This is a genomic window from Vibrio splendidus, from assembly GCF_003345295.1.
In the GTDB taxonomy this organism is placed as follows: domain Bacteria; phylum Pseudomonadota; class Gammaproteobacteria; order Enterobacterales; family Vibrionaceae; genus Vibrio; species Vibrio splendidus_K.
In genome coordinates, this window is the sequence record NZ_CP031055.1 from 749,731 (window position 1) to 807,401 (window position 57,671).

General features: G+C 44.3%; 52 protein-coding genes (1 of these 52 running past the window's edge). 21 read left to right on the plus strand and 31 right to left on the minus strand.

The window, feature by feature from the left end; genetic code table 11:
- Positions 1-671: the 5' portion of a nuclear transport factor 2 family protein gene (locus DUN60_RS03350; protein WP_004736372.1), read on the minus strand. The gene continues 346 nt to the left of window position 1, outside the view; 671 of the gene's 1,017 nt are visible here — the first part of the coding sequence; it begins with the start codon at positions 669-671; the stop codon falls past the left edge of the window.
- A 127-nt stretch (positions 672-798) separates the two neighbouring features.
- On the minus strand, positions 799-2,094 hold the full coding sequence (locus DUN60_RS03355) for an MFS transporter (protein WP_016768520.1): 1,296 nt from the start codon (positions 2,092-2,094) through the stop codon (positions 799-801).
- A gap of 348 nt (positions 2,095-2,442) precedes the next feature.
- Here DUN60_RS03355 and DUN60_RS03360 point away from each other — a divergent pair, with 348 nt between their 5' ends.
- Entirely contained in the window at positions 2,443-3,984 is a 1,542-nt protein-coding gene (locus tag DUN60_RS03360; protein ID WP_114633165.1) for a sodium:solute symporter family transporter, read from the plus strand.
- Positions 3,985-4,027: 43 nt separating this feature from the next.
- A complete protein-coding gene (locus DUN60_RS03365) occupies positions 4,028-5,398 on the plus strand; it encodes an L-serine ammonia-lyase (RefSeq protein WP_114633166.1) in 1,371 nt (456 codons plus the stop codon).
- Between the two features lie 121 nt (positions 5,399-5,519).
- On the opposite strand, the gene DUN60_RS03370 is transcribed toward DUN60_RS03365, so the two are convergent.
- The gene (locus DUN60_RS03370) at positions 5,520-6,005 is read right to left on the minus strand and encodes an Lrp/AsnC family transcriptional regulator (RefSeq protein ID WP_017073523.1); all 486 of its coding nucleotides are present in this window, start codon (positions 6,003-6,005) and stop codon (positions 5,520-5,522) included.
- A 122-nt stretch (positions 6,006-6,127) separates the two neighbouring features.
- On the opposite strand from DUN60_RS03370, the gene DUN60_RS03375 reads away from it, so the two are divergent.
- Positions 6,128-6,727 (plus strand): LysE family translocator, encoded by a 600-nt coding sequence (locus DUN60_RS03375; RefSeq protein WP_054546734.1) that lies wholly within the window; start codon positions 6,128-6,130, stop codon positions 6,725-6,727.
- Positions 6,728-6,868: 141 nt separating this feature from the next.
- On the opposite strand, the gene ahpF is transcribed toward DUN60_RS03375, so the two are convergent.
- Both ahpF and ahpC read right to left on the minus strand, forming a co-directional pair.
- Entirely contained in the window at positions 6,869-8,461 is a 1,593-nt protein-coding gene (ahpF, locus tag DUN60_RS03380) for an alkyl hydroperoxide reductase subunit F (RefSeq protein ID WP_114633167.1), read from the minus strand.
- 227 nt (positions 8,462-8,688) lie between these two features.
- Entirely contained in the window at positions 8,689-9,246 is a 558-nt protein-coding gene (gene ahpC, locus DUN60_RS03385) for an alkyl hydroperoxide reductase subunit C (protein WP_017073520.1), read from the minus strand.
- Between the two features lie 481 nt (positions 9,247-9,727).
- On the opposite strand from ahpC, the gene DUN60_RS03390 reads away from it, so the two are divergent.
- Both DUN60_RS03390 and DUN60_RS03395 read left to right on the plus strand, forming a co-directional pair.
- Positions 9,728-10,219, plus strand: coding sequence for a VOC family protein (locus DUN60_RS03390; RefSeq protein ID WP_029224848.1), 492 nt, complete (start codon positions 9,728-9,730; stop codon positions 10,217-10,219).
- Between the two features lie 307 nt (positions 10,220-10,526).
- Complete coding sequence (locus DUN60_RS03395) at positions 10,527-11,903, plus strand: uracil-xanthine permease family protein (protein ID WP_114633168.1); 1,377 nt, start codon at positions 10,527-10,529, stop codon at positions 11,901-11,903.
- A 119-nt stretch (positions 11,904-12,022) separates the two neighbouring features.
- On the opposite strand, the gene DUN60_RS03400 is transcribed toward DUN60_RS03395, so the two are convergent.
- Positions 12,023-12,919 (minus strand): LysR family transcriptional regulator, encoded by an 897-nt coding sequence (locus DUN60_RS03400; protein WP_114633169.1) that lies wholly within the window; start codon positions 12,917-12,919, stop codon positions 12,023-12,025.
- Positions 12,920-13,138: 219 nt separating this feature from the next.
- On the opposite strand from DUN60_RS03400, the gene DUN60_RS03405 reads away from it, so the two are divergent.
- The 4 genes from DUN60_RS03405 (at position 13,139) to DUN60_RS03420 (ending at position 16,428) form a co-directional block, all read left to right on the plus strand.
- Positions 13,139-13,849: an SDR family oxidoreductase gene (locus DUN60_RS03405; protein ID WP_114633170.1), complete on the plus strand. Its 711-nt coding sequence runs from the start codon at positions 13,139-13,141 to the stop codon at positions 13,847-13,849.
- Between the two features lie 404 nt (positions 13,850-14,253).
- Entirely contained in the window at positions 14,254-14,706 is a 453-nt protein-coding gene (locus DUN60_RS03410; RefSeq protein WP_114633171.1) for a septal ring lytic transglycosylase RlpA family protein, read from the plus strand.
- A gap of 204 nt (positions 14,707-14,910) precedes the next feature.
- On the plus strand, positions 14,911-15,924 hold the full coding sequence (locus tag DUN60_RS03415) for a manganese-dependent inorganic pyrophosphatase (RefSeq protein ID WP_114633172.1): 1,014 nt from the start codon (positions 14,911-14,913) through the stop codon (positions 15,922-15,924).
- A gap of 300 nt (positions 15,925-16,224) precedes the next feature.
- Complete coding sequence (locus DUN60_RS03420) at positions 16,225-16,428, plus strand: hypothetical protein (RefSeq protein WP_004736343.1); 204 nt, start codon at positions 16,225-16,227, stop codon at positions 16,426-16,428.
- A gap of 241 nt (positions 16,429-16,669) precedes the next feature.
- Here the strand turns inward: DUN60_RS03420 and DUN60_RS03425 are convergent, their stop codons facing one another.
- The 13 genes from DUN60_RS03425 to DUN60_RS03485 all read right to left on the minus strand — a co-directional run bounded on the left by DUN60_RS03425 (position 16,670) and on the right by DUN60_RS03485 (position 30,936).
- A complete protein-coding gene (locus DUN60_RS03425; protein ID WP_065205606.1) occupies positions 16,670-17,194 on the minus strand; it encodes a MerR family transcriptional regulator in 525 nt (174 codons plus the stop codon).
- 5 nt (positions 17,195-17,199) lie between these two features.
- A complete protein-coding gene (locus DUN60_RS03430; RefSeq protein ID WP_114633173.1) occupies positions 17,200-18,129 on the minus strand; it encodes a DMT family transporter in 930 nt (309 codons plus the stop codon).
- A gap of 514 nt (positions 18,130-18,643) precedes the next feature.
- Positions 18,644-19,150: a GNAT family N-acetyltransferase gene (locus DUN60_RS03435; RefSeq protein ID WP_114633174.1), complete on the minus strand. Its 507-nt coding sequence runs from the start codon at positions 19,148-19,150 to the stop codon at positions 18,644-18,646.
- A 113-nt stretch (positions 19,151-19,263) separates the two neighbouring features.
- On the minus strand, positions 19,264-19,749 hold the full coding sequence (locus tag DUN60_RS03440; RefSeq protein ID WP_318276419.1) for a TetR/AcrR family transcriptional regulator: 486 nt from the start codon (positions 19,747-19,749) through the stop codon (positions 19,264-19,266).
- A gap of 294 nt (positions 19,750-20,043) precedes the next feature.
- Complete coding sequence (locus DUN60_RS03445) at positions 20,044-21,063, minus strand: helix-turn-helix domain-containing protein (RefSeq protein WP_114633175.1); 1,020 nt, start codon at positions 21,061-21,063, stop codon at positions 20,044-20,046.
- A 104-nt stretch (positions 21,064-21,167) separates the two neighbouring features.
- Positions 21,168-22,166, minus strand: a complete 999-nt coding sequence (locus tag DUN60_RS03450) for a DUF2860 family protein (RefSeq protein ID WP_054546718.1) — start codon at positions 22,164-22,166, stop codon at positions 21,168-21,170.
- A 43-nt stretch (positions 22,167-22,209) separates the two neighbouring features.
- Entirely contained in the window at positions 22,210-23,781 is a 1,572-nt protein-coding gene (locus DUN60_RS03455; protein ID WP_114633176.1) for an amidase, read from the minus strand.
- A 186-nt stretch (positions 23,782-23,967) separates the two neighbouring features.
- Positions 23,968-25,212 carry an esterase/lipase family protein gene (locus DUN60_RS03460; protein WP_114633177.1) on the minus strand — a complete coding sequence of 415 codons (1,245 nt, stop codon included), beginning with the start codon at positions 25,210-25,212 and terminating at the stop codon, positions 23,968-23,970.
- Positions 25,213-25,380: 168 nt separating this feature from the next.
- Entirely contained in the window at positions 25,381-25,827 is a 447-nt protein-coding gene (locus DUN60_RS03465) for a pentapeptide repeat-containing protein (RefSeq protein WP_065205600.1), read from the minus strand.
- Between the two features lie 104 nt (positions 25,828-25,931).
- Positions 25,932-26,354: a rhodanese-like domain-containing protein gene (locus DUN60_RS03470; RefSeq protein ID WP_065205599.1), complete on the minus strand. Its 423-nt coding sequence runs from the start codon at positions 26,352-26,354 to the stop codon at positions 25,932-25,934.
- 127 nt (positions 26,355-26,481) lie between these two features.
- A complete protein-coding gene (locus DUN60_RS03475; protein WP_114633178.1) occupies positions 26,482-27,930 on the minus strand; it encodes an FAD-dependent oxidoreductase in 1,449 nt (482 codons plus the stop codon).
- A 95-nt stretch (positions 27,931-28,025) separates the two neighbouring features.
- A complete protein-coding gene (locus tag DUN60_RS03480) occupies positions 28,026-29,435 on the minus strand; it encodes a cation:dicarboxylate symporter family transporter (protein ID WP_114633179.1) in 1,410 nt (469 codons plus the stop codon).
- Between the two features lie 238 nt (positions 29,436-29,673).
- Positions 29,674-30,936 carry a metal-dependent hydrolase family protein gene (locus tag DUN60_RS03485; protein ID WP_114633180.1) on the minus strand — a complete coding sequence of 421 codons (1,263 nt, stop codon included), beginning with the start codon at positions 30,934-30,936 and terminating at the stop codon, positions 29,674-29,676.
- 405 nt (positions 30,937-31,341) lie between these two features.
- Here DUN60_RS03485 and DUN60_RS03490 point away from each other — a divergent pair, with 405 nt between their 5' ends.
- Complete coding sequence (locus DUN60_RS03490; RefSeq protein ID WP_114633181.1) at positions 31,342-32,757, plus strand: CAP domain-containing protein; 1,416 nt, start codon at positions 31,342-31,344, stop codon at positions 32,755-32,757.
- A 323-nt stretch (positions 32,758-33,080) separates the two neighbouring features.
- Positions 33,081-33,569 (plus strand): hypothetical protein, encoded by a 489-nt coding sequence (locus DUN60_RS03495; protein WP_010439759.1) that lies wholly within the window; start codon positions 33,081-33,083, stop codon positions 33,567-33,569.
- Positions 33,570-33,668: 99 nt separating this feature from the next.
- Here the strand turns inward: DUN60_RS03495 and DUN60_RS03500 are convergent, their stop codons facing one another.
- A complete protein-coding gene (locus DUN60_RS03500; protein ID WP_114633182.1) occupies positions 33,669-35,363 on the minus strand; it encodes an amidohydrolase in 1,695 nt (564 codons plus the stop codon).
- 125 nt (positions 35,364-35,488) lie between these two features.
- Positions 35,489-35,665 carry a hypothetical protein gene (locus DUN60_RS24515; RefSeq protein ID WP_167409356.1) on the minus strand — a complete coding sequence of 59 codons (177 nt, stop codon included), beginning with the start codon at positions 35,663-35,665 and terminating at the stop codon, positions 35,489-35,491.
- A gap of 154 nt (positions 35,666-35,819) precedes the next feature.
- Here DUN60_RS24515 and DUN60_RS03505 point away from each other — a divergent pair, with 154 nt between their 5' ends.
- Together DUN60_RS03505 and DUN60_RS03510 are read left to right on the plus strand one after the other, a co-directional pair.
- Positions 35,820-36,680 carry a helix-turn-helix transcriptional regulator gene (locus DUN60_RS03505; protein WP_114633183.1) on the plus strand — a complete coding sequence of 287 codons (861 nt, stop codon included), beginning with the start codon at positions 35,820-35,822 and terminating at the stop codon, positions 36,678-36,680.
- A 150-nt stretch (positions 36,681-36,830) separates the two neighbouring features.
- Positions 36,831-37,349, plus strand: coding sequence for a lipocalin family protein (locus DUN60_RS03510; protein ID WP_017084640.1), 519 nt, complete (start codon positions 36,831-36,833; stop codon positions 37,347-37,349).
- 95 nt (positions 37,350-37,444) lie between these two features.
- Here the strand turns inward: DUN60_RS03510 and DUN60_RS03515 are convergent, their stop codons facing one another.
- Positions 37,445-37,819, minus strand: a complete 375-nt coding sequence (locus DUN60_RS03515; RefSeq protein ID WP_114633184.1) for a hypothetical protein — start codon at positions 37,817-37,819, stop codon at positions 37,445-37,447.
- A 76-nt stretch (positions 37,820-37,895) separates the two neighbouring features.
- The gene (locus tag DUN60_RS03520) at positions 37,896-38,201 is read right to left on the minus strand and encodes a monooxygenase (protein WP_060982885.1); all 306 of its coding nucleotides are present in this window, start codon (positions 38,199-38,201) and stop codon (positions 37,896-37,898) included.
- Positions 38,202-38,357: 156 nt separating this feature from the next.
- Between DUN60_RS03520 and DUN60_RS03525 the strand changes: the two genes are divergently transcribed.
- Positions 38,358-39,269, plus strand: a complete 912-nt coding sequence (locus tag DUN60_RS03525) for a LysR family transcriptional regulator (RefSeq protein ID WP_114633185.1) — start codon at positions 38,358-38,360, stop codon at positions 39,267-39,269.
- A gap of 28 nt (positions 39,270-39,297) precedes the next feature.
- Here DUN60_RS03525 and DUN60_RS03530 read toward each other — a convergent pair whose 3' ends face one another.
- Complete coding sequence (locus DUN60_RS03530) at positions 39,298-39,912, minus strand: TetR/AcrR family transcriptional regulator (protein WP_016791089.1); 615 nt, start codon at positions 39,910-39,912, stop codon at positions 39,298-39,300.
- Positions 39,913-40,168: 256 nt separating this feature from the next.
- On the opposite strand from DUN60_RS03530, the gene DUN60_RS03535 reads away from it, so the two are divergent.
- The 7 genes from DUN60_RS03535 (at position 40,169) to cyoE (ending at position 49,914) form a co-directional block, all read left to right on the plus strand.
- Positions 40,169-41,284 carry an efflux RND transporter periplasmic adaptor subunit gene (locus DUN60_RS03535; RefSeq protein WP_114633186.1) on the plus strand — a complete coding sequence of 372 codons (1,116 nt, stop codon included), beginning with the start codon at positions 40,169-40,171 and terminating at the stop codon, positions 41,282-41,284.
- 8 nt (positions 41,285-41,292) lie between these two features.
- Complete coding sequence (locus DUN60_RS03540; RefSeq protein ID WP_114633187.1) at positions 41,293-44,391, plus strand: efflux RND transporter permease subunit; 3,099 nt, start codon at positions 41,293-41,295, stop codon at positions 44,389-44,391.
- Positions 44,392-45,134: 743 nt separating this feature from the next.
- The gene (cyoA, locus tag DUN60_RS03550; RefSeq protein ID WP_077680639.1) at positions 45,135-46,031 is read left to right on the plus strand and encodes a ubiquinol oxidase subunit II; all 897 of its coding nucleotides are present in this window, start codon (positions 45,135-45,137) and stop codon (positions 46,029-46,031) included.
- Between the two features lie 5 nt (positions 46,032-46,036).
- Positions 46,037-48,118 (plus strand): cytochrome o ubiquinol oxidase subunit I, encoded by a 2,082-nt coding sequence (cyoB, locus tag DUN60_RS03555; RefSeq protein WP_114633188.1) that lies wholly within the window; start codon positions 46,037-46,039, stop codon positions 48,116-48,118.
- Positions 48,108-48,725 carry a cytochrome o ubiquinol oxidase subunit III gene (gene cyoC / locus DUN60_RS03560; RefSeq protein ID WP_244212201.1) on the plus strand — a complete coding sequence of 206 codons (618 nt, stop codon included), beginning with the start codon at positions 48,108-48,110 and terminating at the stop codon, positions 48,723-48,725. The genes cyoB and cyoC overlap by 11 nt, the downstream gene beginning before the upstream one ends.
- Positions 48,725-49,036 (plus strand): cytochrome o ubiquinol oxidase subunit IV, encoded by a 312-nt coding sequence (gene cyoD / locus DUN60_RS03565; protein ID WP_114633190.1) that lies wholly within the window; start codon positions 48,725-48,727, stop codon positions 49,034-49,036. The genes cyoC and cyoD overlap by 1 nt, the downstream gene beginning before the upstream one ends.
- Positions 49,037-49,044: 8 nt before the next feature.
- A complete protein-coding gene (cyoE, locus tag DUN60_RS03570) occupies positions 49,045-49,914 on the plus strand; it encodes a heme o synthase (protein WP_208638353.1) in 870 nt (289 codons plus the stop codon).
- 136 nt (positions 49,915-50,050) lie between these two features.
- Here cyoE and lepB read toward each other — a convergent pair whose 3' ends face one another.
- From lepB to DUN60_RS03605, 7 genes are all read right to left on the minus strand, one after another.
- Positions 50,051-50,698: a signal peptidase I gene (lepB, locus tag DUN60_RS03575; RefSeq protein WP_114633192.1), complete on the minus strand. Its 648-nt coding sequence runs from the start codon at positions 50,696-50,698 to the stop codon at positions 50,051-50,053.
- Positions 50,685-50,927, minus strand: a complete 243-nt coding sequence (locus DUN60_RS03580; RefSeq protein WP_114633193.1) for a hypothetical protein — start codon at positions 50,925-50,927, stop codon at positions 50,685-50,687. Before DUN60_RS03580 ends, lepB begins: the two co-directional genes overlap by 14 nt.
- Positions 50,928-51,302: 375 nt before the next feature.
- Complete coding sequence (locus DUN60_RS03585) at positions 51,303-52,376, minus strand: helix-turn-helix transcriptional regulator (protein WP_114633194.1); 1,074 nt, start codon at positions 52,374-52,376, stop codon at positions 51,303-51,305.
- Between the two features lie 363 nt (positions 52,377-52,739).
- Complete coding sequence (locus tag DUN60_RS03590; RefSeq protein WP_114633195.1) at positions 52,740-53,228, minus strand: hypothetical protein; 489 nt, start codon at positions 53,226-53,228, stop codon at positions 52,740-52,742.
- A 161-nt stretch (positions 53,229-53,389) separates the two neighbouring features.
- Positions 53,390-55,366 carry an alkyl sulfatase dimerization domain-containing protein gene (locus DUN60_RS03595; protein WP_114633196.1) on the minus strand — a complete coding sequence of 659 codons (1,977 nt, stop codon included), beginning with the start codon at positions 55,364-55,366 and terminating at the stop codon, positions 53,390-53,392.
- Positions 55,367-55,632: 266 nt separating this feature from the next.
- Positions 55,633-56,622 carry an efflux RND transporter periplasmic adaptor subunit gene (locus tag DUN60_RS03600; RefSeq protein WP_114633197.1) on the minus strand — a complete coding sequence of 330 codons (990 nt, stop codon included), beginning with the start codon at positions 56,620-56,622 and terminating at the stop codon, positions 55,633-55,635.
- Positions 56,622-57,293, minus strand: a complete 672-nt coding sequence (locus tag DUN60_RS03605; RefSeq protein ID WP_114633198.1) for a magnesium transporter — start codon at positions 57,291-57,293, stop codon at positions 56,622-56,624. Before DUN60_RS03605 ends, DUN60_RS03600 begins: the two co-directional genes overlap by 1 nt.
- Positions 57,294-57,671: the final 378 nt, after the last annotated feature.

A 57,671-nucleotide genomic window follows, 5' to 3' on the forward strand; every position in this document is an offset into this window, starting at 1 on the left:
CAAGGGCCGTACCAAATCATGTCTTTTGACCAGCTCTTCGCTAGCACTTCTGGTGGGCAACCCATTGCGCCACTGTCGTTAAGTGCAGAAAGGTCATCTACCATCTTGTTCACTAGAGCTAGTGTCGCAACGCCTTCTTCTGGAGCCGCGTCTTCAAACAACAGGCCATCGTGGTTACGTGGACCAGGGTAAACGAAGTGCTTACCTGTTGATGGTGGAAGTGGGTAGCAGCCCGCTTGGTCCATCATGCCTAGTAGATCTAGGAACAGGCCAGTTTTTGTGATTTTGCCGTCAACAACACAGTTAAATTCTGCATAGCGAACGTTCATGATCTTGCCAGTAGGGCGCATGCCTAGGTATTCAGCGTCGAATAGACCCATGAAGTGACCCATGCTCATTACCCAAATTTCATCTGGGTTAACTTCGTTGTTACCGCCGATGAAGATATCTTGACGACGCTGCATGCGTGTCATTGATTTCATCATTGGCGCCCAGAATACGTCAGCCGCTGCTTGTGCGCCTTCTTGCTCACGGAATGGGTAAACACCACGCCACAAGTAATCTTCAGAAGTGTGTGCTTTTAAAACTTCAGCCACGTTCTCGTGAGTAGCGTTTTCGATAGCGTCAAAGTAATCGCGAACAATGCGTTTAGCTTCTTGATATTTAGACATAGTAAATTCTCTTTTTTGTTGTCGAGCCAACATTCGGAACAGGACTCGATTTGGATTTTGTTACCGGCTGACTTCTCAGCCGGATTGATGTTTATTTCGTGTCTTTAGAGGTTTCAACTAAAGGGGATTAAGCTTTTGCTGTTTCCGCTTTTTTGCTCTTGTCGAAAATGCCGCCTTTCAATGTTTCTGGTAGAGATAGCCACAGTAGACCAGCCAGAATCCATACGATTGGTGACCCCCACATTGCTGTTGCTAGGTCTGAACGCTCTTGGATGAATACCAACACCATTGGGGCCCACATGCCGATGATACGACCACCGTGGAACAGCGCTGCACCGAAGCTACGTAAGTGAGCAGGGAACAATTCAGAGAAGTAACCACCCCATACCGCAGAAGCAGACAAACCGAAGTTGTAGATAAGGCCTAGGATAGCCAGCATGTTTAGGCTGCCGATCATCACGTCGCTTGGTGCCACGAAGAATACTGAAGCCATTACACCCGCAAGGATGAAACCAAACGCGTTCACTTTACGACCGTATTTGTCAGCGATTGCACCCCATACCCAAGCACCGAATAGCGAACCGAATGCAGAGATAGAGAAGATGATGCCGATAGTCGCACCGTCGAATTGACGCACGTCTTTTAGGTACGTTGTCACGAAGCCAGAGAAGAATTGGTAGCCGTAGAAGTTAAGACCAGCCAGCAATAAACAAGTAATCGTTAGCTTGCGGTAAGGCGCGCTTAGCATTTCACCCCAAGAACCTTTCTTCGCTGGTGCGTTAGACGCTTCAGCTGCGGCTTGCTCTTCTTCACCGTAGGCGATCACTTTCTTGTCGCTAGGTAGGATGAAGATCATCAATGCAGCAGCAACCAGAGGAGGAATACCACCTACCCACATTAGGCTTTGCCAAGGTGCATCGATGCTAGAAATGAATGCTGCATACGCACCCATTGCCATTAGAGCAACTGAGAACATAGAAGAAGCGAATGCCGTTAACTTACCGCGAACGCTTGGTGTGAATAGGCCAATCATCAGGCTTACTGCTACTGTGAAGTAGCCACCCAAAGAAATACCGATGATGAAACGCATTGCTGCCCACATCGCGTAATCAGTAAACATCATGTTGATGATGGTTGCGCCACCGTTTAGTGCAGTGATGACAATAAGAGTCGATTTCTTACCAAAGTTTGATGCCACCCATGCACAGCTTAGAGCACCAATCAGTGCGCCAACCGACTGCCATGTATAGAACTGAGCGGTATCCGCTAAGTTAATACCATCATACGCATCAACGATGTATGGGCGTACGTAGTCAATAATTACAAAGTTATAACAATAGAAAAAATAGCCAACTAGAATTGCAAGATAAGCAGCTACCCTTTGAATCATAGGAACTTCGCTCATGTGTTTTTTAGTAGTCATGACCGATAAACCTTTATTTTTTATAGGGTGTTTTTAGTTTCGATTATTGTGTGGCGGTTATTGAATATCACCACACCATCTTCATTTCGGGAGAGATAATAGAATTTTTGTGGTTATTAGATCCGTGATCAAAGTCAATTTTAAAATGAGTGCGTACCCATTTTGTGCATTTTAGTGATCTTGATCTCATTAGATCGTTGTTTTGGGACTTTTTGAGCATTTAGAGTGTTTAATCATCTATCTTAGTGACAATACTCACACTTACTGTGGGTTTTTGAGGGAAAATATCGATTTTTGAGTACTATTGGCGGCGAATGAATTGCGAAATATAATAAACGGAATCTAAAAATGGTTACGTACTCAAGTTTTGTAGTTATTGCTTTATATGTACTAACTACTTTATTTATCAGTTACTTAGTTAATAAGCGTTATAGCGTTGGTGGCGATTTTTCAACGGGCGGAAAACAATTTGGTTGGTTTACGGCAGGTGTGTCGATTCTTGCAACCTACATCAGCGCGATGACGTTTGTGGGCATGCCGGGTTGGGTTTATAGCTCAGGCATGGAAGCAATGAGCGTCCATTTGAATTACCCAATAGTGATCTTTTTCGCTGTGGTTTTCTTTGTCCCTGTGTTTTACAAACTCGGCCTGACTTCGATTTATGAATACCTAGAGCACCGCTTTGGTGTTGTTGCTCGCACGATCAACTCAATCGTGTTTATTGTGGTTCAGTGTATTTCGGCTGGGGTAATTTTGTATGCAGTTGCACTGATCTTGGTGCAAGTGTTGCCGGTGAGTATCTCCGAGGCGATCATCTACATCAGCTTATTTACGGCTTTGTATACCTATGCGGGCGGTATTTCGACCGTCATATGGACAGACATGCTGCAGTCGGCGGTGCTGATCATTGGCAGCATTGCGATCTTTACCTTATTGCTGATCAAGATTGATGCGGGCGAGGTGTTGTCTCCTGAACATCTGAATATCATCAATCTCGATTTCGACTTGGGAGTTGATACTACATTGTGGGCGGGTGTGGTTGCCGTGAGTTTCTTACATCTGAGTGTGTATGGCACTAACCAATTGATTATTCAAAGAACATTGGCAACAAAAAACGTTGAAACGGCACAGAAATCGATGCTGCTTTGTGGTTACGGCGCCTTCTTTATCTACCTGTTTTTCTCGGTAATGGGCGTTCTTCTGAGTGTCTTTTATCAAGACCAAAGCTTTGAAAACAGCAATGAAGTGATTCTCGATTTTGTATTCAATCATACCAACCCAATCATTGTTGGACTGGTGATTTCAGCTCTGTCGGCAGCGGCAATGTCGACCTTGGATTCAACCTATAACTCAATGGCAACGGTCGCTACGTTCGATTTCTACAAGCGATTTTTCCGTAAAAAAGCCTCTGATGCACACTATGAATCGGTGGCAAGAAAAATGAGCCTTGTCGCGGCGGCTTCGGTTGTTGTGCCCGCTTTATTGGCCGTTTCAAATGAATCAGTGCTCAAGACTATCGCTAGCCTGACTTCCATTTTTGTCGGTATTCGTCTTGGCTCTTTCATCTTGGGTTTGTTCTTTAAACGAGCTAACGAGAGCGGCGTAATTGCGGGCAGTATTGGCAGTGTGGTTGTGGTGTTCATTGCAAAATACTATGGCATATCTTGGCCTTGGTTCGCCTTAATCGGCACTGTGGTTTTCTTAGTGCTAGGTGTTGTCGTTAGCCATTTCTATGGGCAAGTAACTGAACAACAAAACGAATTTATCGCCAAGCAAAAACACTTGTTTGCAAAACCTACGGCGAGTCATTACGGCTTGCTAGTGTTCGCTGTCGTCACGATTGCGGCTTGTACTGTTATTCCTGATTGGCTTTATGCCGCTCTTTCTTAATGAGTAAATCTTCTCAACTGGCTAATTTTTAACAGGTAAATGTATGCTGTCCATTTTTGATATCTATAAAATTGGTGTTGGGCCATCAAGCTCACACACTAACGGCCCAATGATTGCGGGTTTCCATTTCACTCAATTAGTCGCGGATAAAATCACGGAAGTGGTTCGTGTTCAAGTCGATCTTTATGGTTCGTTATCGTTAACCGGAATAGGGCACCATACCGACAGAGCAACCATCTTGGGTTTGCTTGGCAATAAGCCAGACACGATTAAGATCACCAGCGCTAATGAAGCGATGCGTCTTGCTATCGATAGTGGTGAAATGCAGTTGAATGGCCATCACACCATTGGCTTCAATTATCAAACCGACATGCTATTCCACGAAGATAATCTGCCTTTGCATGAGAACGGTATGATGATTACCGCGCTTGACCAAAGTGGAAATGTGATTGTTGATGAAACCTATTACTCCATTGGTGGTGGCTTTATAGCAACCGCGGATGAACTACAGAATGGCACTAAAACTCAAGTAGTAGAAGTCCCTTTCCCATTCAAAAATGCCGATGAAATGCTGAGAAAAGCAGAAGACAGCGGCATGAGCTTGGGTGGCATGATTCTGAAAAATGAAGCGGCTTTCCAAGGCGATGATGTTATTTCAGAAAAGGCCGATCAAATCTGGCGAGTAATGACTCGCTGCATGGAACGCGGATTTGAAACCGAAGGCATTCTTGATGGCGGTTTGAACGTGACACGTCGTGCACCGAACCTGCTGAAAAAGCTGGAAGCAAATGCGGCCGTTGAAAACGACCCAATGGAAATCATGGACTGGATTAACTTGTTTGCTTTTGCGGTGAGTGAGGAAAATGCAGCCGGCGGCCAAGTGGTGACATCACCTACTAATGGTGCAGCGGGCGTTATCCCTGCGGTGTTGATGTATTACCATCGCTTCATTAAAGAACTCGACACCAAGCAACTGAAAGACTTTTTGGCTGTATCGGGTGCGATTGGTATTTTGTACAAAACCAATGCTTCAATTTCTGGCGCGGAAGTAGGGTGCCAAGGTGAAGTGGGTGTGTCATCTTCTATGGCGGCAGCGGGTTTAACAGCGTTACGTGGTGGCAGCAATGAGCAGATCTGCATTGCGGCCGAAATCGCGATGGAGCATTCGCTCGGTATGACGTGTGATCCGATTGGTGGCTTGGTACAAGTGCCATGTATTGAACGAAATGCGATGGGTTCCATGAAGGCGATTAATGCCTCACGAATGGCACTCAAACGTAACAGCAAGAGCCTGATCTCATTAGATAAAGTGATCGCCACCATGTATCAGACGGGTAAAGACATGAATAAGAAGTATCGTGAAACGTCATTAGGCGGTTTGGCGCTGATTCATTTAGCTCACCCTTGTGAATAGAAAGCGTAAATAAACGATATCCGTTTCAAAATAACAAAGCCCGGCGCATCTAGATTTTAGATACCTTAGATAGCTGGGCTTTTGTTTTCCGCTTAAAAAAAGGGTCGTATGGCGAAGTGAACTAGTCTCCAAGAGGAAGCAGATAGCTGTTTTTCAACTCTTTAACTGAGATATTAGACTGAATCGCACTCACGCCTTTTACTCGCCTGATCGAGCTAATACGCTCAAAGTACTCTTCCAAATCTTTAGCTAACACTTGCACCATGTAGTCGGCACCGCCTGCAATACAGTGACACATCGGAATCCAATCGGTTACAGCAACAAATTCTTCGAACGGTTCGGTATTTTCAACTTCATGGTTGCCCAACGTAACTAAAGTAAAGCCTGCTACGTGCAAACCTAACTTCTTGCGGTTGAGTTTGGCGGCATAACCATCGATATAGCCGGTCTCTTCCATGCGTTTCCAACGACGCCAACATGGGGTTTCGCTGAGGTTAACCTTTTCAGCAAGCTTACTGTTGCTCATGCGTCCGTCTTGTTGGATATGTTCTAAGATGGCGATATCAGTGTCATCTAACACTTCTTTGGTGGATTCTTTCTGTTTCATGGCTTTTTTAGAAAAGTCTTGCTCAAATTTGCATTAATATTAGCCTATATAGCAATTTAATTCCTAGTCGAATCTGTAAACTCTCTCCGTATAAATACTTTACTTATTAGGAGTGAGAGGAAATGAGCTCTCAGTTAATGCTGGCGTTCTTGCTGTTTTCAATATCTATCGCAATTACACCTGGGGCAGGCAATATCGCATTACTTGGGATTTCAAGTCGTTATGGGTTTGCTGCGACTTTACCTTTTATCTCTGGGAACGCTGTTGGTATCATCATCGTACTGGCGGGTTCCAGTGTCGGTTTGGTGAGCCTATTCACCCTTTATCCAGAGCTATACAACATTTTGAAATACGCGGGCGCAGCTTATTTGCTGTTTATGGCGTGGTCGATTGCTAATATGCAAATCGAAGAAAGCACTGTCGACAATCGCTCGGGCTTTATGTCTGGCGTATTGGTGCAGGTGTTAAACCCTAAAGGTTGGATTGCGTCATTAACTGTATTCTCACAGTTCATCACTCCAAACGCAGACTACCTGATTCAAGTAGTGACCATTATCGCGGGTATGGTTATTACCGGTGTGCCGTGCATGTTGGTGTGGGCGTATTGCGGCACCATGCTTAAGAAGTTACTGCAATCACCAAAACAGATGATGTTTGTGAACCGTTGCTTGGGCGGAAGTTTAGCGATGGTGGTTGCCTTTATGCTTTATCAACCAGCATAAAGCCTCTCTACAAATAAAAAAACCACTCCTAAATCCATAGGAGTGGTGTCTAAAAATCGACTAAGTGGTTAACAATAATTAGTAAGTTACTAATAACTCGCAAGTTAACAAGAACGTTTTAAGGAATGTTTGCTTAAAAGATTAAGCGGTTTCAGCCTCTTTAACTGGAGCTGAGTTACGGATTAAGTGGTCAAATGCACCTAAGCTTGCTTTTGCACCTTCACCCATCGCAATGATGATCTGTTTGTAAGGTACTGTCGTTACGTCACCCGCTGCGAACACACCTTTCATTGATGTAGCGCCATGAGCGTTGATTTCAATTTCACCGCGTGGTGAAAGCTCAACTTTCGAACCCTTCAACCATTCACTGTTTGGCATCAGGCCGATTTGAACAAAGATGCCGGCAATGTCGACTTGCTTCAGCTCATCGGTGTTACGATCTTTATATTCCAAAGCTGTTACACGGTTGCCATCACCAATCACTCGCGTTGTTTGCGCCATCTTGATGATTTCGATGTTTGGTGTTGCGTTCGCTTTGTCGATCAGCACTTGGTCTGCACGCAGTGTGTCTGCAAATTCAAGTACGGTTACGTGTTCAACGATACCCGCTAAATCAATCGCCGCTTCGATGCCTGAGTTACCGCCACCAATAACCGCTGTTTTCTTACCTTTGAACAGTGGGCCGTCACAGTGTGGGCAGTAAGCAACGCCTTTGTTGCGGTACTCTTGCTCACCCGGAACATTCATTTCACGCCAGCGTGCACCGGTGCTGGTGATTACCGTGCGAGATCGTAGTGTTGCGCCGCTCTCTAGTTCAACGTGGATGTAGCCGTCTTCTGTGTCTTCGGCTGCGATGATGTTCGCAGCGCGCTGCTCGGTTATTACCTCAACGCCGTACTCTTTTACGTGTTCTTCTAGGCTAGCCACTAGCTTAGGACCCGTTGTCGCTTTCACTGAGATAAAGTTCTCAATCGCCATGGTATCCATCACTTGGCCACCGAATCGGTCAGCAACCACACCTGTGCGAATGCCTTTACGTGCTGCATAAATTGCTGCTGAAGAACCCGCAGGGCCACCACCGACAACCAATACATCAAACGGAGCTTGCTCGTTTAGGTTTGCTGCTTTCTTTTCTGCTGCGCCTGAATCGACTTTGTTAAGGATTTCAGCCAGTGACATGCGGCCTTGACCAAACAACTCACCGTTAATGAATACGCTTGGTACTGCCATGATGTCGCGAGATTTCACTTCCTCTTGGAACGCTGCGCCATCTATCATGGTTGTCTTAATCAGCGGGTTAATCGCCGACATCATGTTGAATGCTTGAACTACTTCTGGACAGTTTTGGCATGAGAGCGAGATAAAGATCTCTACATTAAGCTCTTGACCTAGTTCTTTAATTTGCTCAATTACGTCAGCTTCAAGCTTGATAGGGTGACCACCACTGTGAAGCAGTGCCAGTACCAATGATGTGAATTCGTGACCCATTGGCAAGCCAGCGAAACCGATCGCAGTGCCTTTCTCTTGGTTCACGACCTGCATGATAGGGCTTCGAGTGCTTGCGCTATCATCTCGAGTCACTTCAATTTTGTCGGTGAGAGAGGCGATATCGTTCGCCAGATCTTGAAGTTTGTTCGCGGTGTCGCTGCTATCAAGACTCAGCACTAACTGAACATTGGTTTTTAGGTTTTCTAGGTATGCTTTTAGCTGCTGCTTCATTGCTTGATCTAACATAATCGTGCCTGCTCTTAAATTCGGTGTCTTGGTATTGACCAATACCTTCTTGCTGAAAAAGGAAAATAAAAAGTGGGCGCAAGTCGGCAAATATTGTGATGTTGATGGTTTGAAAGGGTGGCGCGCAACTGCCCTTTAGGAGGGAGGCCGAAGCGCGCCTGTAGAACCGTTTAACTGTTCTGCTTTATTTGTTCTTTCTTGGCTATTTTTGTTTAGCTAGGCTTAGATTAAATCTTGCCTACTAGGTCTAGAGATGGCGCTAAAGTTTCTTCACCTTCTTTCCATTTAGCTGGGCAAACTTCACCTGGGTGAGCGGCGACGTATTGTGCTGCTTTAACCTTGCGTAGTAAGTCTTCAGCGTCACGGCCAATACCTTCAGCAGTGATTTCCATTGCTTGGATAACGCCTTCAGGGTCGATTAGGAAAGTAGCACGGTCTGCAAGGCCCTGACCTTCACGCATAACGTTGAAGTTGTTTGTGATGTTGCCTGTTTGGTCGCCTACCATGAAGTATTCGATAGTGCCGATTTTGTCAGAAGTATCGTGCCATGCTTTGTGAGAGAAGTGCGTGTCAGTTGATACTGAGAAAACTTCTACGCCGCGAGATTGAAGCTCTGCGTATTTGTCTTGTAGGTCAACCAGCTCAGTTGGACATACAAACGTGAAGTCTGCTGGGTAGAAGAAGAATACAGCCCACTTGCCTTTAACGTCTTGCTCAGTGATTTCTACGAACTCGCCGCTTTTGAATGCTGTTGCGTTGAATGGTTTGATTTCTGTGTTGATCATGATTCGACTCTCTTTCTAATTTGTAGTGTTTAACGCTATCCCGCGTCGATGGAGATATATTGCATTCGCACCGGAAATTAGTGAAATCGGACATTTCTATAGATTCAATAGGCAAATCCTATCTTTGAAAGAACAAGGCTATCGATAAAAGCTATCAACAAGAATTATCAACAGAACTTATCAACAAAAACTATCAAAGTGGGCAGGGCTCTATTTGGGTAGCTATGCTCTTTAGGTTGTTATCTATTTAGGCTTATCTCTATTCGCGCAAACATCTATTCACGTAAATATCTATGTAGGCATGGCTTCTTTAAGTGAGAGGAGGTTTCATGCTAATCGGTAAATAACGAAATATTATCATTAATATAATTTATGATAATTTCAGTTAATCACGGTCTCTCCCTATACTCTCTTCATCGAAACGAAACATCGAAGCCAGTCTTCGAAACGCACAGAATTAAAAACGAATTTGGAGCAAGTTATGAAAATGAACCACGTAGGCCTAATGGTTGGCGATATGGACAAAGCAGTTGAGTTTTACACGAAAGCTTTAGGTCTAAGAATCGTAATGAACAACACTAAAGTGATGGAAGAGCGCGAATCAGCAATCGGCCGTATGTGTATTGCAGTATTTGGCGAAGGCTTCAAAGGCTTCAACATTGCACACTTAGTAACATCTGATGGCATCGGTGTTGAGCTGTTCGAAATGAAAGAGCGCCAAGAGCGTCACGACGTTGATTTCTCTCGCCTAGGCATCTTCCACTTCTGTCTGCAGCTTCCAAAAGAGCAGTTTCATTCAGCGATTAAGCGCGTTGAAGAGTATGGCGGTAAGGTTCGTATGGACATCATGCGTTACCACCCAGAAGACGAACTAAAACAAGCACAAATGGTTTACCTAGAAGACCCGTTTGGCAACCTATTCGAATTTTACTCGCACACATACGAAGATACGTACGCGACTGATTACGAGTAATAGGCGCTAACTACCTGTCATAAGGTAGAAAAACCGAAACACCCCCTAAAGAGGATTGGTAGAGATACCAGTCCTTTTTTTGTGTCTGCGGTATTTGGTTAGAGGTTACGGATAAACCAGAGTAAGTGAGTGCTTTGTATGTTCTCGGTTGCACTAAAACAACCCGACAGTGTTGCTCTATAGTGCAGCATTGGTTTGAGCGAAAGCTTAACTAATTGATAAGTATAATGTTGAACCATTGGCATATATGTTGCTCTATTGCCTTTATGTAAATTGTATACAATAAAAAATACATAAAGGAAGTCACATGGAACAGAACAGTGAATTGATCTACGGATTAGACGATCGACCATCAGTCAAAGCAGCCAGCTACGCAGCGCTGCAGCATGTATTAGCCAGCTTTGTTGGCATTATCACACCCACGCTCATTATTGGCGGTGTCTTAGGATTAGGTGAACACATCCCTTATTTGATCAGCATGGCATTGATGGTGTCTGGGGTCGGCACCTTCATCCAAGCTAGAAAAATAGGGCCAGTCGGCGCAGGGATGATCTGTGTCCAAGGAACCAGTTTTGCGTTCTTAGGTTCAGTACTAGGCGCGGGTTTTCTGGTGAAAGCGAATGGAGGCGGGCCGGATGAAATGCTCGCCACCATTTTCGGTGTCTGCTTCTTTGGTGCATTTGTCGAAATCGTCCTATCGCGCTTTATCGAAAAACTCAAAGTAGTGATCACGCCCGTTGTGACCGGCATCGTTATCACGACGATTGGTGTCTCTTTGATTAAAGTTGGCGTCACTGATATCGCGGGTGGTGTTGGTGCAGAAGATTTTGGATCAGGAAGCAACCTGATGCTGGGTGCGATTGTGCTCGGAACCATAGTGGCACTTAACCTTAGCAACAACACCATGGTAAGGCTGTCGTCGATTTTAGTCGGTCTGGTTGTCGGGTGGGGCGTTGCTATTCTGATGGGCAAAGCGCCAATGGTTTCTTTTGCATCACAACCGCTATTGAGTATTCCTGTTCCGTTTAAATATGGTTTCGCTTTTGATTGGCAAGCCTTCCTGCCGATTGCTTTTATCTACTTGATTACCGTTATCGAAACAACCGGTGACCTTACCGCTAACAGCATGTTTTCAGGCCAACCAGTTAAGGGGCCAAAATATATCAATCGACTCAAGGCGGGCGTGCTAGGTGACGGTGTGAACTCGCTTATCGCCGCGGTATTCAATACTTTTCCAAACACGACTTTTAGCCAGAACAATGGTGTGATCCATTTTACGGGGGTTGCGAGTCGCTATATTGGCTACTTCATCGCGGCAATTCTTTTTCTATTAGGTCTATTTCCCATCTTAGGCGCGGTATTAATGACGATTCCAAAGCCAGTATTAGGCGGGGCGACATTGGTGATGTTCGGTACGGTTGCCGCTGCGGGCATCAAGATTATTGCTAGTGAGAAGCTGGATCGCCGCAGAATCATGACGATTGCTATCTCATTAGGTTTAGGATTGGGGGTCATGCTGGTACCGGATTTATTGAAAGAAGCACCCAAGCTAGTGCAAAGCATATTTGGCTCACCAGTAACGATGTCGGGTGTTGCTGCTTTGGTTATTACTGGGTTGATGTCTCTGGTACCTGAAAACAAAACTAAGCCTGTGGCAAGTTCGGTACAAACCAGTAAAGCATGATTATTTTTAGAACCTAGAACGACTTGGCGATGCTAGAGCGTCGCTAAGTCGTTAAATAACGGTGTCTTGTGTTCCCTCATCAAGAGATACACACCACTTCTATACCCCAGATATTGAAACTAAACAGCCGTTCCGAAATGTACCGTAAGGAAATCCAAAAAGACTCGAACCTTGCTTGGCACCAGCTGGCGATTTTGATAAATCGCGTATGTGCTTGTTTCATAGTTACACGGGCTAAAAGTAAACTCGGGAAGTAATTGCACCAATTTCCCCGTATTAAGTTCTTGTTCAATCGCCCATTGTGGGAGCAGGGCAATACCACCACCGTTCAGTATCAATTGCTTTTGCCCGTTCACAGAATCGACTTCCATGTAATAAGAGAGGTCGATCTTTTGCGGTTTGCTATCCAATACAATCCAATCGTGCCACCCCTTGTAGCCATAAACCAAGCAGTCGTGTTTTGCTAAATCTTCAACATGTTGAGGGGCTTTGTTTCTTCTCAAATAGTCAGGGCTGGCGCAAAGAACAAAGTTGTTTTGGACGAGCTTCTTAGCGATCAAATTAGAATCCGGTAGTCGGCCACTGCGAATCGCGATATCCACATTTTCTTCGATCAGATCGACCACTCTTTCAGTGATTTCAATTTCAATATCGACCTCGGGAAAGGCAGCCCTAAAGGTAGGAACAAGGGGCAAGATTTTGCTTTCTCCAAACGCAACGGTCGTGCTTATTTTGAGGCTCCCTCTCGGCGAGTGATGCAATGCGCTGACGACTCGTTTCGCTTCATCAAACTCGCCCGTAATTCGCTTGGAATATTGATAGAACAATTGACCTGCTTCAGTGACCCCTACGTTGCGTGTCGAGCGCTCTAACAGCCGTACATTGAGTTCTTCTTCCAGTGCAGAGAGCTGCCTTGAAATAGAAGAAGGCTGAATATCAAATATCCGACTGGCTTTGGAGATACTGCCTTGTTCAACCACGCAGTTGAAATAGGCAAGACGATTGAAAAGGCTCATGTGCATTACTCATTAAACGATGGTTTCGATTCTTCCAAAGCGGAGCTTTCTGATAAAGGCGGCTCATGCTTGAAGTGGAAGTGATATTGATGCTTTTATTGTTCCTAAATATTAGCTTAATTGCTTTTAAAGCAAAACTGAATTGCTTCCCAGCAGATTCAAACCTCTGGTTGTTGTCTCTATGATTCCCCACATCATCACTAACAACGAGCAATAACCATGAATACAATTAGAACAGCCACTATTGCAGCCTGCTTTTCGGTAACAGCCCAACACCTGATTGAAAAGCTCATTACGAGCGGAACCCGAGTCGTGGCCTTTGGGCGCATCGGTGATGAAGCAAGAGCAAAAAGCCTAGAAGAAAAATACTCGGGTCATCTAACCGTGTTACTGGGAGATCTTACTGATGAAAAGCAAAGCCAAGAACTTGCTGCCAAGGCATCTGAAATCTTAGGTCATATAGATGCTCACTTTCATTGTTCTGGCATTTATACCTGGAGCCATTGGACTGACGTGGAAGTGAGTAAAATGTCTGACTTGTGGAATGCGAACTTTATGACGGCGTTTGTCTTCGGAAGAGAAATATTCAAATTAATGGAATCGCAGGGAGGTGGTTCACTGATGTTTGTTTCTGCCCGTGATACCGCGCGGAATATACCCGCAGGGTTTGGCCCTTACATGGCGTCTAAAATGGCATTAAACGCGTTGGTAGAGAGCCTCGCGGCAGAGGGATCTTCATCCAATGTTCAAGTGAATGCGGTATTGCCGACCATTGTTGATACTGAAGTGAATCGACAAGCACTTCCTGAGGCTGACCACTCTACATGGGTAGATCCAGCCGATTTGGCAGAGTTAATGATTGAGCTGACTCAACCGAGTAAAACCTATCTAAGTGGCTCGCTAATAACCGTCAACAACAAGATGCATTAACAGTAGGCTAATAGATTAATAGTAATAGGTTTGGATGGCGTTGTGCTATCTGCAACAAATTAGAAAGCTGAAACAGCTTCTAAAAAGGATTGGTAGAGATACCAATCCTTTTTTGCATTTTTTTGGGGGAGAGGAGGACGGCACTTCATTCGAAGTGGGACACAAATGATCTTGTCTTCGATTGCTGTTTGAGTTGGGGTTATCTGCACTGTGTGGTTAATAAGTGACCAAATTTAAGGCGTTGTTAAAGTTGACGTTTTGACGATAAAACCTTTCAGGAATATGACGGAAGAAATCATCGTTCATGAAAACATTGGTAAATCATACCGAATGGCAGCCTTGACTGAGTAGCGACTATACTCAGAAACATACGGCTGACCCAACAACAACGAAAACAGAGAAACATGCAGAGATTAGCTCACCCAAATTACATGAAAAAATCACATATTATCTTTACCGCTCTTATTCTTATGATACTAGCCGGATGTACCTCAACGTCGGCTGTCGGCAGTTCTAAAACAAAGGAATATGCCAAGTCACATGCTCTTGCTGGTAAAGCTTCTTGGTATGGCGATAAATTCCATGGAAGGCTCACAGCAAGTGGTGAGACGTATAATATGAATGCGAATACTGCGGCTCATAAAACCTTGCCATTCGGCACTATCGTGAGAGTGACCAATACAAACAATAATAAGTCTGTCGATGTGAAAATTAACGATCGAGGCCCTTATGTAAAAGGCCGCGTTATCGATCTTTCGCACAAGGCGTTTGCAAGAATCGGCAATGTTAAGCAAGGCACCGTACCTGTCAAAATCGAGATTGTTGATGACAGCAATACCTTTAGGTACAAACACTAATTGTCTCTAAACCTGTATTGGTTTGTGAAACTCAAAGGATTGGTAGAGATACCGATCCTTTTTTGTTTTTTTTGGCAAACCTAACGAGATCCAAATTACATTTCGTTACTTACTGAAGTAAATCTGAAACATCGCTGACATGGTTTTGAAATTTTTAATAGCTAGCTTATTGGGTTCTAAACGAATCCAGAAAAGGAAATACCCGTGAAGCTAACACCTGTCGTTGCTGCCGTAATTATGTCTTTCAGTTCAGCAAGTTTTGCTTTCAGCTTGCAGCAATCTGCCAACGAAAACAGTGAAGATCTCGTATGGACGGGGCACCTTAGCCCAGACAGCGACACGGTAATGTCTGCGATGCTCGCGGCTCATATTTATGGTGGTACGGCGACAGTGCCTGAGCCTATCAACCCTGAATCGACGTTTATCTTGAACTACTGTAATGCAGAATCGCCACGAGTAGAGACAGATTACTCTCCATATAGAGTAGGGCTGGTGGACTTCAACCAAGTGACTCAACTAGCGCCAACCATCGACCAAGCATCTATTGTTGCTGTGGTCGATCACCATGCGATTGGTGGCTCACCGATTAATACGCCACAAATTGTTGAGATGGATATTCGAGGCTGGGGATCGGCTGCAACTATTCTGGCTGACAACGCTGAAAAGCTTGATGTGACTTTACCTAAGCACCTTGCTTGTGTCGGCTTAGGTGCGATTCTTTCTGATACCGTGGTGTTCCAATCATCAACCACCACTGAACACGATCGTGAATACGCAGAGAAACTGGCAAAGGTTGCAGGCATTTCAGACATCGAAGACTTCGGTCAACAGATGTTGATTGCTAAATCAGACCTTAGCCACCTGTCATCTGAAACCATCCTGACGCTGGACTACAAAAACTTTAAGTACGGTGGCAAACAAGTGGGCATCGGCGTTGCTGAAACACTAACCGCTCAACAACTGATTGACCGTAAAGATGAGCTTTTGGCAGCGATGAAGTCTTATAAAGAAGAGAACGGCTTAGATCATCTGTTCTTCTCAATCACAGACACGAAGAACAAAGAAGCGAATCTACTGTGGGTGGATGAAAGCGACTATCAAGTCATTAAATCGGCTTTCAACGCTGAACCAACAAGCGATATGCTGACCCTAGAAGGTGTCACTTCTCGCAAGCGTCAGATTGGCCCAGCGGTTCAAAAGGCAATTGAAAGCTTGTAGAGAGTAAGAGCCGTTATTTTATAAATAAATTCTGAAAGGGATTGGTAGAGATACCAATCCCTTTTTTGTTTGGGTGTCTAAATGGGATTTGGATAGAAATGAGTATCGGAGAACCAAGTATTAGCAAATCACGAATTAGCATAAGTATGGAAAGTCACTAAGATCACTGTCCAGTATTGATGGTGCACATCATTGTCTTGCTTTTACACAAATCTGACATTGATGAATGCCATAAGCTATCGATATAAATATCAACATATTGTATTATTACATCCGTATTTATACTTATTAGGATTTTCTATGTTGATTCACGAATTTTCGAATAAGGACGTTACCGCTGAGCATGTGATTTTAGCTCAAGCAATACTAGCAGGGACTGCTCAAGGTGATAAAAGTAAAGCACAGCGCTTTATGATTTTTGTAAATGAGATTCCCGATGCGCCGACTGTGCAAAACCTGATTCCTCGCTTTAGTCAATTTATGAAGCGCTTTAAAGCCAGCTGACATTCAGAATACGTTACACAGGGATGTGTAATTAAGATCACCAATTCCCCCCTAACCACTACCTACTTTTAAACTCTATCTGACCTTATGCTCGCTCTATATCTAGCTATTGTTGTTGGAGGACAATAGAGTTTGATCAATTTTAAAAACGTTTCTGGACAATTTCGAGTTAGTGAAAGTGCTAATTTAGCGTTAGACGGATAACTTCAAGTATTGAAAACACATTTTAATAAAAACGAACTTATGGCTTCCTAGATACCATTCTTATTTGTTCAATTTCGTCATCATCAATATTTAGGGACTGTAGAAATTTGAGGTGTCCTAATGGCTCCATCTTTTCAAACTGCTTGTGCCAGTTAAGCATATCTTGATCATTCATGCCTGACTCTCTCAGTATCTCAGTCCAACGCTGCTTAGTTAACTGCCCTTGAATCAGTAGCTCAGGATCTTGTAGTAAAGTCATGATTGAATGTTGTTGCTGACGTAGCTTTTTAATCTCTATATCTAAGGCGGAAAACTGTTGTCGTAATACAGCTTCCCTGTCTTTGCCATGAGATTGTTGTAACAGGCCTTTTATCTCAACAACAGGGATGCCGTAAGAGCGATACGCAAGAATCGATCTGAACTTTTCAAGTTCCCGTTCACCATACAATCGGTAGCCACTGGAAGTACGGCTTGTCGGTTCAATCAAGCCCTGTCGTTCATAATAAAGGACTGTCGTGCGAGACACGCCTAATTGCTCACAAAACTGTTTAATACTCAGCACTGTACCTACCTCTTACTTTTTCGACCGTAGTGAGACAACATCATTGGGATTAATGCACTCGCAAGAATAACTGACGCACCAATAATTGACCATGTATCTGGCATTTCCGCAAAAATAACCATGCCGATGATAAGAGAATAAATAATTTTCACGTACTCAACGTTGGCAATGATGTTTGCCTGTGCCCATTTATAAGCGGAAATACCAATGTATTGAGCAATTGACGAGATAACGCCAACCAATAGAAGCAACATGAAATCTTCAACCGTTGGTGTGCACCATAAAAACAAAGTCGGTATCAAGGCAATAAATCCGATAGCAAGAGCTTGATATGCCATTAACGTGATTTTAGGTTCACTTTGCGCCACTTTTCTTACACAAATCACCGCAACAGCTGCGCCTAACGAAGCCAGCACACCAGAAAGAATGTATATAAGTTGGCTATCTTCAAACGTAGGTCGAACAACCATCATTACCCCGATGAACCCAACGACGATGGTAAAAATCCGAGAGCCTGTGACCTGCTCACCAAGGGCAATGCGAGCAATAATGGCAACAAAGAGCACTTGTAAGAAACCAACGGCAGTCGCGTCTGCAAAAGGTATATTACTTACTGTAATAAATCCAAAGTACAACGCAGTAAATGCGCCCAATATTCTCAATATGTGGAGAGGTATTTTATTCGGTTTGAGCAATACCTCAATGTTATTAGTTATCGTAGGGGCAAGCATCAACATAAAAATGAGCTGTCTAAAAAATAGGATCTGAAACGTATCGTAGTCTCCGCTCAATTTACGAACAAACACACCCACAATGGTAAACAGTGCTGTTGAAACCAGTGCTAGCGTCACACCTTTAGATGTTGGCGATAAAGTATCAAATAACTGCAAAACTCTAGGGTGCTGCACGGTGTTTTTTACAAGGAACTGATGCATCGAATGAAGCCTTCTCGCTTAGGTTTGATCAAGAGGTGCATTCTAAACTCGATACCTGTAGACAGGTCAACCAATGTCGTGGATTAGCTAATTCGGCAACAACGTTAAGCCTCTCGGCATGAGGAAAAGTAAGCCAAATAGTGGAGTTTGAGATCAGGTTCAATTTCACACTGGCTTCTAATGGGGCAAGTCTGAGTTAGCTCATAACTAAACCCCCTTCTAACCTCCCCTTGAACAGTATCTTCTATCCATTGTATTTCGTGGAAAGGGGAGGAATACAATGCCGGTCGTTACATGCGCAGTTACACATTCAGCGCCAAAGAAGGTTCTCCCCCTCGGTCATAAATCGAAAGGGGTTGATGAACTTAACATGAGGGGGAGGGTGTTCGAAATCAGCCCGAACGCACGGGATATCAACGTTCTAAATTCAGACAAGCATTACACTTCACCCAAACAAAAATGGAACGCCTGAGCGTTCCATTTTTTACTTATATTTTGTTTAAATCAGCATCTCTTAAACTTGCTCGCTTGGGTGCCCCCACATTAGCTTGCTTGCGTAAGGGCCAGTGACGGTTGAAGTAGATTCTCCCACGCCGTCTAGTGCGCCAGGGGTCAGTGCTTTAGCGAACCAGCACTCAAGAGGTGCAAGTGTTTTTACTGGCGGAAGCACATTATGTGGCGTGTTGTAACGGTTGCCGTAGTGGAACGGTTCTCCCATCACGAAGATAACGTCAGCGTCGAGTTGCTTCTCGGCTTCTTCCATCAATCGAGTCGCGTAGCCTTTGCCTTGGTATTCTGGCAATACAGCTAAAGGGGCAAGCACATAACACTTCAGGTGTGGTGCTGCGTCTATTGTGATTGGTGTGTAGCATGCGTGTGCTACGCCTTCATGCACGATAGAAAAGCTGCCATCGGCAATAAGATCGTCGGCAAATTCTGCGTACAGTTTTGCATGACGTTCGTCGTAAAGCCCGCCTGCAGCGGCGAAAGCTTGGTATTGAATTTCATAAGGGGTTTTCATTTGAAAAATTCCTAACTTAAATTATTTGTTGCTAGCGTTCTCTGATAGATATCTTTAGATAGAGAGTTACTTTAGATAGCCAACAACGTTCTATTGAGCTTTAAGTGAGGTACTTATAAATCCAGCAGCAGTAAATACTTAGCTATGAAGCGCTCTTTAATTTGTTCTAACGGGTAATCACCATCCGAGAACAAGTAATTGAGTGCGATACCATCGATATCGGCGATTAACATGTGGCCGTCGACAATGCTGTTGGCATTTGGGATGTCACATAGAATAACTTCAAAAGAATCCATCATCAGTTGGTAGCGTTCGTCCAACAGGTCTTTTAATATCAGCCTTAACGACGGCTGACATTTCACTTGGTAATCAAGTTGATAAAACAGTTTTTGTTGTGGGTCGGCCATCGACAAGAAGATGTGCTCAATAAGGTTAATAAACCTCTCTTTTACCGACATTCCCTCACTAGACAAGTCAACACTTTCGCCGACTTCATTAATGATCTCTGCCATGCGAACAAACACCTGTCTTAGTAGGTCATCTTTATTTTTGAAATGATGAAAAACTAAACCCTTCGATACTTTTGCCGTTTCACACACCTGTGCGATAGACGTTTTTTCAAAGCCTTGTGTCGCGAATAATTCAATCGCGGCTTGGATTGCTTGCTGCTTCTTGTCCATGGGAATCACTCAATTATTTCACAGACCGACTATCCGGTCTGTGATTTGTAGTGCGGATAATATACAACATAAATGAGGATCACAAGATCTTTAAAGATCGTTGAATTTGAGTAGGTATAGGTTTGGGAGTAGTCGGCTCAAGATAGGCAATTATCTAGAGCCTAGGTGTTCAGCGTACCCATCAGTGATATTGGCATCATCAGCACTGTAAGCCTACGACTTTAGTCCGGTAGGAGAGTGCCCAGTCCAATTTTTGAATGCTCGACTGAATGCGCTCGAGTCTGAAAAGCCAAGTTCGTGAGCTACATAGGTAATATTGCCGTCGTTCTGATTCAGTAACGTCATGCTCAGTTCAAGTCGGTATTTATCGAACAAACGACGAAAGCTCACACCTTGTTGTTTAAGCTTACGATTCAGGGTTCGAGGGCTGATGTGAAGATTGTTCGCCACGCTATCTAGGTTGGTGTCTTTCACCGCGAGCACTTTGAACGTTTCATTCACTTTGTAGATCAGGTTAGTTTTTAATGTTTTTTCCATCTGTTGATCGGCGATTCGTACTAACTCTGCATGAAAGTCAGCTTGGAATTGGCGAGGTTTCGCCTGGACAAGATCGTTAGGAAAAAGGAGATAGCGGGCGGGGAAGCCTTCCTTCATTTCAACATTAAAGACACGCTCATAGATGCTCAAGAACTCATCACCGATGGTGTTCTTGTGGATGTGAATGGCGAGCTGTTGATTCGGCGCATTAAGGTATCTGCGAACGAGCTTGATCATAATACTGAAATAGAGCCCCAAGCTGATGTGTGTCATCAGTGTGGTTTCGTCAATGTACTCGGGTGTGACGCCCCAAAGCTCAATTTCGCCACTCTCTGTTTCACGACTGAATATTTTCAGTAGCGGATGTATATGAATGGAGTAGCGACTCAGCAGTTGGCAAAAGCTGGCGAGATCTGGCGCGGTGAGCATGGCCATTACCGGCGCGCCCATTTCAAGCTCATCGAAGTAGCGAGCCGATTCATCAAATAAGTCGATCAGCTCATGATCAAAATGTTGGTAGATATTGTTGATGGCGGTTTGAAGCTGATAAGCCGAGATCGATTCGGCGGAGCAAAGTTGTTTATAGGCCTCTGTTCCCGACCAGATGTCGCTGCTGTCTCCAATTCTAGCCTGAATAGCAGAATCTAAAGTTTTAAACCAGAATATGGGCAATTGAGTACTGAAACTTTCCACCATAACTCCCTGTTATTACTGGTGATTGAAGAGTGTTCTTCTCGTTAATATGCCCAAATTAAAGGATTTGTTTACGGGTTACAAGCAATGAAACTCGCAGTTCAACTTTAGAATTTGTAATCAACACCTACTGAAACCACGTATTGCGATGATTGGTAATACTCAATATTCGAATTTGTTGTCTTGGCGCCAAGTAGTGATACCAAAGACCAGTTTTTTGTACCAAAGATATTGGTGTATTCATAAGCAACGAAGGCTCCAAAGTCTTTGTCTTCACGAGTCTCATTAAAGATTGGATTCTCTTTATCATAGCTGCGTTTTGCTGCATTGAGTGTAAAAGCAAGGCCATGATTTCCAAATCTTTTCGCTAGGTTGATTTCCGCGCCAAGGCTCAAGAACGATAGTGCATCACCCTCAGAGTCTGATGAGAAAACATTCATTGAAGGTGTGAGAATGCCAGAGCCATCTTTCAAGAAATACTGGTAACCAGACTTGAGATAAAAATATTTTCGTTCTCGAATCATTAGTGCGCGTTCTTCTTCAGTTAAACCAAGGCCCTTTAGGCCGGTGTTTTCTTTTTTAACGTCGGACTCACCAGAGGCGACATCGAGATTAAAGTTCGAGCCCATTATTCTTGAAAGCTGCATTCGAACGACATTACCGGTGAGGTCGGTTTCTTTTCTATTTGAGTCAACGGCATAAGGGTCATCCCATACTTCACCTGATATCAGAGTTGGTAAGATAGAAAATTCAACCACCATACCGTTCTCGACTTGCTGCCTATATCCAATTTCAAATGCCAACGTACCTGTGATGATGTCGTCTCTTGAGGTACCTAAGAAAAACTGTTTGTGATTCAAAGCGCCAAAGGTGTATTGCATTGAACCCAAAACAGCGACCATTCCCTCTGCTTCGGTATTACCCGACGACATTAAATCGGCTTGAGATTGATGATTGCTTTGCCCAACATCTAGGTTGCTTGAGTTTGCGGTGAAGCCTGTTAAGAAGGTCATGTTGCCACTGAAGCCTTCGCTTGGTGCTAGAGCTGCGTATGAGTAAGGTGCAAGCGTCAGGCTCGCCAAAAATAGGAAAATAATATGTTTCATCAATAGACTCGTACTTGAATGATTTTCTAAATTGAATTGCTTGTTAAAGCGCAATCGGGGCCTTTCTGTTTGCCCAAGGTTTGGCGTTTTCTAGTTGATAGGCCAATTCAAATAACAGGCGGTCGTTGCCCCTTGCTGCAGAAAAATGGCTACCGACGGGAAGGTTCTGCTTGTTCCAATACAAGGGAACCGACATGGCGGGATTACCTGCCACGTTTTCGATTGGTGTATAAGACATTAATTTCTCTGAACGTACCCATATCTCTTTGCCTGAGTGCGTTTGTTGGTCGAAATATTCAATATCTAAAGGAACATGGTTTGCACAAGGAGTCAGCCATACGTCGATGTCTTTAAAGAATTCTCGGTTGTGACTGAGTGCGAAATTTCGGCATCGCTCTTGAGAGTCGGTATACAAGCTAGGAGCGGCTTTCAAGCGCGCTTGCATCGTACGAGCTAGATAGACGATGTTATCGCTTACTTTGTCGGGCATCGATTCTAGCGGAATGCCTAGGCGGTCGAACTGCTCAGCAAAGCTTGCCATTTTGTTGCCAAATACGCCCATGTAGTTGTGCATGAATACATCGCCATCTTGTATCGGTTGATCAACTTCGATAACGATATGTCCAAGGCTCTCGAGCAAAGAGACCGTCGAACGAATAGCTGCGAGAGTATCTTCATCGGGAAGCCTGCCGTGGATATCTTTGAGGGTGACGCCAATTTTTACCTGACGGTTAAGAGAAGCATTAACCATTCCTATGGGAGTTCGAGGAAAAGGCGTCTCAAAGTCATTTTTTGTATGATGCTCTGTGACTGATACAGCCAAAGCTGCATCACGAACGGTTCTCGACATAAACGATTGATGAGTAAAATCTTCGTTTGTTGAGCCGTCAGTTAGCCCTGAAATCAAAGATTCTCGACTTGGCTTAAAGCCAAAAATACCTGTCGCTGAAGCGGGCATGCGCGAAGAGCCGCCACCATCAGTGGAATGCACTAATGGTACATAGCCAGCAGCAATTGCCGCTGCGCCACCACCAGTCGATGAGTGAACACCTCGGCTTAGATCCCATGGGTTACGCGTCGCGCCATAAAGGGGATTCTGCGTGCAGCCTAGTGTCATCATCTCGGGGATATTCGTCATACCAATGGTGTTGAGCCCTGCATTCTGTGTTGCACGAATAAACCAAGAGGTAGCGTTGGGCTTTCTACCTTGGTTTAGCTTCGATCCCATCGTGCATTCAAGCCCGACAACATCAACGCAGTCTTTCGCTAAGAAAGGCACGCCTGCAAAAGGGGAGTTCGGGTTAAATGAGTTGGCACGCTCTAGCGCTAAGTCAAAGCACTCAGAAACAACCGCATTAACTTGATCGTTTGTCTGGCGAATTTTATAGATGGCTTCTTGTACGAATTCTTTTGGCGAGGCTTTTTTGTCTCTTATCAGATTTGCCATCTCAGTTGCATCCAGTGGCGAGTCAACGGTTTGGTGATCTGAAGGTAAATTTGTTGGTGAAGTTGGCGTTGCATTCGCTAAGGTCGGCAGAGAGAGAGCCGCAGCAGAAACAGCACCTTTCCCCATAACTTTGAAAAAATCTCTGCGTTTTAATTCATTGATAGTCATCGTTTCTATCCCAAGTTAGAAAGTCACTATCCTTGTTTCGAAACCTAGCTCGCTAGGCTTAGCGTCACTCCGTGTGCTTATTTATGGGATTAGAATAAAGATTAGCGTGTTGGCTTGCAGTGCAAATACCGCCAATGTTCATACCATTCACGCCAACTGGTTTGTCGGGTTATGTATAGGGAGAGGTTATCGCTCAGCTGTTAACCAAAAGCTGGACAAGTCTTCAAACAGAGCGTCATTGTCTAAAATACTGAGATGGTTTTCGTTGTAACCGCGAATTTGGTCGGCATTCAATTGAGCGGGGCGCGACAACTGGCTTGATAAATTGATGACGCCATCGCTACTGTTGGTATTAAATAGATCGCCCGAGTTATAACCAAAGGCCAAAAAGTGGGGTATGTGAATCTCACTGCTATCAATGAATAAGTCAGCGATAAATTTTCCGTCTGGATTTAAATCAACCCATGCAGGCATTACCACGGGGGAGTACTCCATTCCTTGTTTAGCAGACTTAACACCATCAAACGGCGAAGAGATGGTGGTTACGCTGCTTACAAAGTCGCATAGCTGTCCGATTCGGCATTGACGAATACTGTTGGTCACGATCAAGCCGCCCATGCTGTGGGCAACAACATGTAATTGTTGGATCTTATATTCAGTCACCACCGTGTGTAACAGGTTATTTAAGCCTCTCGAGTTCAAAGATAGAGATAAACCTGAAGGGTAGTTAAACACCCATATTTGGTATTTAGATTGGTCTATTTTTCCAATGAGAGGGGAGAAATCTAAAGCCGTTGCATTGATCCCATGCACAAATAAGATCGGGATTTTAGCTGGGTCATATTCAGATAAAAAATAGAGACCCGCATTACCTTCGACCAAAAATGTCAGCGGTTGCCACATACCGAGCTTTGCGTTCCCTTTCTCAAAAGGAGGATCGGTTAAATTTGCCACGGTGCCTATATCAACGAGGTCTAATTCTATTTTCAATAGCGAAGATAACGAACGATCAACAAACGCACTTGGGGCTTCATTTTCATTAACGGATAATGAGACTTCTATTGTTGATTTGTCTTTATGAGAACGAAGTTTTACCACACTGAAAGCTTCATTGGCTTGTAGGGTAAGATCTTGATTTTTATCTTCAAAGATAAGTAGGTAGTGGACGTTATTTGATACGTGCAAGTGAATGCTGTCACTGTCTATGATGCCATCGTAGCCATCCACTTCGCTTTTATTGATGTCTTTGATTTGTTCAATCACCACGGCAGAGCCGGAGGCAGGTTGACTCAAGGTAACCATGTATTGATTGGTTATGGAGTCGATGGCTTCTGTCTCATTAGATAGGTTTTTAAAGTTATTGCAACCTGATAACACTGAACTGAGTAACAATGCTGAACTGAAAAATAGTGCAGTAAGTAATCGCCTCATTTTAATTTCATCCTTAAATCAACCCGATTCATCCATAAATCAAAAACCTGTGTTTAATAGTAGCAATAAAGCAGAGAGTCATCTTATCCATTATGTTTGAGCGTATATTGTCTTGAAGACCCGCTGATTTCGGCTGTGGGAAAATTTGATATCGTTGCTATGTTGCTCCTACTCAAAAGCGAAACATTGTTGGTTGGGGTTGCGTAGCTTGATGATGGTATTGCTTGGGTCTACTCGATTCAACGCGTCATCATTGAGATTAGCGTGACTGAAATCGGTGCGAAATAGATCAGCGCGACTTAGATCAACGTTGAGCATTTGTGCGTGGCTCATGTCTGAGTTTCGTAAATCGGCATCGCGGAAAGCTGTGTTGTTCAGGTTGGCGTGGCTAAAATTGGCATGGGTGATATCAGCCTCACTCATGTCAGTGCCTGATAAATCGGCGCCACTAAAATTGGTACGAATTAGGTTAGCGCAACGCAGGTCGATGTTTTGAAGTACTAGGTTACTTAGGTCGGCATTACGTAATTGTGCACGTTCACCGCCTTGGTTTTCTAGCCATAGTTTGTGTTGTTCAAGAATAGAATAAAGTTCTTGTTGAGTGTATTTGTTCATACTTCACATCATCATTTTATTGAGCCCGCTGTTCTAGTCACCAGCGGGCTCTCATTAACTGAAAGCTTTGTTTAGTCGTTAGCCTTATTTAATAGACAGTTCTATTAAATCGGAAGTTCAATGTCACCTGATTGCTCCGCCCAAGCAGCAAAACCACCTGCGAGGTTTTTAACGGGTTTTAACCCCATCTCCGCGGCCATCTTGGCAGCGTAAAGAGAACGCAAACCGTGGGCACAATAGAACACGTAGGTTTTGTCTTGGTTGAACACCTTATTGTGAACGGGGCATTCAGGGTCAATCAAGAATTCCAACATGCCTCTTGGGCAAGTAAAAGCGCCGGGAATAATGCCGAGCTTGTTTCTTTCTTCGGCTTCCCTCACATCGACAAACACGTAGTCATCAAGTGTGTTTTGTTTGTCGTCGCTGCCGTTGAATAGCGCTATTGCTTCTTCTACCGACATATCTTCAACGACTTGGTAGGCTTCTTCTTTTAGGGCTTTAATGCCTTTGGTAATGGTTTGTGCCATGGTTTTCTCTCTTATTAAAATAGGATGACGGTTCTGTGTTTTGTGTTGCGGTGTCACTTAGTTATTTCATTCATTATCTAGTTTGGTTACTTCAAGGCAGCTATTTCGTCTGGTTATTTTGAGACTGTTATTTCGCAACATTGCCCGCCACATTCAGCGCGTCCCATGTTCGTGCAAAAGGAGGAGCGTAGCTGAAATCAAGGTAACCCAATTGTTGAGTCGTCATGCCTGCAGTAATTGCAACGCCTAATGCATTTAGCCGACCTACAGCGCCTTTCTTGCTGACAATTTCGCCGCCTAAAAGGCGTTTAGATTCAGGGTCGTAAGCAAGTTTTATCTTGATGTCTTCTTGGCCGGGATAATAATCCGTTTGGTTCTTGTCATTAATGACTGAGGTACTGGTTGGCACTGCGTATTGGTTTGCCATCCAATGAGAAATACCTGTGCTAGCAAGCTCGTAATCCAGCACTTTCAATGAAGATGAACCTAAGAAACCATCAAGGAAGGTATCTTTGCCTGCCAATTTGTCGGCCATCATTCGAGCCTGTTTATTAGCTGTGGTGGCGAGTGGCAAATACACGGGTTCATCAAGCGTTAAATGATGAACCGTCGCGCAGTCGCCCACCGCGTAAACATTCGGTACTGACGTTGCACCAAACTTATCGACTAATAACGCACCGTTGCCCATTTTTGGCAGGTCAAACAACTCGGTGTTAGGTTTGAAACCAAGCGCCAGAATCACAATGTCGGCTTGAATGGTGATGTATTCCGGTTCTACCGAATGGCTGGTGGCTTCGTTAGTGTTATTGGTCGCGGATCGAGTTTTGCTCACTGTAAGCAGATAACTCGCTTTCTCACTATTCCCTTCGTCGCTGTCTTTTGAAGCAAAACGTTCAATGTGTTCGACTTGGGTATTGGTCAGCAGGTTGGTTCCTGTGTCACGAATGGCATCTTCGACGTCGGAGATCATCTCTGGGCTGAATTGGCGGCTCATGATGTGCGCTTCGCGCTCAATAATGGTGATGTCTTTTCCTAAGTCATGTGCCGCATCGAACATCTCTAATCCAATAAAACCTGCACCAATGATTGCAACGCGAGGTTTATCTACTGCGAGCATGGCTTGTTTCATGGCAACGCCATCTTCCATGCTAGTGAGTGTGTAAACATGCTCGGTGCTATTCGAATCAGCACGATCATGATTACCCACACGAAAAGAGGTCGCGAAGTCTGGAATTAAAGGGCGCGCACCTGTCGCGATGATTAACTTATCAAACGGAATATCTTGTGATTCGCCTTGCGTGTTGACTGTGATGATTTGCTCAGCAGCGTTCACTGCGACCACCTCAGTATTGATACGAACATCGAGTCCGGAATCGATGGCTTGCTGCGGCGTGCGAGAGATCATGCGATCTGTATTTGGGAACTTGTCGCCAACAAAGTAGGGCAAACCGCAGGCACCAAACGAAAGGTAGCTGCGTTTTTCAATGACAATAACGTCATCTGTGGGTTGGTTTCTTTTGTATTTGGCAGCAAAGCTCATACCAGCAGCACTGCCACCTAAAATTACGATTTTCATAGTGGTACTTCTTCTTATAAGGACGCGGCATTCGCGCCCTGTGTTTATTGGGATGATTCTGAGTGACTTGAAGCGACTGACGTTAAGTTAAAAACTTAAGCTGGAATCTCGCCATTGGTCGTATTCGACAGGGCTTGTGCTTTGTACTGTTCTGTATTCAATGAGCCGTTAGTCTTAGCAGTAAGAACACCAGACAACATCGACCCAGAGATATTGAGAGCGGTGCGTGCCATATCAATCAAGGCTTCAATAGATACCAGTATCGCTACAATCGTGATGTCCAATCCCATGATGGTTAGCACGGCAACCGCTGCAAAGGTCGCACCGCCGCCTACACCCGCAATACCGAATGAAGCAATGGCAATCACGGCAATAAGTTGTAGAACAAAGCTCAAATCAATCGGGATACCCATCACTTGTGCAGCCATGATGGCAAGCATTGCAGGGTAAATACCGGCACAACCGTTTTGGCCAATGCTGGTCCCGAATGTTGCCGACATATTGGCTGTCTCTTCATCTACACCAAGGCGCTGAGTTTGTGTTTCAACGTTTAGCGGAATGGCTGCCATGCTTGAGCGAGAACCAAATCCGAACACCAGTACGGGCCAAGATTTTTTAGCGAATGTCTTCGGAGACAAACCAAACAAGCCAACAAGTACAAGGTGAACAATGAACATCGCTGCGATCGCCGCGTAGCTTGCAATAACGAATCGGCCCATTTCAGAGAGTGCGAACAAATCGTTGCTCATCATGAACTTGGTCATTAAAGCAAATACGCCATAAGGGGTGAGCTTAAGTATTTCTCGCACCATCGATAGCACGACTTCTTTTGCTGCATTGATGAAATCAACAAAGCTTTGCACTTTCTCTGGCTTACGCTTTTTCACTTGGAGAATGCTAAAACCAAGGAATATACCGAATAGAACCGTCGATAGTGTTGAGGTTCTTTCTGCGCCAGTCAGCATTTCAAAAATATTGGTCGGGATGATAGACAACACCAAGCTTGTGAAGGTGTTGTTCGACATCAGCTCTTGAGTCGATAGCAGGCTATCGCTGCGCGCTTCAATGGCAGTGCTAGTTCCCATTGCATTGACTAAGCTGTTCGCGTCGATGTTGAACAAGTAGATACTCGCAATTCCGATTACTGCAGAAATAGCCACGGTGAAAATCAACACGCCAATCACTTTAGGTGCGATTTTCGAGAGTGCACTGGTGCCTTCTACATTCATGATGGAAGCTGTCATGGCAACAAACACTAACGGTATTACTATCATCTGGAGTAGCTTGACGTAGCCATTACCGAACAAAGAGATAAGCTCTGAGAACTGCAAGCCAGCCGCGCTGTCGGTGCCCAGTACTACTTGGATAATGCCACCAAACAGAAGGCCGCCAACCAGTGCGCTAAGAACGCGGAAGTTGAAGCTTTTTTTCTGTTTTTTAAAGCGAGATAACACGACGTAAAAGCCGAGAAAAATGGCACTCAGTGCCAGTAACGTAAAGCTCATTTTAAGCTCCTATATCTACATCAAATAAAAGCACTGGAGTGGGGCACATAACGTGTGTGAGGTGGTGTTTTACCAAAGGCGCACAAGGTTTGAAGCGTTGTCCAGTGAAGGAATATCTGTAAGACGAAGCTTGATTAAAAAAGACGGTAAAAAATCACAATTAATTTTCAAATAAGAAAACGGTGCTATGACGAATCCGCCATAGCACCGTTGTTTATTCTAATCTTTAGGTTCTTAATTAGAGGTTATTTTTATATACCTTGCCGTCTTTCATGATCAGCTTTTGTGTCTCTGTGTTGGCAACACACGCTACGCCTTCGAGTGGGTTGCCATCGATGATCAATAGGTCGGCATACGCGCCTTCAACAATCAGACCTAACTTGCCTTCTTGGTATGGGTGTTGGTACGTCGACATCTCGAACAAACGCCCACAGTTTGATGTCGCCATGCGAAGTGCGGTGATGGTATCGAACACTTGTTCAATCGCACCTAGTTCATTCAATTGTGTCGCATGAACATTGGTTTCGCCGACACAGTCGGTACCAAAGGCGATGTTCTGGATGTCGTATTTTTTAATTAGCTCTGCCGACTTGAACATGGCTTTACCTACACGTTCTGTCTTGCGATAGGTTTCTTCGTTTGGCAGTGGGATCTTGCGTTCTGCAATCAGTGAAGAGGTAAAGTAAGACGGAATCACCCAAATGCCTTTCTCTTTGATGATCTCGGCAATGTCGTCATCCATAATTGTTGCGTGTTCGAAAGACATCACGCCCGCTTCGGCTGCTCGACGCATGGCATCGGAGGTGTGGATGTGCGCGGCAACATAAGTACCGTAATCCGAAGCAGCCTCAACGGCGGCTTTCATCTCGTCTGATGTGAATTGGAGTGTGTCTAGTGGGTCGAACGTTGAAGATGCACCGCCGCCAGCCATGATTTTGATTTGTGAAGCACCCATGAATAACTGCTCACGTACGGCTTTCAAGACTTCTGAGCGACCATCTGCCACTTTCATTGCGCCTTGCTTCATCATTGGCGAGTCTTCGTGTCCATTGGCTAATCGTTCTTGCGCTTGGTTTTGACGGTAATCGGAGTGACCACAGGTTTGAGATATCGCCGCCATTGAAGGAAGAATACGAGGGCCGGTTGCGTAGCCGTTATCGATACTTTTCTTAAGGCCAAGCGTGTTGCCCGCCACATCACGAATGGTGGTAAAGCCGCGCATCAACATCTCTTCTGAAATCTTTGCTGAGCGAATCGCCACTTCTTCACGAGTCATTGTATCAATGACATTAAAAGAGGCAGAGAGCGTGATATGAACGTGCGCATCAATCAGGCCTGGCATGACCGTACCGCCTTGAGCATCAATCGTTTCATCGGCAATCGTTGGGTCAATCTCTCCAATCTGAGTGATCAAGTTATCTTCGATGAGGATTGATACGTTCTCGATTAAGTTGTTATCAACACCGTTAAATATGTTCGCGTTAATGATTAGCTTTTTCATAGTCTGCACCTTTTGGAAATGAGTGTGTGTCGCTGATGGAGTAATAATATGGGGTGCAGCATTTGAAGAATGGCCATTTGGTGACAAGCAATGACGAGACTTATCTTTTGGTGCTTTTCTATATTTCTAAGTTTTTCCTATTCGAACGTTAAGGTGTATTTCAAATCGTCGTCACCTTGTGTTGAGAATCAATTTACCGAACTGTAACTGGCTCTGAAACGGAAGGATTAAGGAAAATACTGAATTAGTTCATAGGCTTATTGACCGAACGTTAAGTTGACAATATCTTATAAAATGTTAAATCGGTGTCAGTATTTGGGGGCTCTGACATTGGTCTGAAATTTAAGTTCGTTCTATGAGGCAACATCCTTACATCAAGAAAAATATATGGTTAAGGATTAACTCATGAAAAAACAAAATATCTCGGCAGTCGCCCTTTTAGCACTGATTATTACAGGTTGTGGCGGAGAAAGTTCGTCAGGAGGTGACAGTACAACTTCTAACAACGCTAATGCTCCAAGTAATCCAAGTAATCCAAGTAATCCAAGTAATCCAAGTAATCCAAGTAATCCAAGTAATCCAAGTAATCCAAGTAATCCAAGTAATCCAAGTAATCCCGACTCATCATCTACCTCTCAGCAGCCTGACATTAAAGCTCTTAGCAACAATATGATTTTTGCTATCGAAGGCTTTGTCGATACAACGGCTCCGATCAGAAATTATTCTTCTATTTCCGTTAAAAATGAACTGCCTGCATTCAAAGGTGGGGATACTCAGAAGGTTGATGTGGATATCGCGGTACCAACGATCGTTATCGATAATGGCAGTAACTTTGTTAACGATTGGCACTGTTATGAAACCGCAGGGTTAAGCGCGCAAAGGAAAAGTCATCAGTTACTTGTGGACGGTACAATTTCTGAATATCGATACGATATGCAAAGCAACGCTTGTTCTAGTGAGCTCTTGGGATCGTATGTGTTTAACGATGCGGTGTTCGACAGTTCGTTGGAATTTAAAACCGTTGGCAGCGTAGTTTCCAAAGATGAGAACGGAGTGGAGTCTAATCTACCCACTTATGATTTTATCGCTCAAGCTTATGGAGAGCAGTCAAAAGAGCGGTTTGGTGATTCTTGGGAATTATTACAGCGCGATAAAATTAATGCAGCAGCTAAGGAGGTTGGGACCTCGATCTTTGAGTTGAACACTTCATCTGGAAAGATCGATTTGGATTTAGGTCAGCTTAATAGCTACACTCTCATCGATTTCTCTTCACTAGATACAAATCAATTATTGAATGGTGCGGTTTGGGGGATGCCTGGCCAAGGCGTTGCCGATGAAAAATGGTGCCGAATTGTGAACATTCCGGAAGATCTAAGCCAGAACAGTATTAAGTACCAATCTGTCATCTCAACAAATTGTGCGAGGTCGACACAACGTTATTGTGATGCCTTTGGTTCATCATTTCCGAGTGGTAACTACCCACCAGCAGCTCCTATCGCTTGGGATAGTAACACGGCGAGTAATGCCCAGTTGAACTCTGATGAGCAGTACCGAAGAGATGCTCAAGGTCACTTTGTTGTGAACAGTTCTGGTCAGAATGCGTTTGTCCTCTCATCCAATTCGGTTGTGATTCCTATTTTTGGTTACACCAGTCCGCGAAGTGATGGGCAAGTTAACAATGCCGGTCTTAATAGTTGGGCTGGTCACGAAGGTCACTGCCAAAACGTGATGAATAGCCGACACACAAAGATGGGGATTGGATACAAAGTCAGTAAGTCAGATACATCGAAGATGTCTTATTGGACGCAAGATTTCAACTAACACACTCATTGCTTAAATACGGGTCATCCATTTAGCGTCTCTATTCTTTCTTTAGTTGGTAGTGGCAGGTTACTCGGTAGTGGAAGGTTACTTGGGAGTAGCAAATTACTCGAGAGTGGCACTTTGCTCGATAGTGCCATTTTACTTTACAGTGATACGTGGTCGATCAGGATTATTGAAGGTGGAGGTGCGAAGACATTATGACGATTCATTTGTGTTGTGAATGATTTTGAGTGGTGTCATGAAATGGTAAGTTTTGCTTCTATTCGAACGCTAAGATGTATTTCAAATCAAGGCTACTTATCAAATTAGAGAGAGACAGAATGACTAAATCAGACAAAGTTTACGGGTTCAACACACCACAACGCCTATTTGTAGGTTACACGTTAGCCGTGCTGGTGGACTTAGTCGTGCTTAACTTTTTCGATGAGTACTGGGACTTCGTCAACATTGAATCTTTCACTATTTCTTTGATAGCGGCGTTGTTACTGCAGTTATTGTTGAAGCTCTCTATTGGCTTAGAACACAAGGTAGCGGATTACTTCAAACAGAAATCTGGAACGGCACCTAAGGTGTATCGAGCGCTGTCGACATACATTATTCTTGTTGGCTCAAAATTTGTCATGCTAGAAGCGATAAACCTTATGTTCGGTGACAAGGTGAGCTTCACAGGCCCTTGGGGCGGTGTGGTAGCGTTCTTCGCTGTGGTATTTACGATTCTGGTTGCTGAAGTGATTGTATCGAAGATCTACTTTGCTCTGGATGAAAAGCAAGAATCAAATGAGAAAGCACTAAAAGAGCCCAACGCGTAACAGAACTAAAATACATATGTGAATAACAGACGAGCCAGCTGAATAAGCTGGCTCGTTTTCGTTTGTGTGGCGATAACCAATTCGCTCCGCTTATTGGCTTTATTTTCCGTAAACCACACCCCCTCTTAACACCGTCATCAACACCTGAGTCTTGGCTATTTGTCTTGCTGACACTGTGGTGATGTCCCGGTCGAGAATGGCGAAGTCCGCTGATTTCCCAACCTCAATAGAACCTGTTACGTCTTCTATTCCAAGACTTTTGGCTGCATTGAGCGTGTAAGCGTCGATAGCTGTGTAGATATCAGTTAGGCCTGTTTTGCCCATGATTAAGCTATTTGCGATGCCAACTAAGGGATTGATGTCGTGTACGTTCCAGTCACTGCTCAGGGTGATATTGGCGTCGGTTTTGAGTATCGCGTCTAGGTTCATCATGGCTTTGGCGCGGCGAGCACCAAGGAAGGCTTCGGCCCATTGGTGTTGATGCTTGGCTACGTAATCGGAACCGACTTGGAAGTCCGCTGAGACATTGAGCTGCTTGAAGCGGGGAACGTCTGCACCATTGATTAACTCTATGTGAGTGAGGGTATAAGGCTTTTGCGAACCTTGTTTACGCACGCTTTCTATCGCATCAAGAGATTCACGAACCGCACCATCACCAATCGCATGAATGTGCGCACTAAAACCGATTTTATCGAGCGCGGTTAGCCACTCTTTCATCTGTGATGGTGGAATGTAGTTTAGGCCATTGGGAGACTGTGGCAGATAGGTATCTAAATAGGGCGCGAGTGTTTTTGCTGTACCGTTAATGAAGATTCCATCGCTGTACATTTTTACCTGATCGACAAGCAGCAAGCGGTTTTTGTCATCGGAATACATCTTCTCAAATACTTCTAATTGAGAAGGCATCGCCATCGATGGATACACCCAAGGGCGTAACGACACACGCGCTGTTAAGTCTTGATTTTGCTCGGCCTCTAGCCAAACGTCATACCAACCTCGCTTCCAATACATCCGGCCGTCACCAATAGTGGTAATGCCGTGCGCAGCGGCTTCTTCAAGCCCGAACATTAACCCTTGATAGCTTTGTTCAAATAGCTCGCTTTGGCTGTTCCACGCCATCTCCATAATTTGGTCGCCAGCATTATCTAATAAGATGCCATTGAGCTTGCCGCTGTCTTGGTCTTTTAAATAAGCGCCACCTTGTGGATCAGGAGATTGTTGGCTGATTCTAGCTATTTTTAATGCTTTCGAGTTGACCCACATCGAGTGAGAGGTTTGCTCCATAAGCACCACGGGGCGATCAGGGAAGATGCTGTCGATGATCTCAAGTGGTGTGTATTCAGAGTCGCTGTCGAGTGTTGACTCAAGAGAAAAGCCATAACCCATTAGCCAACCTCTGCCATTGGTCTCGGCATTGATTTTACAGGCTTCTAAGTAAGGGATTTGCTCTTCTAATGTGGCTTCAGAATCCAGTTCGCAATTGCCACCCAGCTCTGAGGCGGCTTCAAATACATGGTTATGATTATCAATGAACCCCGGCAAAACAAAGGCATTCTCCAAGTCGATGACATCGGTATTCTGTCCTTGAAAAGCTTTCGCTTGTGAATTGTCACCGATGAAGATGATCTTGCCTTTATGGGTAACGATCGAGTCTGATTCGCGATGCCCATATATGTCGGCATTGGTAAAGATCTGGTCTGCGGTTAGGGTTTGAGAAAAAGCCGATGGCACAGTGACTAGGCTAACGAATAATGCAATCCATGCAGTGCGTGGCAAAGTGAGCTTATTGTTCATTATTATTTATTCCATGTTCCACTGTTTAATAAGTATAGAAAGCGAGTGGCCAGTGTGAAACTCTACATGAATGACAGATAAAAGCTGCGACTAATCAATAAATTGTGGCTTGAACAAATCTTCAATCACGACTCCTGTTTTAGGCTCTTACGCAGATCTTTTCTGTATTCGTCATAAGAGTTATAGCCATAGAGTTTCCAAGTGTGATCACCCTTAATGTTGTGGTTGTAGGTGATCTCGCCTATCCACTGCTGACGTGTGGCAAGAATCATATCGCGAATTTTTAATAATAAAGTGTCCATAGTTGCTCTCCTGATTAAGTTCACCTGAAGTATATTTAGCGGTGACAACCGGATGAGTATCGTTAGCGCAATGTTCAATACTTTTCAGTCAATGTGCTAATCTAAATGGTTTGATGCGTATACTTTCAATATTAAAACGTCACTGAGCATCACAATGAAAGGTTACTTGGAAAAAGTGCCACAACGAATTGGCACATCATGGCGCTATAAGAAAATCGTCGAGAACTGTAAAAGCTATGGTTGGCACCGACATGAAGAGTACGAGATCGCGATTCATCGTCACTTTACTGGCCATAGCTTTATTGGGCATCACCAAAGCGATGTGTTTCACAACCACATGATCTTGGTTGGGCCAGATTTACCTCATGCTATCTATTCGGACGAGAGCGCTGATGATTCGCGAATATGTGAAACGCACGTAGTTTGGTTTCGCAAAGATTGGATAGAGCAATTGATAGCGTGCTGTCGAGAGCTCGAACCGCTACGTGTATTGCTAGAAGAATCAAAGAAAGGGCTTCAGTTTTCACCCGCGACTGCAGAGAAAGCGACGGAATTGTTGAATAAGGTGATGAACCAGTCGCCACATCAACAACTGCTTACCTTGTTCTCTTTGTTTGCACTTTTGCTTGAGGATCAAGAGGTAGTGCAGTTGATTAACCCTGTCTTCAACTCGGATGATGAAGATGAAGTCAGCGATAAGTTGGACAAGGTTGAAGCTTTCTTGGTGAACAATTTTAATCACGACATCTCGGTTAATGACTTAGCCAAGCATCTCTACATTAGTGAGAGTAGCGTTAGGCGCTTATTTCAAAAACACTACAACGAGAGTTTTAGTCAAAGGCTAAAGAAAATTAGGCTCAATGTGGCGTGTGATTTATTGATTAATACTTCACTGCCAGTGAATCTGATTTTGGAGAAAGTGGGATACGACAACCAAGCCAACTTTAATCGCCAGTTTAAATCGTATAAGCAGGTGACTCCGACTCAATATCGAATAGCAATGAAACACCATTGATTCATTCACAGACTAAACCATTCACATAAGATTCTGAATAAATTACAGTTAGGTGAACTTTAAAAATGGATTTAACGTATTACCAAGGATGTAAGTTTATGTTTTCACAAGGCTTACTCTCATTACTAATAAAAAAAAGCCGAGGTTAGGATGAAAAAAATATTATTGCTGCTTAGTGTGATTCTATTGGGTGGTTGCGTTGGCATGCCTGAAACGGTTAAGCCCGTTCAACAGTTCGAGTTGGATCGATACCTAGGGAAATGGTACGAAGTGGCTCGTTTAGACCATTCGTTTGAGCGTGGCTTAGACAACATCAGTGCCGAATACAGTCTGCGTGATGATGGTGGCGTTAAGGTGATTAACCGCGGCTATTCGGCTGAAGATGGCGAATGGAACGAGGCGGAAGGCAAAGCGTATTTTGTCGAAGGCAGCGAACAAGGCTATCTGAAGGTGTCGTTCTTTGGTCCATTCTATGGCGCTTATGTGGTGTTTGAGTTGGATAAAGAGAACTACCAATACGCGTTTGTTTCGGGCCCAGATACTGACTACTTGTGGTTACTTTCAAGAACACCAGAGGTTGCGCCAGAAGTGATGGAGAAGTTCAAAGCGATGTCTAAAGAGCGTGGCTTCAATACTGATGAATTGATTTACGTTGAGCACAGCAAATAAGCTGAGCGCGCGAAGTTAACGACAGTTGATTGAGAAAAAGGAACAGATGAAGAGTGCACCTGTTCCCTTTTTATTGGTTTCGTGTTTTGTATGAACTAGCCTTGTCGACGAACCTGCAACACGCTGAGCACCGATAGTGAAAGGAAGAACGCAGGATCACTCCAGCCGAAGCCAACAAAAATGCCTGTAAACGCGGCATACAGGGTGATGATGGCACCCAGCATGTTGGCCACAACCAAACCTTGGATGAGCTTTTTGGCACTGACTCCGGGCTCAATATCTCGCAATAACCAGCTTATCGCGGCGATACCACCAAGGAAGATACTGGTGTGTTGAGAGAGAAAATAAGCGTACCTATCATTAATTTCCACGCCGTACATAGGCCACATGACCGTTGGTAGGAAAAACAACGCGAAGGCAAACCCTGCGTAAATGATGCCGTGTAGGCCTAAAAACGTTTTATTGTTCATTTGTTATCTCTCTATCTCGTGCCTTTCGCTGTTTCTATTTTCATTTCAATCGCTTTGTTTTCATTCAGCGAATTAACTAGTCGTTGATTGGGCCTTTGTTAATGGTAGTTAAAGGCTGATTAACGTCAAAAATCACACCACGTACTTCGTCGACGCCCATCTGTTTAAGGCGAGCGCTATGCATCGCTAGGTACGTCTCTGCACTGAGTTGGTCTTCAAAAAGATAGACACCACCGCCCAGTTTTTCAGCTTCATTTTCTGTCCAGATTTTCCAGATCATACCCGGTTCGTTGTTAATAGACTTTGCTAGGTCAACGAGTGCGTTCGACATCTCTTCACCAAATGGGCCGCTAAATTCAAAATCGACTTGTAATAATTTCATGGTTATTTCTCCAAACAGTTACTTGGTATTGCGCTGAGACTCATGGTCATTTCGCAAAACATAGGAGGCTTGATTGCCTGTTGAAATAGATATTACCTGTAAAAAACAGACAGAAAAGTTCATAATATAGTTAATAAATGTCAGGATTTTAGACCAATGAGATTAAAGACCACCCTCGACCAATGGCAAACACTCTATGAGATAGACCGGGCTGGCAGCATTCAGGCGGCGGCACTGCAATTGAATAAGAGCCACACCACGCTGATTTATGCGTTGAGAAAACTGGAAGATCAACTGGGCGTGTCTTTGGTTCAGGTTGAAGGTCGTCGGGCGGTACTGTCGGAAGACGGAAAGTCGCTGCTGCGCCGAGCGAGTAGCATGTTGGAACAAGCTCGCGAGCTAGAGTTGATTAGTGAACAGCTAGCAAAAGGTATGGAGTCTGAAATTGTGGTGGCGGTTGATCATTTGTGTTGTCTTGAGCGCCTTTACAAACCTATGGCTGCGTTTATGGCTGAGAATAACACCACATCAATACAAGTGATTGAAACTTCATTGTCTAAGACCACGGAAATGGTCATTCAAGAATTGGTTGATGTTGCCATTATCAACTTACCGATCACCAATTATCCTGCTGAAGCCTTTGGTTTTACGATGATGGAGCCTGTCGTTGCTTGCTCGCACCCGTTAGCTAGCATGTCATCCATATCGCTTAATCAGCTGTCGTCTCTTCCACAAATTGTGGTGAGAGATTTAGGTGCTCAAGCTAGTCAAGGCAGTAAAAAACAAGGTGAGAAAAAGGATGTAGGGTGGTTGAAGTCGAGTCAGCGTATTACGGTGGATAATTTCGACCATGCGTTTGGCGCGGTAGGGCAGGGTGTGGGCTATTGCCGATTGCCTAAGCACATTGTTGAAAGTCGAGGAAGTGACAAGCTCACTGTGTTGAACGTGGAAAATGGCAGTGGGTATCACGTTCCGCTGCACCTGACTTTGCCAAAAGGAGCCAAGACAGGCCCTGCTGCTAATCGTTTCTATGAACTGCTTCTTGAATCAGCCCAGAATGCGGACTAGGTGCTATGAGAAACTTAGCTATGGGCTATTAACGAGGTTGGTTGCCGTTTAAGAATAGTGCGACACATTCACGCGTGTAGTGAAGTCTTTCATCTTGTGACTCACCGCTATCGTGTCCGAAGAATCCCCAATACGCCGATTTGCCGTGAAACATCAGCAACAGTTGGCGTGCAGCAATGACTGGTGAGCTTGATGTCGACAGTGTGAGATCACCAGATTCTATTTTCGACTGTAGGTAATCGGCGAGTAATTTTGTGGTTTTCTGAGGCCCAGTTTCTAAATAGATTGAGGCGATCTCTGGATGCGTATTCGCTTGGCTAATGGCATTTTGGAAGGTTTGTCTAGATTGCTCATCAAGTAACAAATCCTGAAATTTCACACCAAATTTCACCAACTCATCACCCACCGCTGCATCCATATCAAAGGCAGCAGGACTGAGTTCTCGCTCCGCACACTTGGTTTGCATGCAGGTTTCGAAAAGTTCGTCTTTGTTTTTAAAGTGAGAGTAGACCGTTTGCTTGGAAACGTTCGCTGCTTTGGCTATCTGATCCATATTGATCTTGAAGCCATGTTCAGAGAAAAGTTGGCTGGCTGCGGTTAAGATCTGCGATCTCTTCTGTTCACTCTTGATGATTTTAGTCACGTGCTTGCTTCTCGTTACTTAGTGTTGGGTCGTTACCTAGTGCTGTCTCGTTACTTAGTTCTGTCTCGTTGCGTTTGTATCTTTAAATATTTGTCTGAGTGTTTCTCGATACAGGCTAAGCATTATGCTTTTTGTGATGGTTTTATCAATCATTAACGATGAAACTTATTTTTAACATAATCAAACTAGACAGTCTAGTTTGATTTGGTTAGTCTAAAAAAAGAACATAATTGAGTACCGCATAGGAACAGTACGTATGTATAAATTGATGAAGGGAAGCGCAGTAGCAGTGGCGTTGTCGGCTTTTCTTGTTGGATGCGGCGAAAAGGAACAAGCCCAAGAGTCGGATGATTCAACCGCTAAAACGACTTCGAGCGTCCAAACCATTTTAACCGTGGAAACGATGGCTTTGGCGCTGTCTTCTTCTTATGCAGTACAACGCGAATATGTCGGTGTCGTTAAGGCGGGACAGCAGGCTAATTTAGGTTTTGAATTGGCAGGTAAAGTGCGAGAAATCTTAGTTGATGTCGGTGACACAGTAACCGAAGGCCAACCGCTAATCAGATTAGATATCCAACTGTTGCAGACCGAAGCTAGCCAACTGAAAGCGCAAGCCGACGAAGTGGAAGCTCAATTGAGCTTGGTGGCGGCAAACTTGAAACGCCAACGTTCATTAAAAGCCAAAGGTTTCAGTGCGGAAGCTGAAATTGACTCGCTGACCAGTGAGCAACGTGTGTTGCAAGCAAACTTGTTACGTATTGATGCGTCTGTGAAAGGTAATGACCTAAAACAGGTTAAATCTACGGTGCGTGCCCCATACTCTGGCACCATCGCGACACGTTTTGTCTCACTAGGAGATGTGGTGAATGTGGGCAACCCAACACTGACACTGCTTGCCTCTGAAGGTAAAGAAGCGTTCATTGGTATTCCTGCACATCAAATGCAAAAAGTGACTTCACTTTCCTCACCAAGTATTCGAGTCGGGCGTAGTGAGTACGCGGTGAACTTGCTGAATCCTGGGGCGATGGTGGATACTCAATCTCGCAGTGTCGGCTTACGTTACCTTTTTCCTGATCAAGCTTCAGTATTAGAAGGGCAGCTTGCTTATCTTAAGTTTGATGAGCAAATTGATGACCAAGGTTATTGGGTTCCATTAACCGGTTTGATTGATGGTCTGCGCGGTGTGTGGAACATCTTTGTGGTTGGTGAAGATAATAAGGTGGAGCGCCGAAGTGTTCAGGTGCTGTTTGCCAACAATCAGCAAGCTTATGTGAGCGGTGCGATTACAGAAGGCGAGCAGGTGATAGCCAGTGGCTTACATCGTTTGGTTCCGGGTCAAACTGTTAATCCAGCAAGCGTTTCTGCTGAATAGGAAATAGTATGAAAATCATAGAGACTATTTCCAACACTCGACTACTTATTTTAATGACCGCGCTGCTCATGGTGAGTGGTATTTCTGCGTTCATGACGCTGCCGCGTGCAGAAGATCCAGTCATCATCAACCGTTACGCGAACATTACTACGAGCTTCCCTGGCGCCAGTGCCGAACGTGTTGAAACCTTGGTTACTGAGGTGATTGAGAACAAGCTGCGTGAGCTGAGTGAAGTTAAGTTAGTGAGCTCAACCTCAAGGCCGGGCGTGTCTATTGTCACGCTCGAATTGAATGACACCATCACCGAGCCAGAACCCGTCTGGTCTCAAGCTCGTGACAAGCTATCTGACATCGAATCTATTTTGCCAGCGGGCTCTCATTCTCCCGATCTCGACAGCGACCACACCTATGCCTTTACCACGATTACCGCGCTGACTTGGTCTGGTGCAGGTGAGCCGGATCGACTGACGCTTGGCCGTTATGCCAAAGAGTTAGCCAAACGGTTGAGAACCTTATCGGGTACTGAATTCGTTGACGAATACGGGATGCCACAAGAAGAGATTCAAATCAGTTTACGCACCGCAGACGCTGCTGCCCTTGGGCGTTCAAGTGCCAATATTGCAGAGTCTCTTGAAGGAGCGGATGCTAAAAACTCTGCCGGTGAATTAGTCAGTGCGTATTCTCGCTTTGGCTTAGAGATTAAGTCTGAACTTGATTCCATTGAACGTATTAAACAAGTGCCAATAGCCACTGATAGCAAAGGTCACATTATCCGTATGGAAGACATTGCTTCTGTGAAACGTGGTGAGAAAACCCCACAAGACCAGATTGCCATTATTGATGGTGAGCCGGGTGTGATTGTCGCGGCAAGAATGCATCCTGATCTGCGAGTCGATAACTGGACGTCGCGAGCCAACGCGCTCATCAGTCGATTTGAGCAAGAGCTGCCGAGCAATATTCAGGTCAACGTGCTTTTCAATCAGCAAGGCTATACCGAAACACGCTTGGACGATTTGGGCAAAAGTTTGATGATCGGTTTCGTGCTGATCTTGATTGTGTTGTTTGTCACTTTAGGCGTGCGTGCCGCGATCTTAGTGGCGATTTCTCTGCCGTTAACCTCATTACTGACCTTGTCGATCATGAAAATGACCGGTGTGCCGATTAACCAAATGTCGGTAACCGGCTTGATTGTGGCATTAGGCATCATGGTCGATAACGCGGTGGTGATGGTCGACACCATTCAAGCTTACCGATTGAAAGGGCAACAGCGAGCAGAAGCGACCATGAATGCATTGAAGCATTTATGGGTACCGTTGTTAGGTTCCACTTTGACTACCGTTTTGGCGTTTGCACCAATCATTTTGATGCCGGGCGCATCGGGTGAATTCGTTGGCGGTATTGCGATTACGGTGTCTTTCTCGTTGATAGGCTCTTACATAATCTCGCACACCTTAATCGCAGGCTTAGCGACCAAGCTACTGCCGGAACAACTCAGCGATGTTGATAAGAAGGGGCAGCATCATTGGTACATGACGGGCTTAAGAATTCCTGCACTAACACGTTGGTTCTCGTCTTCTGTTCGCTTTGGTGTCACGCATCCAATCATCACTATTGCTTTGGTGTTGTTGGTTCCGTTTACGGGTTACTGGAGTATGTCTCAGCTGACTGAGCAATTCTTCCCGCCATCTGATAGAGACATGTTTGAGATTCAGGTTTACATGCCGCCGCAAGCGAGTGTTTATGCTACGAAGAATACCTCTGAAAAAATAGACGATATCATTCATCGCTACCCAGAAGTGGAACGCATTGATTGGCTAGTGGGCGCGAACTTCCCATCGTTTTATTACAACCTACAAGCGAGGCAAAACAACGCGCCGTACTTCTCGCAAGCGATGGTGAAAACAGAAAACTTTGATCAAGCCAATGCGCTAATTCCAGAACTTCAAAAGGTGTTAGATAAAGAAGTACCACAGGCGCAGATCTTGGTACGAAAGCTTAATCAAGGGCCTCCATTTACCGCGCCCGTTGAGTTGCGCGTTTATGGTGAAAATCTGGATACGCTCAAAGCGATTGGTGAAGATGTACGCTTGATTCTTGCAGGTGTCCCTCATGTGACTCACACAAGGGAAACACTGCAACCGGGTACGCCGAAGGTGTGGTTGAAGGTCGATGAAGATACCGCGAAACTCAACGGTATTTCATTGAACCAATTTGCTGGCATGTTGCAAACCACACTAACTGGTCGTGAAAGTGGCTCGGTGATTGAGGGCAGTGAATCGGTGCCAATTCGTGTTCGTGTCGCGGATGACGCGCGTGAGGATCTTTCGCACCTGAGTAATATTCGTTTGCCGATCAGTTCAGATGTCTACTCAACCGGTATCAATGTGTCTACCTTAGCCGAGCTTGAACTGACGACCAGTCGCGGTGCGATTACTCGTCGTAACGGGCAGCGTGTGAATACCATCGAGGGTTACATTGAAGCGGGTGTTCTACCTCAAACCGTACTTAATGAATTCCAAAAACGCTTAGCAAGCTATGAGATGCCATCGGGTTACACCATTGGTTTTGGTGGCGAATCAGCGGAGCGAGACAATTCAGTCAATAGCCTGATCTCGAATGTCGCTGTTGTGGTGGTATTGATGGTTTTGGTGGTGGTGATGTCGTTCAACTCGTTCCGAATGAGTAGTATCATCTTCATGGTAGCAGGATTGGCTGGTGGGCTAGGGCTGTTGTCGGTATGGATCTTCGGTTATCCGTTCGGCTTCACGGTGATCATCGCCATGCTCGGGATTGCGGGCTTAGCAATTAACGCTGCTATCGTGATTTTGACGGAATTAAAACTCGATAAGCAAGCCTCATCAGGCAATGTGGATGCGGTGGTAGAAGCTGTGATGTCGTGTACTCGTCATATCAGCTCGACCACGATTACAACCGTTGGTGGCTTTATGCCGTTGATTATTGCTGGTGGCGGTTTCTGGCCCCCATTTGCGGTCGCGATTGTCGGCGGTACAGTATTAACCACCCTTATCTCGTTCTACTTTGTGCCTGTGGTTTATCATTTGATGACTAAAAATCAGCGCAAAACCGTCGTCGAACCAACAGCATAATCTCTTCTTTGGTGACCCTTACTCCTCTCTATTGAGGGGAGTAACACCCACTTAAAACCCATCAAAATACTCATGAAATCGGCTTTTTATCCCCATTTCTGCCCGTTTTCTGCTGCGTATAACTGACATGATTATCATAAAAAGCAGGGTGTTATTTGAATTCCTGATGGGTTGCTGTCTGAAGTGATGCCTTTTCTAAATACCTTTAAAATCTTATGTGAATTCATAAATTTGACAGTCATCACACTTTGCTTAATTCGCTCTTTCTAATGTAATCAATCATTATTGTTTTTACTGCGTGTTTACTTTTCTCTCTCCCGTTTCGCTTTAATCCTTTTCCGCACATGGCTCGACTCGTGTGGCACGTTCATGTTGTGCGTCTGAATTGCATCAATTTCCTACATCTTACTTTCATAACTGGAAGGTTAGTTTCCAAGTTTGTTTGGTGAGCTTTCAATTTCAACTCCTCATAATGCGCCAAATGTAACAATGTATTTCAAAGTGTAACAATTAAGTCATATTTTTTGTGTGGTTTTAACCGTGCGGCAATGTTTCGGCTACGCAGCACTGTCGTTTTAACTTGGCAGTTCAACTGTTCAACTGTCGACTGTTCAAGATAGTGGCTAATTCCGTTTCGCTTTGAGATGCGTCGTTTCACATGCTCAACACATAAATATTCTAATGACCATGACAACCAGTACTCGGGCGTTCGTTCTGAGGCTGGATAACCATCGAGAAAGTTAATGGAAGCTTCAAGATATAAACGCATTTTATCGAGAGCAAATCTGTCGAGGATTGGTTTGGTGGGAACCGTCCTGATGCTCGAAGGATGTAACTCCGCATTGCTCGACCCAAAAGGTAGCGTTGGCGTTCAGGAAAAGGAGCTGATTATTACTGCTCTGTTGCTGATGCTGATTGTCGTCATCCCCGTGATCCTGATGACCATCTACTTTGCTTATAGATACCGTGAAAGCAACACCACAGAAGAGTATGCACCTGACTGGGCGCACTCAACCAAGATTGAAATAGTGGTATGGACGATTCCAATCATCATTATTGCGATTCTGGCCACCATCACTTGGCGAACAACACACGAACTAGAGCCTTCCAAGCCTCTGGAGAGTGACGTTAAGCCTATGGTGATCGAAGTGGTCTCTCTGGACTGGAAGTGGCTGTTCATCTATCCGGAGCAAAACATTGCGACGGTTAACTATGTTGCGTTCCCGAAAGATGTACCGGTGACGTTTAAGCTAACTTCAGACAACATCATGAACGCGTTCTTTATCCCGCGTCTTGGCTCGCAGATCTACGCGATGCCGGGAATGGTGACCAAGCTGAATTTGATCGCGAACCACGAAGGTGACTTCAAAGGTTTTGCATCGAACTACAGTGGTAAAGGGTTCTCTCAAATGAAATTCACCGCATCAGCCATGCCTGATCAAGTGGCGTTTCTAAACTGGGTGGAAAAAGTGAAAGCTAGCCCAGACCGTATTGAAGACTGGGAGCAATTCCGTTCATTGGCTGCGCCGAGTGTGGCTGAACCTGTGACTTTGTTCTCCAGTATCCCACCATTTTTATTCACTGATGTCGTGACCCAGCACCCTGGTTCAATGAACTGTTTGCCGGAAACCCAAGGATAATCGTCATGTTTGGAAGATTAACTCTAGACTCAATTCCCTACCACGAACCCATTATTTTGTTCACGTTAACCATGATCGCTTTAGTGGGTGGTTTAGTGGTGTATGCGGTAACAAAAGCCGGTAAGTGGCAATACCTTTGGAATGAATGGTTTACTTCTGTAGACCACAAAAAATTGGGCTTCATGTACATTGCGGTCGCTATGGTGATGTTAGTTCGTGGCTTTGCCGATGCCGTCATGATGCGTAGTCAGCAATTGCTTTCTGCAGCGGGTGAGACAGGCTATTTACCGCCACATCACTATGACCAGATCTTCACGGCTCACGGCGTGATCATGATTTTCTTCGTCGCGATGCCTTTGGTTATCGGCCTGATGAACATCATTGTACCGCTGCAAATTGGTGCTCGTGATGTTGCGTTCCCTTACCTCAATAACCTGAGCTTCTGGCTGTTTGTGGTGGGTATCATCCTAACCAACATGTCACTGGGCTTAGGTGAATTTGGTCGTACGGGTTGGTTGGCGTATCCGCCGCTTTCCGGTATTGAGGCAAGTCCGGGAGTCGGGGTCGATTATTGGATATGGGCGCTGCAAATATCCGGTGTGGGTACCACGTTAACGGGTGTGAACTTCTTCGCGACTATTTTGCGCATGCGTACTCCGTCTATGCCAATGATGAAGATGCCAGTATTCACGTGGGCATCTCTGTGTGCCAACATCCTGATCATCATCTCTTTCCCAATCCTAACGGTCACCATCGCGTTACTGACTTTGGATAGATACATCGGCACGCACTTCTTCACCAATGACCTTGGTGGCAACGTGATGATGTATGTGAACCTGATTTGGGCATGGGGACACCCTGAGGTGTACATCCTAATCTTGCCTATCTTCGGTGTGTTCTCTGAAGTGACTGCAACTTTCTCACGTAAAAAATTGTTTGGTTATACCTCACTGGTATGGGCAACGGTGGCTATCACTATTTTAGCGTTTGTGGTTTGGTTGCATCACTTCTTCACCATGGGGTCTGGCGCTAACGTGAATGCCTTCTTCGGCATCGCGACCATGATTATCTCTATCCCAACCGGGGTTAAGATCTTCAACTGGCTATTCACCATGTACAAAGGTCGTATCCGCTTCACCACGCCAATGATGTGGACAGTGGGCTTCCTAATCACCTTTACCGTTGGTGGTATGACGGGCGTATTGATGGCAGTACCGGGCGCAGATTTCATTCTGCATAACTCAGTATTTCTGATTGCTCACTTCCACAACGTGATCATCGGTGGTGTTGTCTTCGGTTGTTTTGCTGCGATTGGTTACTGGTTCCCGAAAGCGACTGGTTTCACTCTGAACGAGCTTTGGGGCAAACGCGCATTCTACTGCTGGATCATCGGTTTCTTGATGGCGTTCTTGCCGCTTTACGCTCTGGGCTTTATGGGCATGACGCGTCGTTTGAGCCAAGACATTAACCCTGAGTTCTTCCCTCTACTGGCGGTTGCGGCTGCTGGTACGGGCGTGATTGCGATGGGTGTGGTGTGTCAGTTCGTTCAGATTTACGTGAGTGTTCGTGACCGCGACCAAAACCGAGATCTAACCGGTGACCCATGGGGTGGACGTACATTCGAATGGGCAACGTCTTCACCACCGCCGTTCTACAACTTTGCGAAATTGCCTAAGGGCGATGAGATCGATTCGTTCTGGTATCAAAAGCAAAGTGGTGAGTTTGACCCAACTCAGGAAGAAGAGTACGAACGTATTCATATGCCGAAGAACACACCGACAGGCATTTATGTGTCGGCATGGGCGTTGGCATTTGGCTTCGCAATGATCTGGTACATCTGGTGGTTAGCAGCAGCAAGCTTAGTGGGCATCGTGGTGACGTGTATTCAACACAGCTACAACGACGATGTGGATTACTACGTGGAAGTTGAAGAGATCAAAGCGATTGAAGCGGCTCGACGTGCACAGCTTGCAGAAGCGAAGAAACAGTCAGTGAAAGGCGACAACTCTGGTCGTGGTAACAGCGCTGACGGTGACAGTGATAACAACAAAAATAAAGATGATTTGGAGACGACGTATGCAAGCTAAGACTCCGTCACACACTTATGATCTTGCACACTCGCATGATCATCACCACGAAGCGGCGGGCAACAAGTTGTTTGGCTTCTGGGTTTACTTGATGAGTGACTGTGTCCTGTTTGCCACGCTTTTCGCGACTTATGCCGTGCTTGAGAGTGGATCTATCGCAGGGCCGACAGGCAAAGACATCTTTGAACTGCCGTTCGTGTTTGTCGAAACCATGATGCTGCTGTTCAGTAGTATCACCTTTGGCTTTGGCATGATTGCAATGAAGCGCAAAGACGTTACCGGACTGAAGCGATGGATAAAAGTCACTTTCGTATTGGGCTTAACCTTTATCTGTATGGAAGTGTATGAGTTCCATCACTTGATTGCAGAAGGTTATGGTCCTCAAGAGAGTGCGTTTCTTTCTGCGTTCTTTACCTTGGTTGGCACACACGGTTTGCACGTAACGTTTGGTCTGATTTGGATGGCGGTGGCGTATCACCAACTTTCAACCAAAGGCTTGAACGACAACATGTCGATGCGTTTCCAGTGCTTAAGCCTGTTCTGGCATTTCCTTGATATCGTTTGGATTTGCGTATTTACCATCGTGTACTTAATGGGGGTGATGTAATGGAACAGCATCTAGACAGCGGTGCAACGGATTATGTGAAAGGCTTTATTGCGTCACTAATTTTGACCATTATTCCGTTCTACATCGTGTGGGAGCATGCGCTTCCAAGCACTGAAACTTACGTGATCTTGTTCGGTTGTGCGCTGGTGCAAATCTTTGTGCACTTTAAGTACTTCTTACATATGGAAGCGAAATCTTCCGATGGGCGTTGGAACTTGGTGTCATTGATGTTTACTGCCATTGTTGTATTGATTCTTATCGCTGGCTCGGTATGGATCATCTACAACATGAACGTCAACATGAAGTTGTAGGCCAAGGTATGCTGAAAAAATATTTGTCTATTACCAAACCGGGCATCATTTTCGGCAACCTGATTTCTGTTGCGGCGGGGTTCTTCCTCGCCGCAAAAACAGAACCAGCCAGTGCGATGTTGTTACTGACGACATTAGCGGGTGTAGGGCTTGTGATTGCATCAGGTTGTGTGGTGAACAACATTTTTGACCGAGATATCGATCAAAAAATGAAACGCACCCAAAACCGAGAATTGGTTCAAGGCAATATTAATACTGATGTCGCTTTTATCTATGCATTGGTTTTATTGCTAGTGGGTACGGCATTGTTGTTCAAGTATGTGAACCCGATGTCGGCGGTTGTGGTGTTGCTTGGCTATGTGTTTTACGTCTTTTTCTACACCATGTGGTACAAGCGTAATTCGGTTTACGGCACCTTAGTGGGAAGCATCTCTGGCGCGGTTCCTCCATTGGTTGGCTACCTTGGCGTTACTAACTACCTGAGCTTAGAAGCCGTTCTATTGTTCATCATGTTCTGTTTATGGCAGATGCCACACTCGTATGCGATTGCGATGTTCCGTATTCAAGACTACCGCGATGCAGGCATTCCTGTATTACCGGTGAAAGAGGGTGTCGACAAAGCACATCAGCACATGAAAGCGTATGTGGTGGCGTTTGGTGCAGTTGCTCTGGGGTTATTTTTACTCGGAGAGGCGGGTTATGAATACCTAGCGGTGTCGGCGGCCGTTTGCTTTATGTGGACCAAAGTGACATTCCGCAAAGTCGATTGCCTCAACTACATCCAGTGGTCAAAGACAGTGTTTAAGGTGTCCCTGTTGGTGGTCATGAGCATCAGTGGTGTACTCGGTTTAGAGCTGATTCCTTTGCACTTTCTGTAAGCCCATATAAATAATAAAGGTAACGTGGGATACCCCGCGTTACCTATTATTAATCGACAGCTACTATCATTATTTATAATCTAAAAATTTAGCTATTGAAGTTAGCCCGGTTAATTTACATCTGTCATCACAATGTTTAACAACTTCTGTTGAGGATATTGTAATCAGATGAGCTTCTTAAATTACAATTTAACTTACGGCTACCGTTTGCTACGTTGAGTATCACTTTGTTATAGATACCGTTAACATTATTAATGTCTGCATATCCGAAACTATCAAAGGTTGAATCATAGGAGTGATCACGATTATCACCTAACACCATTATTTTACCTTCAGGAACGTGCCAAGTAAGATTACTTTTAAATAAATTTGATTTTTCTTTTGAATACCTTACATTATAATCGTGAAGACCAATTTTCTCGTTTATATATATGTACCCATCTTCTTCATTTGTTATTTCATGAGACACCTTTATACCATTAATATAAAGTTTACCCATGTCTAACATAATAATATCACCCGGTATACCAATCACTCTTTTTCTGAATGAAATGTTTTCAGAACGGTGTTTTGGAGGGTGCAGGAACCGAATGACATCACCGTGTTCAGGATTGTATCTACCCAAACGAACACCATTAACCGTGGTCCAGTACTTCCCTTCAAAAGTAGGCGCCATACTTGCTCCAGTGTTGGCGTTGATTGAGCTAGAGAAGTAGTAAAATAGTATAAAAATCCAGAATGTTAGAGAAGTGGATGCCGAGATTACCCATTTAACGATCTTCATGTTGGACCCTACGGCTGCAATACTTCTCGGCCAATAATGTTACGCTGTAGTTTGCAAAAATAAATGAGCCATAAGTCAGCGCTAATACAGCAATGATTTCAAGAACATCGTTGAATCCACCATTAAACAAGTTCTTACATAAGAAGTAGTAAAGGAAGACACTAAGACTAATGAAAGTAATTGTTGTCACCAATAGTGACCATTCTAATTTTGATAAGTTTTTGTTCATTACAATTAAACCATAAATAGAAATATGATGGGTAAAACAAGTAATCGGCTCATTAATTTAAATGGTCGATACCAATAAAATGGAAGACGATGTGTAATGCTAGTCGATTTATAGTTGAGACGATAAAGTTCATCAACAAAAATCTGTAATATTTTTTTAACCACAGATAAGCCTAATTTATTATTTTAGTGTGTAGATTGTGGCAGTAAAATCTGACGTTTTTTGTCTAAAACTGGAAATTAGTTAAAATATTTTTTAAATTTAATTTTATTTGATATATTTATAATTTCTAATAAATATATCATGGCATGAATGTGTATTAGATTTTTACTTGGAGGAGCCAAGGTTGAAATTAATATATGATGACTATGCTATCTAATGTGAATAGACATTCATCGCTTGTTTAAGGTCTCGTATTACATCTTGACGTAGTTTTAATGGCTCTAAAATTTCCACACAATCTGCGTTGTGAATGAGCCAATGTTTAAAATCTAAGCTATCTCTAGCCCTTGCTCTGACAATGTAGTGGCTTTTCGATGTTTCTTCTATTTCCTGGCATTCACTCAGTTTAAATTCATTTACAAACTTGCTGTTACCTTCAGAATCTCTCATCATTTTAAGTAATACTTCGAACGTTTCACCGCCGTTAACCCATTTACCCTTTGTCGTCGATAGATAAGCGTGGAGGCAAAATTCAGACTTGTTACCCATTGAAAAACTTTGATTTGAGCGTATTTCAATGTTGTTTATCTTGTGCATCGTATAGGTACGCATTTCTCCAGACATGGAGCTACCGTTAGAGCTTCTTTTGTAACGCTCTCGAGCGACAAGATAAAAGACTTTTTGATAGACAAACGAAGCGTATGGATCAACCTCACAGCGATGATTGTTGTAATCAAATGAGAGTACTTGTCTATTTTCAAGTGCACTTTCTATGTCATAAAGCACGGATTGTTCAACCTGTGGCGCTACAAAGTCGTAGCAACTTACTTGAATTTTGAATGGTGCGCTATTTAGCGTTGTTTTTGCTCTTGAAATAAGCCTTAGGGCGTCGTTGAGTTTCGCTCCTGCTGACGGCAAAAGCCGTTCTCGCAATTGATTGCCAATACTACCTAACATTGAGATTGAATCACTTAATCCAGGGTTTACATCAAAATCAACGCCTTCTTTTACTTTATAACGAGCTTTCGATGCAGTCCCGTCACGTACTAATAACTCCGAATGCCCGGCCGGACCAGAACCTTGGACTCCATGGTATTTATATACGGAGTCTAATATGCGCTCTGCCCACTTTTGTTGAGCCTCTTGTGAGGTGTCTCCACGGTAATAAAAAGGCTCTTTTCGAACATCATCAAGATACTCTTTAGGTGTGAGCCCCTGCTCCTTTGTTGAAAGTAAAGTGAGGCAGTGTAAATAGCAATAGAAGTCACCAAATGCTTTTGTAGACATGCTTTCTCTTATCTTTGATTCATGATGTGCCGTATTTAACCACAAATTTATTTTGGAGATTCGCAGGAAGTCACATTTTTTTTGTGGATATTATTGTAATTGATTTCTTTTTCACCAATTACAGAGGGTATTTTGTAACTATTTGTTTTTAGGTTGAATTTTGAACAAAATTGCAAGGTGGAGCTTACATTAAGTGATGTTAATTCCAATAATGGTGGCTTTATATAATTGAGAGGGGAGTGGTTTGTGATTTTGAAGTGTTTTTAATCAGTTAGCACACTATTTTCTTGCTATCGGCTCGTTATCGTTTGTGCTCAATATTGAGGGGAATGCCATTGAGCAAGTAAGGTTAGAATGAGTCGATCACTCAGCAAAAATATCATTGAACCAAGCTTCTAATTGCTCGCGTTTATCTTGGGGGCCATTGATTACCACTAATCCATTCAGTGTAGCTTGATCCCAAGAGATCGTTCCGTTGGTCAATGCATCGAACACGTCGAGCTCTGTAATAAGCAATAAATCGTTCTCTGTCGGCAAAGTGTCTCTTCCTGAAACGTTCACGCCTTTTTCAATGCTGATTTGGCTGTAGTGACCTTTAATCGCTTCAAATAGGTTGAACTTAATCTTGTGTGGATGTGCTTTGCCAAGTGCTGATTGGATTGCAAAAAGGCGGAAATGGTCAGGTTTATTTAAATTGCCAAATTCGTCACCTTGTCTTGCATTGATTATGTTGCCAAAGACTTCGAGAGAGCCCGGTTCAGTGATCAAGCTAAGTCCAGTATCCTGATGTAGGCCGCAGGCAAAAACCAGAGATGAACTGAGTGAAAGTAGCAGAGCGAAACGTTTTAGCATCTAGAAACCTTAAATTGAACGAGTAAATTTCCCATCACGTCATCATTAAAGTTGATGTGAACGGATGAGATTGAAAAAAACACAATAAACAAAAGGGACCACGAGGGTCCCTATATTTATCCGCTTGCTATCCTAGCGAGCCCTTAACTAACGTGTGTCAGTTAGCGAACGATGAGCATGATCTCTTCTGGAGTCATTGCCTTATCGAAGTAGCTCATGAATTGACCGAATCCTTTGATGTCGCCATTCGAGAACTTGAATGCACCAGACTGTAGGTTGGTACCTATCACTTGTTGAGCATTAGGGCCAGCCATCAGGACTTGGTTCAGCACTTGACGAGAAGTGTTGATTTGAACATCTGCGCCTTCTACGGCTGTTTCATGAAGCTGTGCAATACCGTTACGAACTTCGATAGTGAATGACTCATTCGTATCAGAGAAGTTGTACGTTAGCGCCATGTTTACATCTAACGTGCTTTCTGCAATTAGAGTCGACGTCATCATGTCGAAGATCTGCTTACTTGGTAGGGCTGTTAGAACGTCAACAGAAGCGAAGCTGATCATGTTAGAGAAATCACGACTACCTTCTAGTTCAGCTGCAGCATTCAATGCCCAGTTGCGCCAGTTGATGTTCACTTGATCGGCAGACCATGCTTTGTAAGCTTGTGCTTTCAGTAAGCGTGCTTCCATGTCGTCTTTGTTTACCGTGATTGGGTAAGAAAGAATCTCTGCTGCAAAGGTGTAGTTCTCAGCCTTAATTGCGGCTTGTGCAGTAGTAAGGATGTTGTCACGACCGCCCATGATCTCTACGAATGCTTTAGCGCGTTGCTCGTAAGCCATTGGCTCTAGCTGCCATGGATCCGCTTCGAAGAAACCGTTGTAACCTACGTAAATCTGACGCACGGCATGTGCCACAGTGCCGTAGTGCTCACCTAACCAAGGGTGCTCTGCAAGGTGCTTAGGAAGTTTAACCACTTCAACTAGCTCGTCTGGCGTCATACCTTTGTTCATGTAACGGATAGTTTGGTCATGCGTGTATTGAATCGCATCACGGTAGGCCGTTAATACGTCAGATACCGCTTCTTTACCTTCAACAGGACGACCGTGAGAGTTAATCATGATCTCAGTGTCGAACTGACGCATTATGTCGATGCCCTTGAACCACATTGATGGGTCACGGAATTTAGTACCACGGATGGTGTGAAGGTTCGGGAAGTTTTCGCCTTGAAGTACTTCAGCCGCGTGCAGGATTTTTTGCTCTGGGAAGTAAATCACTAGCTCATCTTTGGTTTCAGATGGCACGTTTACGATCTGCATGTGAACACCAGAGATTGTGATGTCTAATGTGCCATTTTTTTCAACGAGCATATTAGGCTCAATGAACGAGATATCACCTTGCATGAAGCGAGGGCCAAGGCCATCGTTTACTGTCCCGTGCTCGCCTTCTTCAACGTGTTTTGCACCTGTGTAAGAAGTGCGGTGACCAAACAGTGTACCTAGGTTTGAAGACCAGTTAGCTACAGCTTGAGTCAGATCTTCTTGAGCGATGATTTTCACTTCACCAGAAGCCACTTGCTCATCTGTTGCCCATGCACGAACACCAGAAATGTGGTCAATGTGGTTGTGCGAGTAGATGATCGCTTTTACTGGTTTGTCTGTGATTGCGCGGAATTGGTTTTTTACCGATTCGGCCATTTGTACTGATTCGCCTGGATCAACAATGATGATGCCATCGTCACCTTCGATCATGACTGGAGTGTCTAAACCAAAACCGTAACCAAGGTAAACATTGTCATCAACTTTGATGATCGCTTGGTCCATCTTACGACCGTGCTTGGTTAGGATTGGGTGTACGTGATCAGACTCTTCTGTGAAAGCCAGTGAATCGCCCGTTTTTGAAAGCACTTGGATACGTTCGCCTTTGCCCCAGAACATGTTTGATTCGTGTTCGAATAGAACCTCGCTTTTGTAGCGCGCATCAAGATCGATGTTTTGGTATTGAGCTGCATTTGCGGTTTGAAGCTCTTGGCCTACTTTCGATGTCGCTTCTACAGTTGGAGTTGCAGATGCAAAACCAGAAGCAAATAGAGCGCTCGCGATAGCAACAGGAAGCGCCATTTTTTTGAATGTATTAGTCATGGTCGTGACCTTATGTTTGGATACAGGAATTGGATTTCTTGAGCCAAATGATAGAGGTGGGAAAGGTCGCTATCTACGCGCTAATAGGATATCGATATATCGTTTTTTCGATGATTTATTTATCTAATGATTGTATTAACGATTTATATTGATCTAAATCAATTAGTAAGTGGGGCTTGCAACAGATACAAAAATGCCCTGAAATTCAGGGCATTTAATTTGGAACTAATGGATGTTATATAAGTGTTTACCGAGAACCTCAGTACTTACCAAGCACCTAAGTATGACTTGTAAGATTGTAGGCGAACCGTTGCTGCGCCGATTACATCAATAAAGCCCCAGAATGGATGTGGCTTCTCAGCTGAAATCCAAGCTGCGCCAGCTGAACCAATTGGGATATTGAAACCTTCTGGTTCGATGATCTCAAGTACGATGGTACGGCCTAAACCGTTACCGTTTCTTACCACGTGTTGACCGACGCTTTGTGGCCCCTGAAGTGGAGAAATACTCGACTCACCCGTACCTGCATTAAAGCTGTGTACTTTTGCTCGGAACACATGCCCTGGGTAGGCATCAACGAAGAACTCTGCGAAGTCTCCTACTTGAACATAGCCGTAAGTTTGGTCTGAAATACGCATCTCAAGGAATTTTTTGCTGGTGTTGTAGAGGTGCATGTTACCCATTACTGAACCTTCAGCAATATTCACTATCGATACCTGACCATCAAATTCAGCTCTAATGGTTTTCTTCTCTTGCGCCCAATTTACTTTTTGTAGATCGGCTTTTAACGATACAAGTTGAGCGTGCAGCACTCGAAGGTCTGAGTCGTATTTTTCTACGTCACGCATATTGAAGATTTCAGGTGACGTTTCAGCACGCTCTAAGTCGCGATTCATTTGCTTGATCTCTTCTTCTTTCTGAATAATTGAAGATTCGATCTTTGCTTTGTCGGCGGCAGAGTCAATGTCGACGAGTGTGTAAATTACGTCGCCTTCTTTAACCATTTGGTTGTGCTCAACAAGCACTTGGTCGATCTGCTGGCCAAAGATAGGTGACATCACCGCGTGTGGTGCTTTCACTGTGGTTGAGTTCGTTAAATCAACGGGTGCCCACAAGCGAGAGATAACTGCTAATATCGCAAGAATCGTTACACCGCCAATGGCAGCCCACGTGTAGTTTTTGAAGTTCTTCTTAAGTGCGCCTGTCGCAAACAGTGACCATACAATTAGGATGTATGGAATCATCATCTCTTTCATTATGCGACCTCTTTTTCTGTAGGGGATGGTTTTGTTGGAGCCTTTTCTTCTGAAGCCTGTTCTTTTGAAGATTGCTCTACTGGAGACTGTTGTGTTTGAGACTGATTTGTTTGAGACTGATTTGTTTGAGACTGATTTGTTTGAGACGGCTCTGTTACCGATTGTTCAGGTGATACGTGGACTGCAGCTGTCTCTGTATTGGCCGCGTCTTGTTTAGGTTGTACACCACGGCGAATCACATCACTCAGTGATTGACCAATATGTTTCCAATTCGCCAACGCGATAACCAAGGCGATAACCCAGAATGTTTTGCTGATGAAGAGTCCGCAAAGTGACAGTGCAAACACGATCTGTACGTGAGCGCTTTTGTGCTCTTTTGCTTTATGTACACCCAGTTCATGCAACTGCCACATGCCGTAAACACCGGCTAATACCACAGCAATTGTCACTGAAAACAAGTAACCAGAGAAGTACTCCATCTGGAAGAAGTTCATCATCATTTCATTGGGATGGTTGTTGAATTGAGACATGTCGATGTCTTTAGAATGGATAGTGCCCAATGGTGCGAGAGCCCATGCACCAGCAAACATCACCGCCATAAACAGGCAGAATTTAATCAAGACCATAGCAACGGCCCAGATCTTCTGGAAAACGATTTTTATAAAGTTCATATCTCAACCTACATCAATAAGAAGAGAGAATTTGCAGCCTAGAAGTCACCTTTAATGACATCTTAAAAAGTAGATGTTTATTATGTGGGTAGATTGGTACTCATAATAAACAAAAGTAATAGATGACATTTAAAGTGATATTGCTCAGTCCAGACAACCGATTCTCGGTATCAAGAAGCGAATATGCTCCTCTACAAATCAATCTCTATTATTTGTCAGCAGACGTAAATTAGATGGCTATGAGGCGTTCGAATTAATATTCGTGCGGCTTTTCAGCGACTGTCTTTATTACGTGTATTACCTCGGCAATCGAGGGGCTCTTCCATGACAATTGACATACCAAAGTAAAACATTTGTCAGTTTTCTGTTTGGGCTGAT

Excerpts from the sequence above, each read along its gene's own strand:
- DUN60_RS03355 (WP_016768520.1), bottom strand. The coding sequence starts at position 2,094 with ATGACTACTAAAAAACACATGAGCGAAGTTCCTATGATTCAAAGGGTA.
- DUN60_RS03360 (WP_114633165.1), top strand. The coding sequence starts at position 2,443 with ATGGTTACGTACTCAAGTTTTGTAGTTATTGCTTTATATGTACTAACT.
- DUN60_RS03365 (WP_114633166.1), top strand. The coding sequence starts at position 4,028 with ATGCTGTCCATTTTTGATATCTATAAAATTGGTGTTGGGCCATCAAGC.
- DUN60_RS03370 (WP_017073523.1), bottom strand. The coding sequence starts at position 6,005 with ATGAAACAGAAAGAATCCACCAAAGAAGTGTTAGATGACACTGATATC.
- DUN60_RS03375 (WP_054546734.1), top strand. The coding sequence starts at position 6,128 with ATGAGCTCTCAGTTAATGCTGGCGTTCTTGCTGTTTTCAATATCTATC.
- ahpF (WP_114633167.1), bottom strand. The coding sequence starts at position 8,461 with ATGTTAGATCAAGCAATGAAGCAGCAGCTAAAAGCATACCTAGAAAAC.
- ahpC (WP_017073520.1), bottom strand. The coding sequence starts at position 9,246 with ATGATCAACACAGAAATCAAACCATTCAACGCAACAGCATTCAAAAGC.
- DUN60_RS03390 (WP_029224848.1), top strand. The coding sequence starts at position 9,728 with ATGAAAATGAACCACGTAGGCCTAATGGTTGGCGATATGGACAAAGCA.
- DUN60_RS03395 (WP_114633168.1), top strand. The coding sequence starts at position 10,527 with ATGGAACAGAACAGTGAATTGATCTACGGATTAGACGATCGACCATCA.
- DUN60_RS03400 (WP_114633169.1), bottom strand. The coding sequence starts at position 12,919 with ATGAGCCTTTTCAATCGTCTTGCCTATTTCAACTGCGTGGTTGAACAA.
- DUN60_RS03405 (WP_114633170.1), top strand. The coding sequence starts at position 13,139 with ATGAATACAATTAGAACAGCCACTATTGCAGCCTGCTTTTCGGTAACA.
- DUN60_RS03410 (WP_114633171.1), top strand. The coding sequence starts at position 14,254 with ATGCAGAGATTAGCTCACCCAAATTACATGAAAAAATCACATATTATC.
- DUN60_RS03420 (WP_004736343.1), top strand. The coding sequence starts at position 16,225 with ATGTTGATTCACGAATTTTCGAATAAGGACGTTACCGCTGAGCATGTG.
- DUN60_RS03430 (WP_114633173.1), bottom strand. The coding sequence starts at position 18,129 with ATGCATCAGTTCCTTGTAAAAAACACCGTGCAGCACCCTAGAGTTTTG.
- DUN60_RS03435 (WP_114633174.1), bottom strand. The coding sequence starts at position 19,150 with ATGAAAACCCCTTATGAAATTCAATACCAAGCTTTCGCCGCTGCAGGC.
- DUN60_RS03445 (WP_114633175.1), bottom strand. The coding sequence starts at position 21,063 with ATGGTGGAAAGTTTCAGTACTCAATTGCCCATATTCTGGTTTAAAACT.
- DUN60_RS03450 (WP_054546718.1), bottom strand. The coding sequence starts at position 22,166 with ATGAAACATATTATTTTCCTATTTTTGGCGAGCCTGACGCTTGCACCT.
- DUN60_RS03455 (WP_114633176.1), bottom strand. The coding sequence starts at position 23,781 with ATGACTATCAATGAATTAAAACGCAGAGATTTTTTCAAAGTTATGGGG.
- DUN60_RS03460 (WP_114633177.1), bottom strand. The coding sequence starts at position 25,212 with ATGAGGCGATTACTTACTGCACTATTTTTCAGTTCAGCATTGTTACTC.
- DUN60_RS03465 (WP_065205600.1), bottom strand. The coding sequence starts at position 25,827 with ATGAACAAATACACTCAACAAGAACTTTATTCTATTCTTGAACAACAC.
- DUN60_RS03470 (WP_065205599.1), bottom strand. The coding sequence starts at position 26,354 with ATGGCACAAACCATTACCAAAGGCATTAAAGCCCTAAAAGAAGAAGCC.
- DUN60_RS03475 (WP_114633178.1), bottom strand. The coding sequence starts at position 27,930 with ATGAAAATCGTAATTTTAGGTGGCAGTGCTGCTGGTATGAGCTTTGCT.
- DUN60_RS03480 (WP_114633179.1), bottom strand. The coding sequence starts at position 29,435 with ATGAGCTTTACGTTACTGGCACTGAGTGCCATTTTTCTCGGCTTTTAC.
- DUN60_RS03485 (WP_114633180.1), bottom strand. The coding sequence starts at position 30,936 with ATGAAAAAGCTAATCATTAACGCGAACATATTTAACGGTGTTGATAAC.
- DUN60_RS03490 (WP_114633181.1), top strand. The coding sequence starts at position 31,342 with ATGAAAAAACAAAATATCTCGGCAGTCGCCCTTTTAGCACTGATTATT.
- DUN60_RS03495 (WP_010439759.1), top strand. The coding sequence starts at position 33,081 with ATGACTAAATCAGACAAAGTTTACGGGTTCAACACACCACAACGCCTA.
- DUN60_RS03500 (WP_114633182.1), bottom strand. The coding sequence starts at position 35,363 with ATGAACAATAAGCTCACTTTGCCACGCACTGCATGGATTGCATTATTC.
- DUN60_RS24515 (WP_167409356.1), bottom strand. The coding sequence starts at position 35,665 with ATGGACACTTTATTATTAAAAATTCGCGATATGATTCTTGCCACACGT.
- DUN60_RS03505 (WP_114633183.1), top strand. The coding sequence starts at position 35,820 with ATGAAAGGTTACTTGGAAAAAGTGCCACAACGAATTGGCACATCATGG.
- DUN60_RS03510 (WP_017084640.1), top strand. The coding sequence starts at position 36,831 with ATGAAAAAAATATTATTGCTGCTTAGTGTGATTCTATTGGGTGGTTGC.
- DUN60_RS03515 (WP_114633184.1), bottom strand. The coding sequence starts at position 37,819 with ATGAACAATAAAACGTTTTTAGGCCTACACGGCATCATTTACGCAGGG.
- DUN60_RS03520 (WP_060982885.1), bottom strand. The coding sequence starts at position 38,201 with ATGAAATTATTACAAGTCGATTTTGAATTTAGCGGCCCATTTGGTGAA.
- DUN60_RS03525 (WP_114633185.1), top strand. The coding sequence starts at position 38,358 with ATGAGATTAAAGACCACCCTCGACCAATGGCAAACACTCTATGAGATA.
- DUN60_RS03535 (WP_114633186.1), top strand. The coding sequence starts at position 40,169 with ATGTATAAATTGATGAAGGGAAGCGCAGTAGCAGTGGCGTTGTCGGCT.
- DUN60_RS03540 (WP_114633187.1), top strand. The coding sequence starts at position 41,293 with ATGAAAATCATAGAGACTATTTCCAACACTCGACTACTTATTTTAATG.
- cyoA (WP_077680639.1), top strand. The coding sequence starts at position 45,135 with ATGGAAGCTTCAAGATATAAACGCATTTTATCGAGAGCAAATCTGTCG.
- cyoB (WP_114633188.1), top strand. The coding sequence starts at position 46,037 with ATGTTTGGAAGATTAACTCTAGACTCAATTCCCTACCACGAACCCATT.
- cyoC (WP_244212201.1), top strand. The coding sequence starts at position 48,108 with ATGCAAGCTAAGACTCCGTCACACACTTATGATCTTGCACACTCGCAT.
- cyoD (WP_114633190.1), top strand. The coding sequence starts at position 48,725 with ATGGAACAGCATCTAGACAGCGGTGCAACGGATTATGTGAAAGGCTTT.
- cyoE (WP_208638353.1), top strand. The coding sequence starts at position 49,045 with ATGCTGAAAAAATATTTGTCTATTACCAAACCGGGCATCATTTTCGGC.
- lepB (WP_114633192.1), bottom strand. The coding sequence starts at position 50,698 with ATGAAGATCGTTAAATGGGTAATCTCGGCATCCACTTCTCTAACATTC.
- DUN60_RS03580 (WP_114633193.1), bottom strand. The coding sequence starts at position 50,927 with ATGAACAAAAACTTATCAAAATTAGAATGGTCACTATTGGTGACAACA.
- DUN60_RS03585 (WP_114633194.1), bottom strand. The coding sequence starts at position 52,376 with ATGTCTACAAAAGCATTTGGTGACTTCTATTGCTATTTACACTGCCTC.
- DUN60_RS03590 (WP_114633195.1), bottom strand. The coding sequence starts at position 53,228 with ATGCTAAAACGTTTCGCTCTGCTACTTTCACTCAGTTCATCTCTGGTT.
- DUN60_RS03595 (WP_114633196.1), bottom strand. The coding sequence starts at position 55,366 with ATGACTAATACATTCAAAAAAATGGCGCTTCCTGTTGCTATCGCGAGC.
- DUN60_RS03600 (WP_114633197.1), bottom strand. The coding sequence starts at position 56,622 with ATGAAAGAGATGATGATTCCATACATCCTAATTGTATGGTCACTGTTT.
- DUN60_RS03605 (WP_114633198.1), bottom strand. The coding sequence starts at position 57,293 with ATGAACTTTATAAAAATCGTTTTCCAGAAGATCTGGGCCGTTGCTATG.